General features: G+C 70.1%; 50 protein-coding genes (1 of these 50 cut by a window edge). 31 read left to right on the plus strand and 19 right to left on the minus strand.

What is annotated here, in order from left to right:
• Positions 1-205 precede the first annotated feature (205 nt).
• On the plus strand, positions 206-1,375 hold the full coding sequence (locus ABZ893_RS07085; protein ID WP_361398991.1) for a molybdopterin molybdotransferase MoeA: 1,170 nt from the start codon (positions 206-208) through the stop codon (positions 1,373-1,375).
• Between the two features lie 47 nt (positions 1,376-1,422).
• Here the strand turns inward: ABZ893_RS07085 and ABZ893_RS07090 are convergent, their stop codons facing one another.
• Together ABZ893_RS07090 and ABZ893_RS07095 are read right to left on the minus strand one after the other, a co-directional pair.
• On the minus strand, positions 1,423-2,058 hold the full coding sequence (locus tag ABZ893_RS07090) for a response regulator (protein WP_361398073.1): 636 nt from the start codon (positions 2,056-2,058) through the stop codon (positions 1,423-1,425).
• Entirely contained in the window at positions 2,055-6,296 is a 4,242-nt protein-coding gene (locus ABZ893_RS07095) for a HAMP domain-containing protein (protein ID WP_361398076.1), read from the minus strand. The genes ABZ893_RS07090 and ABZ893_RS07095 overlap by 4 nt, the downstream gene beginning before the upstream one ends.
• Positions 6,297-6,434: 138 nt before the next feature.
• Between ABZ893_RS07095 and ABZ893_RS07100 the strand changes: the two genes are divergently transcribed.
• Positions 6,435-8,405, plus strand: coding sequence for an ATP-binding SpoIIE family protein phosphatase (locus ABZ893_RS07100; protein ID WP_361398079.1), 1,971 nt, complete (start codon positions 6,435-6,437; stop codon positions 8,403-8,405).
• 15 nt (positions 8,406-8,420) lie between these two features.
• On the opposite strand, the gene ABZ893_RS07105 is transcribed toward ABZ893_RS07100, so the two are convergent.
• Entirely contained in the window at positions 8,421-9,377 is a 957-nt protein-coding gene (locus ABZ893_RS07105) for a LysR family transcriptional regulator (protein WP_361398082.1), read from the minus strand.
• 117 nt (positions 9,378-9,494) lie between these two features.
• Here ABZ893_RS07105 and ABZ893_RS07110 point away from each other — a divergent pair, with 117 nt between their 5' ends.
• From ABZ893_RS07110 to ABZ893_RS07125, 4 genes are all read left to right on the plus strand, one after another.
• Complete coding sequence (locus ABZ893_RS07110) at positions 9,495-10,586, plus strand: pyridoxal-phosphate dependent enzyme (protein ID WP_361398085.1); 1,092 nt, start codon at positions 9,495-9,497, stop codon at positions 10,584-10,586.
• Positions 10,587-10,655: 69 nt separating this feature from the next.
• Positions 10,656-11,276 (plus strand): LysE family translocator, encoded by a 621-nt coding sequence (locus ABZ893_RS07115; protein WP_361398088.1) that lies wholly within the window; start codon positions 10,656-10,658, stop codon positions 11,274-11,276.
• A 115-nt stretch (positions 11,277-11,391) separates the two neighbouring features.
• Positions 11,392-12,456 (plus strand): MerR family transcriptional regulator, encoded by a 1,065-nt coding sequence (locus ABZ893_RS07120; protein ID WP_361398091.1) that lies wholly within the window; start codon positions 11,392-11,394, stop codon positions 12,454-12,456.
• A gap of 421 nt (positions 12,457-12,877) precedes the next feature.
• On the plus strand, positions 12,878-14,407 hold the full coding sequence (locus ABZ893_RS07125) for an FMN-binding glutamate synthase family protein (RefSeq protein ID WP_361398094.1): 1,530 nt from the start codon (positions 12,878-12,880) through the stop codon (positions 14,405-14,407).
• Positions 14,408-14,531: 124 nt separating this feature from the next.
• On the opposite strand, the gene ABZ893_RS07130 is transcribed toward ABZ893_RS07125, so the two are convergent.
• The 6 genes from ABZ893_RS07130 to ABZ893_RS07155 all read right to left on the minus strand — a co-directional run bounded on the left by ABZ893_RS07130 (position 14,532) and on the right by ABZ893_RS07155 (position 20,352).
• A complete protein-coding gene (locus ABZ893_RS07130; protein ID WP_361398096.1) occupies positions 14,532-14,987 on the minus strand; it encodes a VOC family protein in 456 nt (151 codons plus the stop codon).
• 58 nt (positions 14,988-15,045) lie between these two features.
• Complete coding sequence (locus ABZ893_RS07135) at positions 15,046-16,128, minus strand: hypothetical protein (RefSeq protein WP_361398099.1); 1,083 nt, start codon at positions 16,126-16,128, stop codon at positions 15,046-15,048.
• A 236-nt stretch (positions 16,129-16,364) separates the two neighbouring features.
• Complete coding sequence (locus ABZ893_RS07140; RefSeq protein WP_361398102.1) at positions 16,365-17,192, minus strand: alpha/beta hydrolase; 828 nt, start codon at positions 17,190-17,192, stop codon at positions 16,365-16,367.
• A gap of 279 nt (positions 17,193-17,471) precedes the next feature.
• The gene (locus ABZ893_RS07145; protein WP_361398104.1) at positions 17,472-18,665 is read right to left on the minus strand and encodes a substrate-binding domain-containing protein; all 1,194 of its coding nucleotides are present in this window, start codon (positions 18,663-18,665) and stop codon (positions 17,472-17,474) included.
• 58 nt (positions 18,666-18,723) lie between these two features.
• Positions 18,724-19,476, minus strand: a complete 753-nt coding sequence (locus ABZ893_RS07150; protein ID WP_361398107.1) for an SDR family oxidoreductase — start codon at positions 19,474-19,476, stop codon at positions 18,724-18,726.
• A 75-nt stretch (positions 19,477-19,551) separates the two neighbouring features.
• Positions 19,552-20,352: an SDR family oxidoreductase gene (locus ABZ893_RS07155; RefSeq protein WP_361398109.1), complete on the minus strand. Its 801-nt coding sequence runs from the start codon at positions 20,350-20,352 to the stop codon at positions 19,552-19,554.
• A gap of 203 nt (positions 20,353-20,555) precedes the next feature.
• Between ABZ893_RS07155 and ABZ893_RS07160 the strand changes: the two genes are divergently transcribed.
• Genes ABZ893_RS07160 through ABZ893_RS07175 form a run of 4 tightly spaced genes read left to right on the plus strand, consistent with a single transcriptional unit; the run spans position 20,556 to position 25,242 of the window.
• A complete protein-coding gene (locus tag ABZ893_RS07160) occupies positions 20,556-21,761 on the plus strand; it encodes an ABC transporter substrate-binding protein (RefSeq protein WP_361398112.1) in 1,206 nt (401 codons plus the stop codon).
• 30 nt (positions 21,762-21,791) lie between these two features.
• Positions 21,792-22,649 (plus strand): branched-chain amino acid ABC transporter permease, encoded by an 858-nt coding sequence (locus tag ABZ893_RS07165; protein WP_361398115.1) that lies wholly within the window; start codon positions 21,792-21,794, stop codon positions 22,647-22,649.
• Between the two features lie 2 nt (positions 22,650-22,651).
• The gene (locus tag ABZ893_RS07170) at positions 22,652-24,502 is read left to right on the plus strand and encodes a branched-chain amino acid ABC transporter ATP-binding protein/permease (RefSeq protein ID WP_361398118.1); all 1,851 of its coding nucleotides are present in this window, start codon (positions 22,652-22,654) and stop codon (positions 24,500-24,502) included.
• On the plus strand, positions 24,499-25,242 hold the full coding sequence (locus tag ABZ893_RS07175; protein ID WP_361398120.1) for an ABC transporter ATP-binding protein: 744 nt from the start codon (positions 24,499-24,501) through the stop codon (positions 25,240-25,242). Before ABZ893_RS07170 ends, ABZ893_RS07175 begins: the two co-directional genes overlap by 4 nt.
• A 75-nt stretch (positions 25,243-25,317) precedes the next feature.
• Here ABZ893_RS07175 and ABZ893_RS07180 read toward each other — a convergent pair whose 3' ends face one another.
• Positions 25,318-26,934, minus strand: a complete 1,617-nt coding sequence (locus ABZ893_RS07180; RefSeq protein ID WP_361398124.1) for an AMP-binding protein — start codon at positions 26,932-26,934, stop codon at positions 25,318-25,320.
• Positions 26,935-27,152: 218 nt separating this feature from the next.
• On the opposite strand from ABZ893_RS07180, the gene ABZ893_RS07185 reads away from it, so the two are divergent.
• From ABZ893_RS07185 to ABZ893_RS07205, 5 genes are all read left to right on the plus strand, one after another.
• Positions 27,153-27,794: a TetR/AcrR family transcriptional regulator gene (locus ABZ893_RS07185; RefSeq protein ID WP_361398127.1), complete on the plus strand. Its 642-nt coding sequence runs from the start codon at positions 27,153-27,155 to the stop codon at positions 27,792-27,794.
• Positions 27,795-27,880: 86 nt separating this feature from the next.
• A complete protein-coding gene (locus tag ABZ893_RS07190) occupies positions 27,881-28,735 on the plus strand; it encodes an aldo/keto reductase (protein ID WP_361398994.1) in 855 nt (284 codons plus the stop codon).
• Positions 28,736-28,834: 99 nt separating this feature from the next.
• Positions 28,835-29,575, plus strand: coding sequence for an SDR family NAD(P)-dependent oxidoreductase (locus tag ABZ893_RS07195; protein ID WP_361398130.1), 741 nt, complete (start codon positions 28,835-28,837; stop codon positions 29,573-29,575).
• 10 nt (positions 29,576-29,585) lie between these two features.
• Positions 29,586-30,200 carry a DapH/DapD/GlmU-related protein gene (locus ABZ893_RS07200; RefSeq protein ID WP_361398133.1) on the plus strand — a complete coding sequence of 205 codons (615 nt, stop codon included), beginning with the start codon at positions 29,586-29,588 and terminating at the stop codon, positions 30,198-30,200.
• Positions 30,197-30,763, plus strand: a complete 567-nt coding sequence (locus tag ABZ893_RS07205) for a PaaI family thioesterase (protein ID WP_361398136.1) — start codon at positions 30,197-30,199, stop codon at positions 30,761-30,763. Before ABZ893_RS07200 ends, ABZ893_RS07205 begins: the two co-directional genes overlap by 4 nt.
• Positions 30,764-30,828: 65 nt before the next feature.
• Here ABZ893_RS07205 and ABZ893_RS07210 read toward each other — a convergent pair whose 3' ends face one another.
• The 5 genes from ABZ893_RS07210 to ABZ893_RS07230 all read right to left on the minus strand — a co-directional run bounded on the left by ABZ893_RS07210 (position 30,829) and on the right by ABZ893_RS07230 (position 38,044).
• On the minus strand, positions 30,829-32,070 hold the full coding sequence (locus ABZ893_RS07210) for an amidohydrolase family protein (RefSeq protein WP_361398139.1): 1,242 nt from the start codon (positions 32,068-32,070) through the stop codon (positions 30,829-30,831).
• Entirely contained in the window at positions 32,067-33,782 is a 1,716-nt protein-coding gene (locus ABZ893_RS07215) for an amidohydrolase family protein (protein WP_361398142.1), read from the minus strand. The genes ABZ893_RS07210 and ABZ893_RS07215 overlap by 4 nt, the downstream gene beginning before the upstream one ends.
• Positions 33,783-33,803: 21 nt before the next feature.
• Positions 33,804-35,468: a thiamine pyrophosphate-binding protein gene (locus tag ABZ893_RS07220; RefSeq protein WP_361398145.1), complete on the minus strand. Its 1,665-nt coding sequence runs from the start codon at positions 35,466-35,468 to the stop codon at positions 33,804-33,806.
• Between the two features lie 42 nt (positions 35,469-35,510).
• Positions 35,511-36,983, minus strand: coding sequence for an MFS transporter (locus ABZ893_RS07225; RefSeq protein ID WP_361398148.1), 1,473 nt, complete (start codon positions 36,981-36,983; stop codon positions 35,511-35,513).
• A 323-nt stretch (positions 36,984-37,306) separates the two neighbouring features.
• Positions 37,307-38,044 (minus strand): glucose 1-dehydrogenase, encoded by a 738-nt coding sequence (locus ABZ893_RS07230; RefSeq protein WP_361398152.1) that lies wholly within the window; start codon positions 38,042-38,044, stop codon positions 37,307-37,309.
• 194 nt (positions 38,045-38,238) lie between these two features.
• Here ABZ893_RS07230 and ABZ893_RS07235 point away from each other — a divergent pair, with 194 nt between their 5' ends.
• Positions 38,239-39,165 (plus strand): alpha/beta hydrolase, encoded by a 927-nt coding sequence (locus tag ABZ893_RS07235; RefSeq protein ID WP_361398155.1) that lies wholly within the window; start codon positions 38,239-38,241, stop codon positions 39,163-39,165.
• A gap of 131 nt (positions 39,166-39,296) precedes the next feature.
• Here ABZ893_RS07235 and ABZ893_RS07240 read toward each other — a convergent pair whose 3' ends face one another.
• Positions 39,297-40,916, minus strand: a complete 1,620-nt coding sequence (locus ABZ893_RS07240) for an NAD(P)/FAD-dependent oxidoreductase (protein ID WP_361398158.1) — start codon at positions 40,914-40,916, stop codon at positions 39,297-39,299.
• 279 nt (positions 40,917-41,195) lie between these two features.
• On the opposite strand from ABZ893_RS07240, the gene ABZ893_RS07245 reads away from it, so the two are divergent.
• A complete protein-coding gene (locus ABZ893_RS07245; RefSeq protein WP_361398162.1) occupies positions 41,196-42,359 on the plus strand; it encodes a Rieske 2Fe-2S domain-containing protein in 1,164 nt (387 codons plus the stop codon).
• Between the two features lie 152 nt (positions 42,360-42,511).
• On the opposite strand, the gene ABZ893_RS07250 is transcribed toward ABZ893_RS07245, so the two are convergent.
• Positions 42,512-43,447: an IclR family transcriptional regulator gene (locus tag ABZ893_RS07250; protein WP_361398165.1), complete on the minus strand. Its 936-nt coding sequence runs from the start codon at positions 43,445-43,447 to the stop codon at positions 42,512-42,514.
• Positions 43,448-43,688: 241 nt separating this feature from the next.
• On the opposite strand from ABZ893_RS07250, the gene ABZ893_RS07255 reads away from it, so the two are divergent.
• The 3 genes from ABZ893_RS07255 to ABZ893_RS07265 all read left to right on the plus strand — a co-directional run bounded on the left by ABZ893_RS07255 (position 43,689) and on the right by ABZ893_RS07265 (position 45,992).
• Positions 43,689-44,144 (plus strand): nuclear transport factor 2 family protein, encoded by a 456-nt coding sequence (locus ABZ893_RS07255; RefSeq protein WP_361398169.1) that lies wholly within the window; start codon positions 43,689-43,691, stop codon positions 44,142-44,144.
• Positions 44,145-44,226: 82 nt separating this feature from the next.
• On the plus strand, positions 44,227-45,111 hold the full coding sequence (locus tag ABZ893_RS07260) for an LLM class F420-dependent oxidoreductase (protein ID WP_361398172.1): 885 nt from the start codon (positions 44,227-44,229) through the stop codon (positions 45,109-45,111).
• Complete coding sequence (locus ABZ893_RS07265) at positions 45,108-45,992, plus strand: SDR family oxidoreductase (RefSeq protein ID WP_361398175.1); 885 nt, start codon at positions 45,108-45,110, stop codon at positions 45,990-45,992. The genes ABZ893_RS07260 and ABZ893_RS07265 overlap by 4 nt, the downstream gene beginning before the upstream one ends.
• A 44-nt stretch (positions 45,993-46,036) precedes the next feature.
• Here ABZ893_RS07265 and ABZ893_RS07270 read toward each other — a convergent pair whose 3' ends face one another.
• Positions 46,037-46,894 carry an SDR family NAD(P)-dependent oxidoreductase gene (locus tag ABZ893_RS07270; protein ID WP_361398178.1) on the minus strand — a complete coding sequence of 286 codons (858 nt, stop codon included), beginning with the start codon at positions 46,892-46,894 and terminating at the stop codon, positions 46,037-46,039.
• 444 nt (positions 46,895-47,338) lie between these two features.
• On the opposite strand from ABZ893_RS07270, the gene ABZ893_RS07275 reads away from it, so the two are divergent.
• The 6 genes from ABZ893_RS07275 to ABZ893_RS07300 all read left to right on the plus strand — a co-directional run bounded on the left by ABZ893_RS07275 (position 47,339) and on the right by ABZ893_RS07300 (position 52,582).
• Positions 47,339-48,898: an FAD-dependent oxidoreductase gene (locus ABZ893_RS07275; RefSeq protein WP_361398182.1), complete on the plus strand. Its 1,560-nt coding sequence runs from the start codon at positions 47,339-47,341 to the stop codon at positions 48,896-48,898.
• Positions 48,899-49,060: 162 nt separating this feature from the next.
• Entirely contained in the window at positions 49,061-49,747 is a 687-nt protein-coding gene (locus ABZ893_RS07280; RefSeq protein WP_361398185.1) for a restriction endonuclease, read from the plus strand.
• 340 nt (positions 49,748-50,087) lie between these two features.
• Entirely contained in the window at positions 50,088-50,627 is a 540-nt protein-coding gene (locus tag ABZ893_RS07285) for a hydroxyisourate hydrolase (RefSeq protein ID WP_361398189.1), read from the plus strand.
• A gap of 21 nt (positions 50,628-50,648) precedes the next feature.
• Positions 50,649-51,002 carry a hydroxyisourate hydrolase gene (gene uraH, locus ABZ893_RS07290; RefSeq protein ID WP_361398192.1) on the plus strand — a complete coding sequence of 118 codons (354 nt, stop codon included), beginning with the start codon at positions 50,649-50,651 and terminating at the stop codon, positions 51,000-51,002.
• A gap of 245 nt (positions 51,003-51,247) precedes the next feature.
• Complete coding sequence (locus tag ABZ893_RS07295) at positions 51,248-51,889, plus strand: dihydrofolate reductase family protein (protein WP_361398194.1); 642 nt, start codon at positions 51,248-51,250, stop codon at positions 51,887-51,889.
• Positions 51,890-51,922: 33 nt separating this feature from the next.
• Positions 51,923-52,582: a formylglycine-generating enzyme family protein gene (locus ABZ893_RS07300; RefSeq protein ID WP_361398997.1), complete on the plus strand. Its 660-nt coding sequence runs from the start codon at positions 51,923-51,925 to the stop codon at positions 52,580-52,582.
• A gap of 51 nt (positions 52,583-52,633) precedes the next feature.
• Here ABZ893_RS07300 and ABZ893_RS07305 read toward each other — a convergent pair whose 3' ends face one another.
• On the minus strand, positions 52,634-53,755 hold the full coding sequence (locus ABZ893_RS07305) for an LLM class flavin-dependent oxidoreductase (RefSeq protein ID WP_361398196.1): 1,122 nt from the start codon (positions 53,753-53,755) through the stop codon (positions 52,634-52,636).
• Between the two features lie 311 nt (positions 53,756-54,066).
• Here ABZ893_RS07305 and ABZ893_RS07310 point away from each other — a divergent pair, with 311 nt between their 5' ends.
• The 5 genes from ABZ893_RS07310 to ABZ893_RS07330 form a co-directional block, all read left to right on the plus strand.
• Positions 54,067-54,519, plus strand: a complete 453-nt coding sequence (locus tag ABZ893_RS07310; protein WP_361398198.1) for a VOC family protein — start codon at positions 54,067-54,069, stop codon at positions 54,517-54,519.
• 43 nt (positions 54,520-54,562) lie between these two features.
• A complete protein-coding gene (locus ABZ893_RS07315; RefSeq protein WP_361398200.1) occupies positions 54,563-55,330 on the plus strand; it encodes a glucose 1-dehydrogenase in 768 nt (255 codons plus the stop codon).
• Positions 55,330-55,788: a nuclear transport factor 2 family protein gene (locus ABZ893_RS07320; RefSeq protein ID WP_361398203.1), complete on the plus strand. Its 459-nt coding sequence runs from the start codon at positions 55,330-55,332 to the stop codon at positions 55,786-55,788. Before ABZ893_RS07315 ends, ABZ893_RS07320 begins: the two co-directional genes overlap by 1 nt.
• Positions 55,789-55,819: 31 nt before the next feature.
• Positions 55,820-56,278 (plus strand): nuclear transport factor 2 family protein, encoded by a 459-nt coding sequence (locus ABZ893_RS07325; protein WP_361398206.1) that lies wholly within the window; start codon positions 55,820-55,822, stop codon positions 56,276-56,278.
• A 110-nt stretch (positions 56,279-56,388) separates the two neighbouring features.
• A protein-coding gene (locus ABZ893_RS07330; RefSeq protein ID WP_361398208.1) for an LLM class flavin-dependent oxidoreductase crosses the window boundary here: on the plus strand, positions 56,389-56,925 show its 5' portion. The gene runs 435 nt beyond the window's last position; only the first 537 of its 972 coding nucleotides appear in the window; its start codon is at positions 56,389-56,391; its stop codon lies beyond the right edge, outside the window.

Consider the following 56,925-nt stretch of genomic DNA (forward strand, 5'->3'; position numbering starts at 1 on the left):
GGGAATTCCGCTTTGACTTCTTCGCATTCCGCGACTTCTCTGGAAGTTCCGATGACGGTCGCCGCGTGAGGAATTCCGTGCCGGCCGAACCGAACGCCCGAGTCGCCGGGCCCGACAAAAGCGGGGGAACCGTATGACCGTGGTACGCCCGGAAACCGTGAGCCCCGCGACGAGCACCCACGTGGCGCGGGAGGCGAGCACCCACGTGGCGTGGGAGCGGGCCCGCTCGCTCGCCCAGGAGTGCGTACGGGAACCGCTGCCCGCCGTCACCCGCACCCTCGCCGACGCACTCGGTCACGCGCTCGCCGAACCGCTCACGGCACTCACCGATCTGCCCCCGTTCGACACCTCCGCGATGGACGGCTGGGCCGTCGCCGGACCCGGCCCCTGGCGGCTGGGCGGCGCCACCGTCCTAGCCGGTGATCACTGCGGACCCCTGGGCGCCGGCACCGCCGTACCCATCGCCACCGGCGCCCGCGTGCCCGAGGGCGCGACGGCCGTACTGCGCCGCGAACACGGCGTCGTGGACGACCTGCTGCACGCCGACCCCGCCGGGCCGGAACCGCGCCGCGACATCCGCCCGCGCGGTCAGGAGTGCCGCGCGCGGGAGCCGCTGCTCCCGGCCGGCGTCACCGTGACCCCGGCCGTCCTCGGCCTCGCGGCGGCCGCCGGGTACGACCGGCTGACGGTGTACCGCCGCCCGACCGTCGAACTCCTCGTCCTCGGCGACGAGTTGCTGGAGTCCGGCGTGCCGCGCGACGGCCGTGTCCGCGACGCCCTCGGCCCGCTCCTGCCGCCGTGGCTGCGCGACTGCGGCGCCGACGTCATCGGCAGCCGCCGTGTCGCGGACGACTTCGGACTGCTGCGCGAAGCCGTACGCGACTCGGTCGCCGACGTCGTGGTCACCACGGGCAGCACCGCCGCCGGACCCGTGGACTTCCTGCACGACACCCTGCACGAGACGGGCGCCCGGCTGCTCGTCGACTCCGTCCGCGTACGACCCGGCCACCCCATGCTGCTCGCCGAACTCCCGCCCGCCGCTGACGGCCGCGCCCGCCGCCTCGTCGGCCTCCCCGGCAACCCGCTCGCCGCCGTCGCCGGTACGGTCACGCTGGCCGCGCCCCTGCTGAGGCGCCTTGGCGGACACGCGGACGTGACGCCGTCCCCCGTTCCCGTGGCCGCCGAGCTGCCGGGGCACCCGAGGGACACCAAGCTCCTGCCCGTGCTCCGCACGGACCACGGGGTGACCCCGCTCCCGTTCGGCGGCCCGGCGATGCTGCGCGGCCTCGTCCTCGCCGACGGCCTCGCGGTGGTGCCGCCGGGTGGCGCGCTCCCCGGGGCGAGCGTGGAGGTGCTGGCGGTGCCCGGCCGCTGACGGTCACTCGGTGAGGCCGGCGGCGTGTGGCTGCGCCCGGCGGATCCCTACCGCCCCGCACCCTCCACCAGCCGCCCCACCGCCTTCTCCAGCACGGCGATCCGGTCGGCGAGGTCAGGTTCCGTCACGCCCGTCTTCTCGCCCTCGCGGAGCATGTGCCTCACCTGGGCGAGCTGGCGCTCGACGTCGGCAAGGCGGTGCTGTTCCTCGGGAGGCTGCGTGGGCACGTCGACCGACAGGAGGCGCGTCAACTGGTCTGCCTGCTCGGCGAGTTGGCGGTTCTTGCGATGCAGGTCCAGGAACACGTTCACCTTGGTCCGCAGCAGCCACGGGTCGAACGGCTTGACCAGGAAGTCCGCCGCGCCGACCGTGTAGCCGCGATACGCGTAGTTCGGGTCCACCGCCGCACCGGTCAGCAGGATGATCGGGATGTCCTTGGTCTGGTCGAGGCCCTTGATGTTGGCGGCGGTCTCGAAGCCGTTCATGCCCGGCATCAGGACGTCGATGAGCGCGACCGCGAACTCCTGCCGCAGCATCGCCTTCAGCGCCTCCTCGCCCGAGTGCGCGCGGACCACGCGGGCGAGCGAGCCGAGCACGGCCTCGAGCGCCACCAGGTTCTCCTCCATGTCGTCGACGATGAGGATGCTGGAGCTGTCGGAGGCCCCCGCCTGCGGCGCGGTCATGACGCCGGCCCCGGGGTGTCGTCGCCGCTGCCGTCGGAGGGCGGCGGAACGGCGGTGTGCGGGTCGAGGAGCCGGCAGATCACCGACAACAGCCGGTCCACGTCCACCGGTTTGGGGATGTAGTCGTTGGCGCCGCTTTCAAGGACCTTCTCGCGGTCGCCGGGCATGGCCTTGGCGGTGAGCGCGATGACCGGCAGGTTCGCGAAGCGCGGGGTGCGCCGCATCGCCGCGATCATCTCGTAACCGTCCATCTCGGGCATCATGATGTCCATCAGGACCAGGGACACGTCCGGTGTCCTGTCGAGGACTTCGAGGCCCTCGCGGCCGTTCTCCGCGTACTTGACGGTGATGCCGACGCGGCCGAGGACATGGGTCAGCGCGAAGACGTTCCTGATGTCGTCGTCGACGATCAGGATGTGCCGGTCGGCCAGCACCCCGGCGGCGCTGCCGGTCAGCCAGTCCTTGAGCCGGGTCGTCTCGGGCCACCCGGCGGGTTCCTCGTCCCCGCCGACGTCGTCGAGGTTGTAGATGTCGTCGGCTTTACGGGTCCGCGCGCGGGTGTCGGGCTCCGGGGTGGTGAACACGTCGATCCCGTCCGCACCGGTGCGGCCCTCGGTCGGGGCGGCCGGCGTGCCCGGTCCGCTGACGGCCTGCGAGGCGCCGGTGGGGAGCGATTCCGGCAGCGGGGTCGGGCTCGCGTAGTGCACGGGGACGAAGAGCGTGAACGTGGAACCGACGTTCGGCTCGCTCTCGGCGACGATCCGGCCGCCGAGCAGGTTCGCCATGTCGCGGCTGATGGAAAGCCCGAGCCCCGTACCGCCGTACTTCCGGTTGGTGGCCCCGTCGGACTGCTGGAACGCCTCGAAGATCCCGCTCAGCATCTCCGGCTTGATACCGATGCCGGTGTCCTTGACGGCCAGGGCGATGACGGCGTCCGCGTCGCGCAGAGTCTCCTCCTCGAAGTCCGCGGGCCTCGCGAGATCCACCCGCAGTTCCACTCCGCCGGACGACGTGAACTTCACCGCGTTCGACAGGAGGTTGCGCAGGATCTGCTGGAGCCGCTGTTCGTCGGAGAAGAGCTCGGAGGGCACGCCCTCGCCGACCTTGATCCCGAACGACAGATTGCGGTCCCCGCACAGCGGCTGGAACGTGGCCCGCACGTAGTCGAGCAGCTTGGCCAGCGGCAGCTTCTTGGGGTGCACGTCCATGCGGCCGGCCTCGATCTTCGACAGGTCGAGGATGTCGTTGATGAGCTGCAGCAGGTCGGAGCCCGCCTGGTGGATGGTGACGGAGAACTCCACCTCCTCGGAGGAGAGCCGACCGCTGGGGTTGTCGGCGAGCAGCCGCGACAGCACGAGGAGCGAGTTCAGCGGCGTGCGCAGCTCGTGCGACATGTTCGCCAGGAACTCGGACTTGTACTGGGACGAAGTGGCGAGGAGCGCAGCCTTCTCCTCCAGCTTGGCGTTGGTGATCTGCAACTCGTCGGAGCGCTGGCGCAGTTCGGCGGTGAGCCGCTGCGACTCCGAAAGCAGGGATTCCGTACGGGAGTTGGCGATGATCGTGTTGATCGATACGCCGATGGTGTTCACGAACTGGTCGACGAACGCGAGGTGCACCTCGCTGAAGCGGCTGAACGAGGCGAGTTCGATGACGCCGAGCACGCGGTCCTCGAAGAGGATCGGCAGGATGACGATGCTGGCGGGCGCCGCGGCGCCGAGGCCGGAGCTGATGGTGATGTAGTCGGCGGGAACGGCGTCGACGAGGATGCGCCGCTTCTCCGTGGCGGCCTGCGTGATCAGCCCCCAGCCGGGCGCGCCGGCGCTGAGCCGGGAACGAGGAGTACGGCCCTCTTCCTGCCCGGTGCCGTAACCCGCGAGCAGCGCCAGGTCCTCGCCCGGTTCGGCGCCCCCTTCGGCCAGGAAGAACGCGCCGTACTGGGCGTTCACCAGCGGGGTCAGCTCGCGCAGGATCAGGTCGGCCACCTCGACCAGGTCACGGTGGCCCTGCATGAGGGCGGCGATACGGGCCAGGTTCGACTCCAGCCAGTCCTTGGCGCGGGTGGTCTCACGAAGGTTCGCCACCATGAGGTTGATGTTGTCCTTGAGGGTGGCCACCTCGCCCTGGGCCTCCACCGAGATGGACCCGGACATGTCGCCCTGCGTCACGGCGCTGGCGACCCTGGCGATCGCGCGTACCTGCGTGGTCAGGTTCAGGGCCAGGTCGTTGACGCTGGTGGTGAGGCGCTTCCATGTCCCGTAGACGCCCTCCACCCTTGCCTGGCCACCCAGTTGGCCCTCGCTGCCCACCTCGCGGGCCACGCGGGTCACTTCGGACGCGAACGCGGAGAGCGTGTCGACCATCGTGTTGATCGTCGACTTGAGTTCCAGGATCTCGCCGCGCGCGTCCACGTCGATCTTCTTCGACAGGTCACCTCGTGCGACGGCGGTGGCGACCTGGGCGATGTTGCGGACCTGCGAAGTCAGGTTGTCCGCCATGGAGTTGACGTTGTCGGTGAGGTTCTCCCACACGCCGGACGCACCATGCACCTGGGCCCGGCCGCCGAGCCTGCCCTCGGTGCCGACCTCGCGGGCCACGCGGGTGACCTCGTCCGCGAAGCCCCGCAGCTGCTCCACCATCGTGTTGACGGTGTCCTTCAGCTCCAGGATCTCGCCGCGGGCGTCGACGGTGATCTTCTTCGACAGGTCGCCGTTGGCGACGGCGGTGGTCACCTGGGCGATGTTGCGGACCTGCGAGGTCAGGTTGAGCGCCATGAAGTTCACGTTGTCGGTGAGGTCCTTCCAGACCCCGGACACGCCCCGCACCTGCGCCTGACCGCCCAGGTTGCCCTCGGTGCCGACCTCTCGGGCCACGCGGGTGACCTCGTCGGCGAACGCGGAGAGCTGGTCGACCATCGTGTTGATCGTCGACTTGAGTTCGAGGATCTCGCCCTTGGCCTCCACGGTGATCGTCTTGCCGAGGTCGCCCTCCGCGACGGCGGTGGCGACCTGCGCGATGTTGCGGACCTGCGAGGTCAGGTTGTCCGCCATGAAGTTGACGCTCTCCGTCAGGTCTTTCCAGACCCCGGACACGCCTCTGACCTGGGCGCGTCCGCCGAGCTGTCCTTCGGTGCCGACCTCGCGGGCCACGCGGGTGACCTCGTCGGCGAACGCGGAGAGCTGGTCGACCATCGTGTTGATCGTCGACTTCAGCTGAAGGATCTCGCCGCGCGCGTCCACGGTGATCTTCTGGCTCAGGTCGCCGTTGGCGACGGCGGTGGTCACCTGGGCGATGTTGCGCACCTGCGAGGTCAGGTTGGACGCCATGAAGTTCACGTTGTCGGTGAGGTCTTTCCAGACCCCGGACACGCCTCTGACCTGGGCGCGTCCGCCGAGCTGTCCTTCGGTGCCGACCTCGCGGGCCACGCGGGTGACCTCGTCGGCGAACGCCCGCAGCTGGTCCACCATCGTGTTCACGGTGAGCTTCAGCTCCAGCAGCTCACCGGTGGCCTCCACGGTCACCTGCTGGGTCAGGTCACCCCGCGCGACGGCCGTCGTGACCACCGCGATGTCCCGCACCTGCGCTGTCAGCCGGGACGCCATGGTGTTGACCGCCTCGGTCACGTGCAGCCAGTCGCCGGAGAGCCCCTGCGCCTTGGCCCGGCCCCCCAGACGCCCTTCGGTGCCGACCTCGCGGGCCACTCGGGTGACCTCGCCGGTGAACAGGGACAGCTGGTCCACCATGCGGTTCACGCCGATGCCGAGGCGCCGCAGGTCGCCCCGGAGCTGGCGGCTGCCGTCGTGGAGGTCGACGTGCTGGGTGAGATCACCGTCCGCGACGGCGTCGAGGACACGGGTGGCATTGGAGACGGGCTCCACCAGCGCTTCGAGCACCGTGTTGGCCGCTTCTACGTTCGTGGTCCAGGTCCCTGCGCCCGGACTCGCCGAGATCCGCTCGTCCAGTCGGCCCCGCCGGATGATCTCGTGCCGGACGCGTCGCATCTCGGAGGCGAGGTGCGCGTTCCGCGAGACGATCTGCTGGAGTACGGCGCCCATCTCCGCGACCACCGGATCCTGCGGAGCGGAGCCGTCCGATACCGGGAACCAGTCCGTACGCGCAGAGAAGTCGCCGTCGCAGAGAGCTTTCATCGCGGCCAGCAGTGGGCGCAGCTCACTCGTCCGGATCCACTGTCCGTCGCTTGCCGTGGCCGGCCGGGTCGGGCCGGGCCGGGTCGAGCCCATGACCATGAACCACCCTCCGCCCGGAGTTCATCGTCCACACTCGGCGACGAATTTGGAGAGGTTTTGGAAAGGTTTGTCCTATTATAAGGGGCCCGAAAATACTTCTTCCACGTGTAGCCAGCGCACCCAGGGGGCGCCGTGATCCCGTTGCCCGCACGCGCCGCTGAGTTCGTGTGCAGCAAGGAGTTGCCGGCGAACCAGCTCGCTGCCGCCGGTGCGCGCAGATTCCTGCGCGCGGCGCTCTCGGGCGACATGCCGGCCACCGCGAAACCCGCCACCGCGAAGCCCGCCACGGCGAAACCCGCCGGCGAGGAGCCGCAGGCCACCCCCGGCCCGGTCCGGCAGGACCTCGTCGACAACGCCGTCCTGCTCGCCAGCGAGCTGGTCACCAACGCCGTCGTGTACGCGGGCACCGACATCACCGTGGTCTGCCGCCTGGAGCAGCACCCGGACACCGGAGTGGCCGTCGTCGTGGAGGTCGCCGACCGTCACCCGTCCAGGCGGGTACGCGGCGGCACGGACGCCCGCCGGGGCGAGCCCGGCTACGGCCTCCAGCTGGTGAGCGCGCTCTCGCAGGCCTGGGGAGTCACGTACCGGCGGTCCGAGAAGCGGGTCTGGTTCCGCCTCGAAGCCTCCGCGATGGAAGCCTCCGCGACGACGGGATCCACCGGACCGGGGTCCATGGAACTCGGATCCAACGGGGCCGAGGCTGACGCGGAGGTCGATGCGGAGGCCGACGCCACGGCGCACCGCGCCGACCAGACCACCGGCCCCGGCATGGAGCGCGTCCGGTCCCACCACGTACGGCCGTCGGCCCTCCGGCACAGCCCCGGCTCCGCCGCCGACTGGGTCGACCGGAGCGGCCCCGCCTTCCTCGCCGAGACCAGCGAGCTCCTGGCCGGACAGCTGGACCAGGGCATGGTCACCGCGCTCGCCGCCCAGCTCCTCGTACCCCGCCTCGCCGACTGGTGCGGCATCTGGCTGCGCACCCACAAGAGTGGTCTCCAGCTCTCCCGGGTCTGGCACGTAGACGAGCGCCGCATCGTGCCGCTGAGGGAGGAACTGGAGCGGGTTCCGCCGTCCGCCGGTATCCGCGCCGGCGGCACACCCTGGCCGTGGCCGGAGAGCGGCGGGCCTGCGGGCTCGGGCGGGTCTGCGTTCGCCTTCCCGCTGTCCGTCCGTGACACCGACGTGGGCGTCCTGCTGCTCGGCCGGGCCGGCCAGCTCCAGATGACCGACGCCGTCGTCCGGATGCTCGACGACGTCGCCCGCCGGGTCGCGCAGGCCGTGATCACCGCCCGCCAGTACACGAAACAGACGACGATCAGCGTCGCCCTCCAGCGCCGCCAACTGCCCCCGACCCTCGCCAGCATCGCGGGCGTCGACACCGCGATCGTCTACGAGCCGCACGGCGAGGGCCAGACCGTCGGCGGCGACTTCTACGACGTGTTCCCGATGGGCGCGGGCCGCTGGTGCTTCCTGCTCGGCGACGTCCAGGGCAAGGACCCCGAGGCGATGTCCGTCACCGGCCTCGCCCGCCACCTCGTACGCCTCCTCGCACGCGAAGGCCACGGCGTCGAGTCGGTGCTCGACCGGCTGAACATCGCCATGGCCGAAGAGAGCGCCGAAGCACTTGAGGCCCACGGAGAACAGGCCGCCGCCCGCTTCCTCAGCCTGTTGTACGGGGAGCTGACCGTCGACCCCCGTATCGCGGGCGCCCGATGCCGGGTCGCCAGCGCCGGCCACCCCCTGCCGCTGCACCTCTTCACCGACGGCCGCGTGGAACCCGCCTGCGAACCCCAGATGCTGCTCGGCATCGACGAGGGCACCGAGTTCGGGGCCACCGGCTTCCACCTCGCGCCCGGCGAGACCTTGCTGTGCGTGACCGACGGCGTCACCGAACGCCGCAACGGCAACTGGCAGTTGGACGACGACGACGGCCTCGCGGACGTGCTCCGCCTCGGCCTCGGCCTCGGCGCGAAGGCGCTCGCCGAACATGTACGGCGAGCGGCCCACGACTTCGGGACCGGCCCGGTCGAGGACGACCTGTCGATCCTGGTGCTCCAAGCGCGGACGGCCGACGATGCGACGCGCCCAACTCGCCCGTGAGGGTGGCGCCGAGGCCTAGGAGGTCGGTGAGGTTGAGGAGGTCGAGGAGGTCGGCGAGGACGAGGCGCGCGACGTGGCCGCCCCGCGCAGAGCCTCCCGGCACGCCAGGACGGCGGGATGTGTGCCGCTGCCGCGGCGGACGACCGTGAGCACCCGACGTGCCCGCTGCCCGCGCGGGAGCTGCCGCAGGCTGACCGTCGTGGGCTGGCCGCTCCAGACGAGGTCGGGCAGGAAGGCGGCCGCGTGCCCGTGCTCGACGAGCCGCAGATGGAACAGCAGGTCGGTCGTCTCGAACCGCACGTCGGGTTCGAAACCCGCGGTGCGGCACAGGGCCGTCGCCCAGTGCCGGGCGGTCGTGCCCTCGGGCTCCATGACCCACGGATGGTCAGCGAGAGCGCGCAGCGTCGGCATCGGGCCCAGGCCTTCGGGCGTACCGGCCGGCATCGGCAGGGCGAGGCGCAGAGGATCGTCGAGCAGCTCCTCCTGTTCGAGCTCGGCGTGGCGGGGGTTGGGGTTGCCGGGGTACTCCTCGGCGAGGATCAGGTCGAAGTCCCTGGCCTGGAGCGCGGGCAGGGCCTTCTCCGGCTCCATGTGCGTGACGTGGACGCGCAGGTGCGGGTGGCGGTCGCGCAGCAGGCCGAGCGCGGCGGGGACCAGGGCGAGGGCGGCCGTCTGGAACGAGGCGATCCGCAGGGTGCCGGTCAGATCCGTCAGCGAGCCCGCGATGTCCGCCTCCGCGCGCTGGAGCCGTTCGAGCACCGCCTCGGTGTGGGCGACGAGGATCTCGGCCTGCTCGGTGAGCCGCACCCGCCGCCCGACCGGTTCGAGCAGCGGGACACCCACCTCGGCCTCCAGGAGCGAGAGCTGCTGGGACACGGACGAGGGGGCGTACGACAGGGCCGCGGCGACGGCCGCGAGCGTGCCGCGGTGCTTGAGCTCGCGCAGCAGGCGCAGTCGGTGCAGGTCGAACATCGCGGGTCCGCTCCCGCGCCCTCGCGGGCGGCAGTGATGAATGATCGGTTTGTCCGACGACTATAGGTCGAAAACATTCGCTGGACCGTTCATGGCGACCCGACGGATCCTGTAGGCGTGCCAGAGAATCCGACCTCCCGCCCCGCGCAGCCCTGGTTCGCGGGCCCCCGCGCCCGAACGTGGCGCTGCGCTTCCGCCCCCGCCGAGGTACGCGCCTTCCACGCCACGCTCCCCGACTACGTGCCCACACCGCTGACCGAACTCCCGGCTCTGGCCAACGAGTTGGGGGTCGGCAAGGTCTACGTCAAGGACGAGTCGTCCCGCCTGGGACTGCCCGCGTTCAAGGCGCTGGGCGCGTCCTGGGCCGTACACCGGATCCTGGCCGAGCGGGGGCAGGGTCCGGTCACGCTGGTCACGGCCACCGACGGCAACCACGGCCGGGCGGTCGCCCGCACGGCACGCCTGCTCGGCCAGCGCGCCCACGTCTTCGTACCCCAGGGCGTGCATCCGCAGGCGGTGGCGGCGATCGCCGCCGAACAGGCGCAGGTCACGGAGGTCGCGGGGACGTACGACGAGGCCGTACGGCTCGCGGCTGACGCGGCGGACAGCCCGGACACGGTCCTGGTGCAGGACACCGCCTGGCCGGGGTACGAACGGATCCCGGGGTGGATCGTGGAGGGCTACTCCACCCTCTGCGCCGAGATCGACGAGCAGTTGACGGCCGGGGGAGTCGACGGCCCCGACCTCGTCGCGGTGCCGGTGGGGGTGGGCTCGCTGGCGCAGGCGGTGATCGCCCACTACCGCAGCCGGCCCTCCGGACCGGAACGGGCCCCGGCATTGCTCTCGGTCGAGCCCGAGGCCGCGGCCTGCGTCCTTCGGAGCCTCGCCCACGGCGAACCCATGACCGTGACCACCGGCGACACCACCATGGCCGGCCTGAACTGCGGCACCCCGTCGAGCCTCGCCTGGCCCTACCTGCACGGCGGCCTGAACGCGGCGACGGCCGTCTCCGACGCCGAGAGCGCCCGCGCCGCCGCCGACCTCGCGGCCCTCGGTGTCTCGTCGGGCCCGTGCGGGGCGGCATCGCTGGCGGGTGTCCGCGCGGCACTCACGGGCGCCGCCCAAGCCCGTACGGCACTCGGCCTCGACCAGACATCAGTGGTCGTACTGCTGAACACCGAGGGCACGACAGCCAACCCGAACCACTGAAAGCCGCCTGAAAGAACCAGTGTTGACCTCCATAACTTTTGTAACCTCCATGACTTTCCTGGTCGCGGAATGCTGACCCACCTGTTGGCCGCGCTCGGTGTCCTTGGGCTGCTCACCGTCGTACCGGGCCCGGACATGGCCGTGGTCACGCGGCGCGCGCTCGCGGCCGGGCCCGGGGACGCGCTGCGGACCGTGGGCGGCATCGCGTCCGGACTCCTGGTCTGGGGCGTACTGACAGCGGCGGGCCTTGCCGCCGTCCTCGCGGCGTCGCCGACGGCACACCTGGCCGTGAGAGTCCTCGGCGCCGGCTACCTGGTGTATCTGGGAGCCCAGTCGCTGTGGCAGACACGAAGGGGTGCCGCGGCTCCGGCTGACGCGCGGCCCCGGGTGACCGCCGGCGGCCCATGGCGCACCGGCTTCGTCAGCAACCTCCTCAACCCGAAGATCGCCGTCTTCTACACCGGCCTGCTCCCCACCCTCGCCCCGCCCCGACTGCCCGCAGCCTGGGCGATGACGCTCCTGGTCCTCCTCCACACCGCCCTCACGCTCCTCTGGCTGGGCGGCTACGTCCTCCTCCTGTCCCGAGCGAGGCGCATCCTCGAAAGGCCGCGCACCCATCGCGTACTCGGCCGGGCCACCGGCGTCGTACTGATCGGCTTCGGACTTCTGGTCGCAACGGCGACGGGCTGACCCGCGTCCCAGGCAGTGGTTGACCTGCGTTCCAGGCAGTGGTTGACCTTCACCTTGGGGGAGCCCGCAGCATCGGTGGGGCCGGGCGACGTGCCCGGTACGAGGAGGGACGAGCATGGGGTTGCTGACCATCGGGACGTTCGCGAAGGCGTCCCGGCTGTCGCCGAAGGCACTGCGTCTCTACGACGAACTCGGCCTGCTGACCCCTGCTCGCGTCGACCCGGTGACCGGTTACCGGCTCTACGCACCGGAACAGCTGGACCAGGCCAGACTGGTCGCCTGGCTCCGCCGCCTGGGAATGCCCCTGGCCCGCATCCAGCACGTCTGCACGCTGGCCGCGGAACCGGCGGCGCGGGAGATCCGCACGTTCTGGGCCGAGGTCGAAGCCGACACCGCCGCACGACGGGACCTGGCCACCTTCCTCATCGACCACCTGTCATGGAAGGACCCTGAAATGTCCCCGACCACCCAGCCCCTGCACATCCGTTACGCCGCACTGTCCGACGCGGGCCTGGTCCGCGAGAGCAACCAGGACACCGCGTACGCCGGCACTCGCCTGCTCGCGGTCGCCGACGGTTACGGAGGTCAGGGCGCCCCGGCGAGCGCCGCCGCGGTCGACGCACTCAAGCACCTCGAAACCGACAGCATCCCGGCGGGCAATCTCCTCAACGCCCTGGAAGACGCGATCGGACAGGCCCAACAGGCGGTGCGCGGCGCGGGCGCCGACGACGCCGGGACCACACTCACCGCGATGCTCTGGACCGGATCGCAACTCGCCCTCGTCCACATCGGCGACTCCCGCGTCTACCTGCTGCGCGACGGCGAGTTGTTCCAGATCACCCACGACCACACGATGGTCCAGTCGATGATCGACGAAGGCCGCCTCACCCCGGAGGAAGCCGCCTCTCACCCCCAACGCGCGCTTCTGATACGGGCGTTGGGCGCGGGAGCGGACTCCACCCCGGACATGCGGCTGCACGACGCCCGGCCGGGAGACCGCTACCTCCTCTGCTCCGACGGCCTCCCCACGACCGTCCCGACCGAAGCGATCCACCGAACCCTCTCCGAACCCACCACCCCCGAACAGACAGCCCACACCCTCATCACCCTGGCCAACACAGCCGGCGGCCCGGACAACGTGAGCTGCGTGGTGGCGGACGTCGTGGAGGGCGAACGGTAGGAGACGGGCGAACGCCCGTCGCCAGCACCGTCTCATGACCACGGCGGCCTCATGATCACGGGCTGCCCGCCAATCGACGGTTGGCGCGACGTAGTCCGGATTGACCGCTTTTTGGCCGATCTGGGAGAGGGGGTGGCTGCCATGCTCTTCCGCTGCACCGTCTGCGGCAGCCACCTCGCCCACGTCGACGCCCCTTCGTAGCCGCGCACGCGGCGAGCCTCCGGCATCACGCCCAAGTGCAGGTCACGGCCTCCCCGCGCCCCCTGGCCCGCTCGCCCGTGCGCGCGGCCTCTACTATCGTGTGGCGTTTTGTCGTCGGACGCCGTTGCCCGCCGGGCCCGGCGTTCGGCGCTCAACGCCCACGACCTCCGCCGCGCAGCGATGGAGTCGGGTAATGAGCAGTCGAGGAGAGGAACGTTTCATGCGCGCTCGGAGCATAGGCGCGGCCGCCGCAACAGCAGTGGCCTTGGTGGCTGTCCGCGACCTCGTGCAGAAGAAGCACGCACTGCTCAGGAACTTCCCGGTGATCGGGCACGCCCGGTACCTCCTGGAGACCATCGGCCCGGAGCTGCGGCAGTACGTCGTCACGTCGAACGAGGAAGAGCGCCCGTTCAGCCGTGACCAGCGCACCTGGATCTACGCCTCGGCCAAGGAAGAGAACAACTACTTCGGCTTCGGCACCGACGTCGACGTCGAGCACGTCCAGGGCCACGCGTACGTGAAGCAGCGCACTTTCGCCGGCACGCTGCCCGACCTGCACGACCCGCAGGCCCCGCTGCCCTCCGCCAAGGTGCTCGGCGGCCCGCGCGGCCGCGCCAAGGCGTTCCGGCCCGCCAGCATCGTGAACATCTCGGCGATGAGCTTCGGCTCGCTCTCCGGCGCGGCCATCACCGCACTGAACAAGGGCGCCGCGCTCGCCGGCACGATGCACAACACCGGCGAGGGCGGCCTCTCCGAGTACCACCGCAACGGCGGTGACCTCATCCTCCAGATCGGCACGTCGTACTTCGGCTGCCGCAACGAGGACGGCACCTTCAACCTCGACAAGCTCAAGGCCGTAGTGGCCGGCGCCCCGGTCAAGGCGCTGGAGATCAAGCTCTCCCAGGGCGCCAAGCCGGGCCTCGGCGGGATGCTGCCGGGCGCGAAGGTGACCCCGGAGATCGCCAAGATCCGCGGCATCCCGGTCGGCAAGGACTGCGCCTCGCCGTCCCGGCACACCGCGTTCCACGATGTCGACTCGATGCTCGACTTCGTCGAACTGCTCGCCGCCGAGACCGGCCTGCCCGTCGGGATCAAGAGCGCCGTCGGCGAGATGAGCTTCTGGGAAGAGCTGGCCATGCTCATGGCCAAGGGCGACCGCGGCGTCGACTTCGTGACCATCGACGGCGGCGAGGGCGGCACCGGCGCGGCCCCGCTGATCTTCACCGACTCGGTGTCGCTCCCGTTCCGCATGGGCTTCTCCCGCGTCTACGCCACGTTCGCCGAGCGGGGCCTGACCGACCAGCTCACCTTCATCGGCTCCGGCAAGCTCGGCCTGCCCGAGAACGCCGCCGTGGCCTTCGCCCTCGGCGTCGACATGATCAACGTCGCCCGCGAGGCGATGCTGTCCATCGGCTGCATCCAGGCCCAGAAGTGCCACACCGACAAGTGCCCCACCGGCATCGCGACCCAGGACCCGTGGCTGGTACGCGGCGTCGACGCGCCCTCGAAGGCCACACGCGCCGCCGTCTACCTGCGCACCCTGCGCAAGGAGCTGCTCAAGGTCTCGGGAGCGGTCGGTGTCGCCCACCCGTCCCTGATCACCGCCAACGACATCGAGATCATGAACGGCGACTACGACGCCCGCACCCTGGCGAGCGTCTACGGCTACAAGGACGGCTGGGGCGAACTCGGCCCGGAGCTGGCCGAGGAGATCACCACGCTGCTCACCACGAAGCCGACCGACGCGTGACCGCCGGCCGCCGGTAACCGGTGATGTAACGGAAGGCTCCGCGGCTGTCGGCCGCGGAGCCTTCCGACTTTTGACCCCGGCTTCGCGAAGCCTCAACCCCTACGAGGAATGCGGACGGCTCCTCCTAGTACACGCAGAACTCGTTGCCCTCCGGGTCCTGCATGAGCACGGCGTACTGCCCCATGTCCGGCTCATCTGTGGTCCGAAGCACGCCGGCACCGGCTTCGACGAGTCGCTCCACCGTGGTCGTGACCCGCTCTCTGCGGAGGGGGAGCGGTACGTCGCGTCCGCCGCTGACCCTCAGGTCGAGGTGGAGGCGGTTCTTGATGGTTTTGAGTTCCGGGACCTTCTGGAACCACATCCTCGGCCCTTGCCCCGTCGGATGGACGATGGACTCCGGGGTGTCGCCCGCACCGGGCGGCAGCTCTTCCGGCGGGACCCCCATGTCCGACCAGTAATCCCGCCACGTGGCATGGCCGCCCGGCGGAGGCTCGGGCACGTATCCCAGCGCCTCGGTCCAGAACGCGACCTGCTTCGGCGGGTCGGCGCAGTCGATCGTCAGTTGCAGCGTCATCTCCATGACTTGAGCCTGGCAGACGTCACTGACAATTCAGCCGGCACCGACCCGCCGCGCGGGACTACGCCCCGGCGCGAGACGCCGCGTCCGATGCCCGTGCCTTGGGGAGCGTGATGCCCTGGGCCTGGGCCACCTTGCCGGGGCGGAGCGTCCACGGCACGGGACTCGTGTCCGTGAGCCACCCGTCGGCCAGCAGACCCTCCACGATCAAGCCGCGCAACGAGCGCTTCGCCTTCCAGCGCAGCCCCGAGCACAACTGCGTGTACGAGGGGCCGTGCCCGTGCTCTGTCCGGAAGGCCACGGTGAACTCGGCCGCCTGCGGGCCCCGGTCGGCGTGCGACTCCTTCCACGCCTCGTACTTGGCCGCGATGTCCTCACCGGCGGGCTTGAGACGTACGCGCTCCATGAACGCCTCTGCGACGCGCTGCGGCGCGATGGCGCAGATGGCACAGAACTCGACGGCCTCGACGTGCCGTTGGAGCGCGGGGGTGGCCGCCTTCTTCCACTCCGCCCAGGTGGCGGGGTCGAACTGGAACTCCGGCGCCGGAGCGGACGCACCCTTGTCCTTGGCGGGCTGCGCGGCCGGCTCCTCCTCGACCGGGCGGTTGCCCGACAAGTGGCCCACCGCGACGTCGAGTCGATAGCCGTCCGCGGTCAGCTCCGCAAGGAACCCCTTCCGGAGCAGGTCGGGCAGGGCAGCCCGGCAGGACGCGGGAAGGCTGGGCGGGATCGGTCCGACGACCTCGGACGCCCCGTGTGCGGCGAGGAACAGACCGGCGAGCCGCGCGGCGGGCGGAAGCTTCCTGACCGGCTTCGCGGACAACGTCCGTGCGGTCCAGCCGGAAACCCGCGAGCGCATGTTCTTCCCGAAGCGCAGCGGGTGTTCGGCCGCGCCCCAGGCCAGTTCGGGGACGATGATGGGGACCGGCGTCGCCGGATCGCCGTCGAAGAGGGTGTCGTCCAGCTGCCAGCCCAGAGTACGAAGAGCGTCGACGGCCCCGCGTACGTCGTCGAGGCGCAGGGCGGACAGGTCCTTGCCGGTCACGTTGCCGACGCCGCCGCGTGCGGCCCGGATGGCCACCACCGCGGCGACGATCTGGGCGTCCGGGCCGGGAAGGTCCAGCGAGAGCACGTAACTCAACAACGTGCGGGCCGCTGCACCTTGCCCGTGGGACAGGAGGAACGGGGGCGGCAGCGGCTGAGACGCACCGGCCGTGGGCGCGGCGCCGGCATTGCTTGGGTGGGAGGCAGGCTTCGACACGGTCGGTACAACGCTCACCGAAGACCGGAGTCACCCCCTCAGGTACATCATCATGCCAACTTCTTGATGGAGGAGAGGATGAGGTGGCCCCCGGCACATGCCCTTCACAGGATCCGTCTTCAGACACGCGCCAGGAAACGAGCGATCTCCGCCGCCACAGCCTCAGGAACCAGCGACGGCGCGAAATGCATCTGGTCGGGGAACGACGTGAACGTGACGTCGGGCAGCGCGGCCGCGAGGCGGTCCAGCGTTGCCGGCATCGGCTCCCAGGTGTCGGCGCCGCCCATCAGCAGCGTCGGGATGGTGGCGGCGGACCAACGGTCGATGTCCGCCGTGTCCGCGGCCATCGATTCGAGGTCGTGGCGCCAGCCGGGCACTTCGTCGGGTTCGTCGTCGGCGGGCTCGCCCGCGTCCAGGAGATCCAGCAGCGCGCCCGGTACGCGGGCCACCTTCTCCGCCAGCAGCCGATCGATCTTCCGCCGCTCACCGTCGGCAGCCAGCACCTCGAACTCACCCATCACGGGAGTCAGTTCTTCACCCGCCGCATACAACGGCGGCTCCCACAGAACCAGCGAACGAACTGGCAGCCCAGCCGCCGCGGCGTGCAGGGCGACGGTGGCGCCGTAGGACATGCCGGCCAGATGCACAGGACGGCCGATCTTGGCGATCAGCGCCTCAAGGTCCGCCACCTCGTCGGCGTAACGCTTCGGCGAGCGGCGGCTCGGCCCGCTCGGAGCGTAAGCGCGCCGGGCGGGCGTCCAGACCTCGAACCGCCCGCCAAGCTGCTCGGCCACCGGCTGCCAGGAGTGCAACCCACCGCCCGAGGGTTGAACCATGACGACGGGCTCCCCAGAGCCGACCTGCCGATAGCCGATGACGGTCCCGTCGAAGGACTCGAATGAATCAAAGGACCCGAAGGACTCAGGGAGTTGGTTCTCGCTCGACACACCAGGACCGTTTCATGGTCGATCCGAGCCGGTCCATCGAATTTCCGCAGCTGAGGGGCTGGCTTCCGCGAGCTGTCCGAGCAAGGTAGTGGCGGACGGGTCCGAGCCCAGCACACACGTCGTCAGCGTGCCGGTCACGCTCGCGCGGCGGGTGCGGTCACGAGTCTGGGCCTGCTCCGAGTCGCGGCGCAGCAGCAGCGACGCCAGGCGGAGACGTAAAGCTGTCCGTACGCGATGAGTCGTCATACACCGGACGCTCCCGGGCCCCGGCGGAAGGAATCAAGAAGGATTGGCAACCCCCGGCCCGAAGGCCCCCGGCTCGTAGGCCCCTGTCCCGTAGGCCCCCGGCCTGAACGACCTTGCCCCGAAGGCCGCCGCCCCGCACGACTCCCGCACAGTCAGCCTGGGCCGCAGCCACACCTGCCTCAGTTCGCCCTCCGGCTCGTCCAGCCGGCGCAGCAGCGTCTCCAACGCGAGCCCGCCCAGCCGGAACTTCTCCGGCGCGACCGACGTGAGCGGAACCGGCGCTGTCGAAGCGTGCCGATCCTCGCAGGACACCAGGGCGAGATCTCCGGGGACGCGAACCCCGGCCCGGTCGGCCGCCGCCAGCAACGCCAACCCCTCCACGTCACCGAAACACACCATCGCGGTCGCACCACCGCCGCGGACCTCACGGAGGACTTCCTCGGCGAACGGCGCCTGCGCCGCAAGGGCGCCCTCCAAAGTGCCCCAGCGCGACAGCAGCGGCCAGTCGAACCGGTCGACGACCCGCAGCCCCAGCGCGGCAGCGCCCTGCGTGAAGCCCTCGCGGATGCCACGACTGGGCGCGGAGCCCGTTCGGCAGGCCAGCGCCACATCACGGTGACCGAGCGCGGCGAGATGAGCGAGGGCGAGGTAGGCGCCACCGGCATGGTCCGTGGAGACATGCTCACTCGGGTCGCCGATCCCGAACGGCGCGCGCTCCAGCAGGACGTAAGGCACGGAGAGCCCGTGGAGCAGACGGGCGTGGTCCGGTGGGGCCGTCTCGGACGGGCCGGGGTGTGTCACGAGGACTCCGTCCACATCCGCAAGACCGGAGACGAGGCGCTCAAGCCGGCCCCAGCCCACATCGCCGTACCCGATCGTGTGCACCTCGATCGACGTCCGGGTCCGGGCGGCGACTGTCTCGATGCCTGCGATCACGGGCGGGAAGTACCAGTCACGTTCAGGCAGTACGACCGCGATCCGCCGTCGCACGCCAGGTGGGCGGGGTGCCTGCCGCGCGAAGGTTCCCGCTCCCTGGCGCCGCTCGACGCTGCCCTCAGGGGCCAGTACCTCCAAGGCGCGCCGTACCGTGTTGACGGACAGGTCGTGCGTGGCAGCCAGCTCTGCCTCGGTGGGCAGTTTGGTGCCGGGCGGCCACGCCCCGTCCCTGAGCCCGCGCCTCAACTCCTCGGCGAGACGCATGTACTTGATCCCCGTGCCGACCGTCATGCAGGCATTCTGAACGGTGCCAACTCATCGGAACAGGGAGCCGGTCGAGCCGACACCCCTACTGCGTAACCGTCCACCCCCCATCCACCGGCAGCAGCACACCATTGATGTACGACGCCAGCGGTGACAGCAGGAACAGGATCGCGTGGGCGATGTCGTCCGGGGTGGCCATTCGTTTCAGGGGGTTGCGGGCGAGGGCCCGTCGGCCGGTTTCGCTGGCTGCGAAGCCGGCGAGGCGGGGGGTGTCGGTCATGCCGGGGGCCACCGCGTTGCTGCGGACGCCCGCGGTGGGGTGGGCCGCCAGGTGGCGGGTGTAACCCGTGATTCCAGCCTTCGACGCCGAGTACCAGGCCGACTCCGTGCCGATGACGTTGCCCGCGACCGAGGCTACGTTGACCAGCGCCGCCTCTGGAGGCACCCCGCCGGACAGCCACGTCTGCGTCATCAGCCGCACGCTGCCCAGAGACATCTGGACAGCCACGTCGAAGTCGAGGTCCACGGCGGACGAAGGGCCTGCGTTGTTGACCAGGTAGCGGACCTCGCCCAGCGCACGGCGGGTCTCGAAGAAGCCGGTGGTCACGTCGTCCGGCTCGGACACGTTCGCGGTCACCGCCGTCGCGAGCCCGCCGGCGCGGGATATCTCGTCGACCGTGGCCGTCACCGCATCGGCGTTGAGGTCCCACGCCGACACCCGCAGGCCCAGCTGCGCCGCCCTGAGCGCCGTGGCCCGGCCGATGCCGCTGCCGGCCCCGCTGACCACGACCACGTCACCCGGCGTGAACCCGAGATCGAGGCAAGGCTTGGTGCTCACTTCCACTCCTCACATGTACTCCGCTGTACCGCCCTGTACTGCCCTGCGGGATCGCTCACCGCGACTCAGTTCGCGTCAGATCCCGTAGCCACCGTCGACATCGAGCTTCTGTCCGGTGATGAAGCCGGCGCGGTCAGAGGCCAGGAAGCACACCGCTTCGGCGATGTCCTCGGCGGTGCCGAACGTCCGCAGGGGGATGTTGGCCATGGCGACGTCCAGCGCGCGTTCGTCCAGGTCGCCCGACTCCATCAGGCGGGCGGCCATGCCGTCGCTCAGCATCCCCGGCCCCACGCAGTTCACCCGCACGCCGAACCGGCCCTCCTCGGCGGCGAACGCGCGCGCAAGCGCCTCCACCGCGGCCTTGGGGCCGGAAGAGAGTCCGTCACGCACCGGATAGCGGCTGGTCGCCGCCGTGGTGACCGCCACCGCCGACCCCCGGCTGTCACGCAGGGCCGGCAGCGCGGCGTGCAGCAGGTTGAAGAACGCGGCGGCGTCCGCGTCGAGTTGCTCGCGCAGTTGCCCCGGTGTGACGCGGGAGAGGTGCACCATCGGCACGTGCGGGCCCGCACAGTGGACCAGCGTGTGGACGGCGCCGAAACGCGAGACCACCGACTGTACGTAGCTGCTGGTGGCCTCGGAGTCCGCAAGGTCAAGCGCGTCCGTGGCGACCGTGACGCCGTGCTTGGCCAGCTCGGCGGCGACGGTGTCCGCCTGTTCCTTGTTGCTGCGGTACGTCAGGGCCACCGCCGAACCGGCTGCCGCCAGGCTCCGGCAAACAGCTGCCCCGATCCCTCCGGAGCCGCCGGACACGATGGCCACGCCCGCCCTGTCCTCGAAGTCGCGCATCCCGCACATGCCTTCCGTGTTCGTAGACAAGCAAGCGTTTGGTCGCAGGTTAAGGAGGCCTGAGTAGGGTGGTCAAGAGCTTGTGGCAGCTGTCTGGAACGCCCGTGATTCGCGTCCGGTACGTGCCCGAACCGTTGCGAATCCGACGCTTGACCCACGTGAGATTTGCCATGCTACGGTTCGCCGCACAATCAAGCGCTTGGTTCGTTGCTGGCTCTCCATAAGGGTTGAAAATGAACAGACGAATCGTTGCTGTGGTGGCGTCCGCCACGGGTATGGCTCTGACCCTCGCGGGGTGCGGATCCGGCTCGGCCAAGGACGCCAAGAGCTCCGACCAGCCCTATCGCGTGCTGGTCACCGGTGGTCTGAGCGCGCAGGGTGTCCTGGCGGACAACTCCTCGACCTCGGTGCTCGCGGCCAAGGCGGGAGCCAAGGCCGTCAACGCCTCCGGAGGGATACTCGGCCGTAAGGTCGAGGTCACGGCGGTGGACGACGCGGGCGACCCGACGACCGCCGTCACCAAGCTCCGCGAGGCCATCAACTCGGGCAAGAAGCCCGACCTCTACCTGGACTCGGGCCCGTCGACGGTCACCGCCGCGATCCTCCCGATCCTCAAGCAGAACAACATCCTGTCGATGAACATCGGCCCGACCGCGGACTCTTCGCACCCGTCCGCGTTCCCGCTGAACTTCGACCTCGCCCCGAGCCCCACCGACTACGTCAAGGGCTTCATCCCTCACCTGAAGGAGAAGGGCTACAAGTCGGTCGGCATCGTCCACGGCAGCAGCTCCTACGGCGAGTCCTTCAACACCGAGGTCACCAAGGCGTTCACCGCGGCCGGCATCAAGGTCGTCAAGAGCGAGGAGTACGACGTCGCCGCGCTCGACATGACCCCGCAGCTCCAGGCGGTCCGCGCGGCCGGCCCGGACGCCCTGATCATGGACGGCTACGGCGCCCCCGTCGGCTACCTGCTCAAGAGCATGAAGAAGCTGAAGTGGGACGTCCCGATCGTCGCCAACACCTCGGTGTCCGCGACGAGCCTGATCTCCACGCCGCCGCCCGCCGGCGTCCTCGGCACCGACCAGGTCAAGAACCTCGTCATGCAGGTGCACAAGAGCACCAAGCACGACGCGAACGAAGCCGCCGTCAACAAGGCCGTCGAGGCCATGAAGTCGCTGGGCAAGATCCGGTCCACCCTGATCGTCGCCTGCAACTACGACGCGCTGCCGCTGATCGCCGCCGCCGCGAAGAAGACCGGTTCCCTCGACAACCCCCAGGCGCTCGCCAAGGCCCTCGAGGACAAGTCGGTGACGGACAAGGCGAAGACGGCGATGCTGAACGGCTACCACTTCAGCGCCACGTCGCACAGCCCGAACGCCGACGCCGGCGAGTTCCTCTTCGTCGAGCCGTCCGCGATCAAGGACGGCCAGTTCCAGTAAGCGGTCAGTCACACGCGGATGGGAGCAGCCGTGACTCTGATCTGGGGCGGACTGGCCCTCGGTGCGGTCTACGCACTGGTCGCCGTCTGCTACAACATCGTCTTCATCTCCTCGAAGACATTCAACTTCGCCCAAGCACAACTCATCATGGTCGGTGCCTTCGTCACCTACACCGGCCTGGTGACCTGGAAGCTGTCCGTCCCGGTCGTGATGCTGCTGGCCGTCGCCTCGGTCCTCGCCCTGGCGGCGGTCGAGGAACGGCTGGCGGTGCGGCCCGTCAAGGACCCGCACAACATCCTCGTCACGACACTCGGCGTCTCCATCTTCCTCAACGGAGCCACCCAACTCGTCTGGGGCACCCAGCCGTTGAACGTCCCGTTCTTCGGCGGCAACGACGTCCTCCAGGTGTTGGGCGGCCAGACGTACCCGGTGGAACTGGCACTCATCGTGGTGGCCGTCCTCCTGGTGTGGGCGCTCACCCGGCTCAGCCGGCGTTTCCTGGTGGGCCTGGCCCTGCTCGGTATGTCGGAGGACCGTGAGGCGGCGATGCTGCGCGGCGTGAACGTGCGCCGGCTCGCTTTCGGTGCCTTCGCGTTCTCCGGTGCCGTCGCCGGTGTCCTCGGGATGTTCGTCGGTCCCAAGACGTTCGCGGTGGCCACCCTCGGCGCGTCCCTCGCACTCAAGGGATTCGTCGTCCTGGCCATCGGCGGGTTCGGCTCGATGCCGGGCACGCTCGTCGGCGGTCTGGTCGTGGGCCTTGCCGAGGCGATGGCCGCCCGCTATCTGGGCGGTGAGTACGCCAACATCACCGTCTTCGTCATCTTGATCGTCATCTTGCTGGTGCGACCGGCGGGACTCTTCGTCCGGGTCCAGGAAAGGACGGTGTGACCATGGTGCTGTGGCGAACCGTTCGCGCGGTGCCGAGCTGGATCCTGGCCCTGGCGCTCGGCCTGGTCGTGCTCGTCCTGCCCTGGGCGGGCCTGGACTTCTCGACCTCCCGCCAGATCCAGCTCACCCTCATCCTCGCCCTCGTGGTGAGCGGGCTCAACCTGAGCCTCGGATACGCCGGTGAACTCGCCCTGGGACAAGCGGCCATGTATGCCTCAGGGGCCTACATCGCCGGTCTGCTCTCCAAGGCGGGTCACACCGACATCCTTCTCCAGCTGGTGCTCGCGGGTGTCGGTGCCCTCGCGGTGGGCATCATCACCGGTATCCCCGGTCTGCGCCTGGGCAGTTGGTCCCTCGCGATGACCTCGTTCTTCCTCGTCCTGCTCGTCCCCGACGTGCTGGCGATCATGCCCGGCGCGACCGGCGGCAGGAACGGCCTGAGCGGCATCCAGAGCCCGACCCTGTTCGGCAGCCTGCTCGACGGCACGGGTTTCTACGTGGTCATCGCGGTCGTCGCGATCCTCTGGTTCGCGGTGCTGCGCAACATCGTGACCTCCCGGCACGGCATCGCCCTGCGCGTGCTCAAGCAGAGCCCCGTCCTCGCCTCGTCGACCGGCATCTCGGTCTTCCGGATGAAGCTCCTCGCGTACGCACTCGGCGCCATCCCGGCGGGCCTCGCGGGCGCGCTGTTCGCCAACCTCGACCTGTACGTGTCCCCGGAGGCGTTCTCGTTCGCCTTCGCGACCACCGTCCTGTCGGCGTCCATCCTCGGCGGATCCGCCAGCGTGTACGGCGCGTTGGTCGGCGCGGCCGTCATGCAGTTCGGCCCCAACCAGTCCTCCGGCTTCCAGCAGTACGCACTCGTCTTCACCGGGGTGTTCCTCGTGATCGGCGGTGTCCTGCTGACCGGCGGCCTTGCCCGGGTCTTCCGCGTGGTCGTCGCGAAGCTCGACCGGAAGGCCCGGCCGACGGAGAGTGCCATCGCCACCGGAGCGGGTCCCGCCCCGGAGATACCCCCGTTCCAAGGCGCGACCCTCAGCATCCGGAACGTGTCCAAGGCGTTCGGCGGCAACCAGGCCCTGAAGGGCGTCTCGCTCGACGCCCGGCCGGGCACCGTCACGGCTCTCATCGGGCCGAACGGATCCGGCAAGACCACCCTCCTCAACATGGTGTGCGGCTTCTACCGCACGGACGACGGCGAGATCACCCTCGACGGCAACGCGCTCCACGGACTCACGTCCGACGGAGTCGCGCGCGCCGGTGTCGCCCGTACCTTCCAGACGCCCAACATCCCTGCCGGCGTCACGGTGTTGGAGGCGGTGGCGTCGGGCCGGTACATGGGACACCGGGCCTCGGTCCTCTCGGCCGTGCTGCGCACACCTCGGTTCCGGCGCGTGCGCCGCGAGGACGCGCTGGAGGCGGAGCGGATGCTCGCGCTGGTGGGCCTCGACCACCTGCGGGACGCCGAAGCGGTGTCGCTGCCGCTGGGTATGCGCCGGCTCCTCGAAGTGGCTCGGGCCCTGATCGACGCCCCGGGTGTGCTGCTGCTCGACGAAGCCGCCTCCGGCCTCGACGAGCACGAGGTCGAGCGGCTCGCGTCGCTGATCCGCCAGATCCGGGACGCGGGCGGGACCGTGGTGCTGGTCGAGCACAACTTCCGGCTCGTCCTCTCGCTCGCCGACGACATCGCCGTACTCGCCCACGGGCAGCTCATCACCACCGGGCCGCCGGAAGCGATCGAGCGTGATCCCAGGGTGCTCAGCGAGTACCTCGGAGTGGACCCCGCTCCTGCCGCCGCGCACACGGGCGCCGACCAGGGGGCCGACCCGGTCGCCTCGGGGGAGAACGCATGACGAAGCAGCAGACCGACGAACCGATCCTCCGGGTGCGCAACCTCGGCACCGGGTACGGCGACCTGCGGGTCGTCTGGGACGTCTCCTTCGAGGTCTGGCCGGGACAGCTGACCGTCCTGCTCGGACGCAACGGCGCCGGCAAGACCACCACACTCCGTGCGGTGTCCGGCCTCAACAAGGCGTCCGCGGGCAGCGTCGAACTCGGCGGCCGGGACATCACGAAGGCCGCCGCGCACACCCGCGTCAAGCAGGGCATGGCCTACGTCCAGGAAGGCAAACGGGTCTTCCACGCGCTGACGGTCGAGCAGAACCTGCTGCTCGGCGGCTACACGCGCCGCCTCAAGCGCGCCGCCCTGCGCGAGGAGGCCGAGAGGATGTACGAGCTGTTCCCGGTCCTCGGTGACAAGCGGCAGCTCATCGCCGGCACGATGTCCGGCGGTCAGCAGCAGATGCTCGCTATCGCCCAGGCGATGATGGCAGGGCCGAAGCTCCTGATGCTGGACGAGCCCTCCGGCGGCCTCGCCCCCGTGATCGTGAACGAAGTCATGGAGCGCGTCGGCCAGTTGAAGGAGACCGGCATCGGGATCCTCCTCGTCGAACAGGCCGTGGAGGCGTCGATCGCCGTCGCCGACCACGTGGCCGTCCTCGACATGGGACGCGTCGTCCTTGCCTCGGAGGCGAGCGACCTGGACAACCTCCAGGACGCCTACTTCGGCAGGACCCCGGCTCCGGGCTCCTGAGCCGACCCCGGTCGCGCAAATCCGGCCCCTGCCGATCCGTATCGGCAGGGGCCGGATTGCTGTACCGGGACTTACTCAGGCAGCCGCGCCGCCGCGCAGGTCCGTCTTCAGGATCTTGCCGCTGGCGTTCTTAGGGAGTTCGTCGACCAGGACGATCCTGCTCGGCACCTTGAAGTTCGCGAGCCTGGTCTTGCAGAAGGCGATGATCTCCTCGGGCGTGGGACGGACGTCGCGCCGGGGCACGACGTACGCACACGGGACGTTGCCCAGCCGCGCGTCGGGGATGCCGACGACCGCGGACTCCGAGACGCCGGGGTGGGCGGCCAGGGTGTTCTCGACCTCGGCCGGGTACACGTTGAAGCCGCCGACGATGATCATGTCCTTGATGCGGTCGGTGATCTTCAGGCAGCCGTGCTCGTCGAGCCGGCCCACGTCCCCGGTGTGGAACCAGCCCTCGGTGTCGATCGCGGCACGCGTGGCCGCCTCGTCCTCGAAGTAGCCGAGCATGACGTTGTCACCGCGCAGCAGGATCTCGCCGTCCTCGCCGACGGGCACCTCCTTCTGCTCCGCGTCGACGACACGGACCTCGATGCCGGGGACCCCCGGGCCGGTGGTCTGCGCGATGTGCGCGGGATCCTCGTTCGGACGGGACTGGGTGGCCACGACGCACTCGGTCAGACCGTAGGCCTGCGCGACCGTCTCGAAGCCCAGCTCGTCGCGCATCCGCTGGAACAGGGACTCGGGCACGGAGGCCGCCCCGGCGATCGAGAAGCGCAGGGAGCTCAGGTCGAACTCCGCGAGGCGCGGGTGGTCCAGGAGGGAGGTGAAGATCGTGGGCGCCCCCGGAAGCACAGAGATCTTGGCGCTCGCGATCAGTTCGAGGGTCCGGTCCACGTCGAACGTCGGCAGCGGGTAGATCGTGGAGCCCGCTTCGAGCGCGGCGATCATGCCGGCCTTGTAACCGAAGCCGTGGAAGAACGGGTTCACGATCGCGTAGTTGTCGGCCGGGCTCAGCTTCGCGCCCTGCGCCCAGACCCGGGCCACGCCGATCGTCTGGCGATGCGCGCTCAGCACACCCTTGGGCACGCCCGTGGTGCCCGAGGTGAACATGATGTCGCAGACGTCGTCCGGGGTCACCGCGTCGGCGATCTCGGCACCCCGCTCGGGCGACACCTCGTCGGCGCGGGCCAGGAAGTCAGGCCAGGCCAGCGTGTTCTCCGAGGACTCCGTGGCCGTGATGTCGACAAGGGTCCGCAGGTGCGGCAGCCCGGGAACCGGCCCGTCCTCGTCCGGACGCGCCGAGTCGGCCACCGCCTCACGCACCATCGCCGCGAAGTCGTTGCCGAGGAAGCCGCCCGCGACCACCAGGAGCGAGGCCCGCGACCGTTCCAGGATCACGGCGGCCTCGCGCCCGCGATAGCGCGTGTTGATCGGGACCACGCACGCCCCGGCCGACTGTGCCCCCAGCATGGCCAGCATGAACTCGAACCGGTTGGGCGCCCAGACCGCGACCCGGTCGCCGGGGCAGATGCCCGTGGCGACGTAGGCACGGGCCGTCCGCGCGACCGCGTCCGCCAGTTCCCGGTAGCTGACGCGGAGGTCACCGTCGACGACAGCGAGGTTCTCTCGGTGCTCCGCCGCCGCGCCCGCGAGGAGACGGGGAATGGTCAGTGGGGCTGCAGTGCTGCTCACGGGTTCCTCCGAATCAACCAAGTGCTTGCTAGGTATGTTATGGGTGACGGGTGGCGGTGTCATGGTCTGGAGCGAGCGACTTCCGACGCCTTCATTGTCTGGACCAGGGCAGGAGTCGTACACCCTTCGGGGGATGCTGCCCCTGGTGGGGGCGGTCATGGCAGACTGAAACAAGTGCTTGCTGGGGAGAAGGTCTCCCGGCTGGAGGGACGGACGACATGGCGGCTGGGCGGTCCGGGCAGACGGCGACCAGGAGGCGCGGCAGCAGGTCGGCCGGGAACAGCGGGTCGCAACGCCGTGGCGAACTCCTCGGCATCGCCGCCGAGCTGTTCGCCAGGCGAGGGTACGCCGAGACGACCGTCCGGGACATCGCCGACGAGGCGGGCATCCTGTCGGGCAGTCTCTACCACCACTTCAGTTCCAAGGAGGAGATGCTCGACGAGATCCTCCGTGACTTCCTCGACCCGCTGCTCGAGCGCTTCATCGCGATCGAGGCGGAGGGGACGCACCCGGAAGAAGTCCTCGACGAGCTGATCAGGCACTCCTTCGCCGCGATCCACGCCTCGCCGGTCGCCGTGGCGCTCTACCAGAACGAGCTGACGATGCTCCATCGCCAGCCGGCTTTCGAGCACGTCGGGGAGATCGGCGACAAGATCGAGAAGATCTGGCTGTCGGTGCTCAAGGCGGGACAGAAGTCCGGCGTGTTCCGCGCCGACGTCGACATCAACCTGTCCTACCGGTTCATCCGCGACGCCATCTGGTCCACGGTGCGCTGGTACCGCCCGCGCGGCAAGTACAAGCACGAAGCTGTCGCGGTGCAGTTCCTCACCGTGATCCACGGAGGCCTCCACACCTCGTAGCCTCCGCGTCGCGGTCGGCCTCGCACGGTCGACCTCGGACAAAGGGAGGGCAAGTGAGCAGCACCGCACGAAAGACGTCCAGGCCCATGGGTGACCTGGACGTCTTCCCGATCGGCCTGGGCGCGATGACGCTGACCCAGGTCATGGGGTACGACGAGCAGCGGGGCATCCGCACGGTCCACGCGGCCCTGGACGCCGGGGTGACGCTGATCGACACGGCGGATGTCTACGGTCCGGCCGGCGGCTACGGCGTGAACGAGCTCGCCGTGATGAAGGCGCTCGCCCTGTACCCCGGCTCCACCGACCATGTGATCGTCTCGACCAAGGGCGGCCACATCCGCCTCCCGGACAACACCTGGTGGATCGACGGCCGCCCCGAACACCTGCGCCGCGCCTGCGAGGACTCGCTGCGGCGACTGGGCTTCGACGCGCTGCCGCTCTACTTCCACCACCGGCCCGACCCGCAGATCCCGTACGCCGACAGCATGGGCGCGATGCGGGATCTCTACGACGCCGGGCTCATCCAGCGTGCCGGGATCTCGAACGCGAACCCTGAGCGGATCCGGCTGGCCCGCGACATCCTCGGTGACGCGCTGGTCGCCGTACAGAACGAGTTCTCGCCCCGGTTCCGGTCCAGTGAGCCCGAGATCGAGCTGTGTGCCGAGCTGGGGATCGCGTTCTCCTCGTGGAGCCCGCTCGGCGGGATGCGGGAGGCGAAGGGGCTCGGGTCGGCCCACGGTGAGTTCCATGCGGTTGCCGAGGCGCGGGGTGTCAGTCCGCAGCGGGTGGCGCTCGCGTGGCAGTTGCAGAAGTCGCCGGTGGTCATCCCGATCCCCGGGGCGAGCCGCCCGGAGTCGGTTCTGGACTCCGTGGAGTCGGTCGGGTTCGAGCTGAGTGCGGAGGAGTTCGACCGGCTGGAGGCGTCTCCTTTTGCCGGTTAGGGGGCGCTGAGCGCTACCGGAGACGGCGGGCTCGTTGCTATCTTGCGAACCAAGCGCTTGTTTGGGCTTGAGTCTGGATACCGACGAGAGGATGGCATCGTGGCGGAGAACCTGATCGATCTGCGGGACAAGGTCGTCCTCGTCACCGGGGCGGCGCACGGCCAAGGCGCCGAACACGCCCGGCTCTTCGCGCGGCTCGGCGCTCAGGTGGTCCTCACCGATCTCGACGAGGCCGCGGTGCGCGCCGTCGCCGACGACATCGACGGCGAGACGCTGGCCTGCTCGCTCGACGTCGCGAGCGAGAGTGCCTGGACCGAGGTCATGGGCCAGGCGGAAGAGCGGTTCGGGCGGGTCGACGTGCTCGTCAACAACGCCGGTGCCTACCGCAAGCGGCCGCTCCTGGAGCTCACCGAGAAGGAGCTCACGACCACCCTGCAGATCAACCTCATCGGCCCCGTCCTCGGCATGAAGGCGGTGATCCCCCTCATGCGCGAGCGCGGGGGTTCGATCATCAACATCGCGTCGACCGCGGCGCTGGGCGGTTACCCCGGCGGGCTCGCGTACAGCTCGTCCAAGTGGGGGCTGCGCGGCGCGACCAAGTCCGCCGCCAAGGAGCTGGGCGCGCTCGGCATCCGGGTCAACTGCATCTGCCCCGGCGCGATCGACACCGCGATGATCAGTGAGGAGACCCGGGCCGGCGGTGGGGCGGTCGCCAACCTGCCGATCGCGCGGGTCGGGAAGCCGGCCGAGGTGTCCGCCCTGGTGGCCTTCCTCGCCAGTGACGCGGGCAGCTACTGCACAGGGCAGGACTTCGTCATCGACGGCGGCCAGACCGCCTGAGGAGCGTCGCATGGGTGTGTATGAGATCGACGGCGTCATACCCGTCGTGGACCCCGCCGCGTTCGTGCATCCGCAGGCGTCGCTGATCGGGGACGTGGTGATCGGGCCCGGCTGCTACATCGGCCCACTCGCCAGCCTGCGCGGCGACTTCGGCCGGATCACGGTCGCGGAAGGGTCCAACGTCCAGGACGGCTGCGTACTGCACGCCTTCCCCGGCGCCGACACGGTCCTCGACCCCGGCAGCCACATCGGCCACGGCGCGATCCTGCACGGCTGCCACATCGAGGACGAGGTGCTTGTCGGGATGAACGCCGTGGTGATGGACGGGGTGAGGGTCGGCGCCCGTTCGCTGATCGGCGCCAACAGCTTCGTACCCGCCGGCATGGAGATCCCCGCCGAGTCGCTGGTCGCCGGGAGCCCCGCGAAGGTGGTCCGCCCGCTCGACGCCGACATGCTCGCGTGGAAGGCCAACGGGATCGGCGTCTACCGGGAGCTCGCGAAGCGGTCGCTCGCCACGCTGCGCGAGGTGACGCCGCTGACGGAGGTCGAACCGGACCGCAAGCGGGTCAGCACAGGCCGGGACGTGTCGGTCCCGCTGCACGAGATACGCAGGGCGGCCAAGTGACCCTGGACGAGCGTCAACGACTGGTCGAGGCCACCCGCGCCCTGACCCATGCCGTCGCGGTGACGGACCTCTCCGACGAGGACCTGACCGCGGCGACGGAGGCCATCGACTCCCTGACCCGGACGCTGAACAAGCAGACCCGGGACCGCTGCGTGACGCAGTCCGTCACCGGCATCTTCGAGAGCACTCCGGTGGTGCTCGCCCGCTACAACCCCGGCATGGTCCCGCTCGAAGTGCGCTTCCCGGACGACGGCGGCGCCGAGGCCACCGTCACGCTGGGCGCCGTGCACCAGGGTCCCACCGACTCGGTGCACGGCGGGGTGAGCGCCCTGCTGATGGACAACATGCTGGGGATCCTCGTGCAGTCCAAGGGGCTGCTGTGCGTCACGGGGACGCTGAGCCTGCGTTACCCGGCGCTGACTCCGCTGGACCGGCCGCTCGAACTGCGTGCCGAGTTGGTGGACCACTCGGGGCGCAGGGTCACCGTGGCGGGCTGGATCGAGTGTGACGGAGTGCGGACGGTCGAGGCCACGGGCGTCTTCATCGAGGTCGCCAGTCGCTGACGTCACCGGGGACATGGAGAAGCGCGGGCGGGGTGTCGACCCCACCCGCGCTTCCCCATTTGCCGCTAGGGCAGCGGGACGTCCTCAAGTCCCAGCATCTCCAAGGCGTTTCCGCGCACGATCCGGTGGATCTCCTCGTCCGTCAGGTCCTGGGTGACCTTCTCCAGATACGCCAGGGAGTTCGGCCAGGTGGAGTCCTGGTGCGGGTAGTCGATCTCGAACGTGATGTTGTCGAGGCCCACCTCGTCCCGTACCCGTACGCCGAAGTCGTCCTCGAAGAAGCAGCCGAAGACGCGCCCCGGGAAATAGGTGCTGGGCGGCTCGGTGATGGCCGGGTCGAGCTCCGCCCAGGCGTAGCTCTTGCGGAACACGTTGTCGACGCGCTCAAGCAGGAACGGCATCCAGCCGATCTGGCTCTCCGAGTACGCGATCCTCAGGCGCGGGAAGCGGGCCAGGACGCCCGACAGGAGCCAGTCCGCCATCGACAGCTGCGCGTTGTGCGTGGTGAGCGCGAACCGTACGCCGGGCGGGGCGTCCGGTGACGACGTCGGTATCTTCGAACCCGAGCCGATGTGCATACACACGACCGTGCCCGTCTCGTCGCAGGCCTGGAAGAACGGGTCCCAGTAGCGCGACTTGTCGTGGATCGACGGAAGCCCCAGGTTGACCGGGAGTTCGCTGAAGGTCACGGCGCGGCAGCCGCGCGCGGCGTTGCGCCGGACCTCGGCGGCGGCCGCCTGCGGGTCCCAGAGCGGGATGATGCACAGCGGGATGAGCCGCCCGCCCGAGTCCCCGCACCACTCCTCGATCATCCAGTCGTTGTACGCCTTCACACAGGCGAGCCCGAGGTCCTTGTCCTTGCCCTCGTAGAACCGCTGCCCGCAGAAGCGCGGGAACGTCGGGAAGCACATGGACCGTTCGGTGTGGTTGAGGTCCATGTCGGCGAGGCGCGCCTTGGGGTCGTAGCAGCCGGGGCGCATCGCCTCGAAGCCGATGGGCTCGAAGGTGTACTCGTCCTCGGAGTAGCCGGCGCAGGCCATCACCATGGGGATGGGGTAGCCCTCGTCCTCGTAGATCCACCAGTCGACCTCGCGGCCTCCGGCGGACGGTGTCGAGGGGCGGGTGATCACGAAGGCGCCGTCCTTCTGCACCATCTCGAAGCCGCCGCGCTCGACGCGCGGGCCGCGGGCCCGGTAGCGCTCGGGGAGCCAGCGCTGCCAGACGTGGGGCGGTTCGACGACGTGGTCGTCCACCGACACGATCCGCGGGATGCGCTGCTTGCCCGATGTCAGGGGTGCGTCCGTCATGCCCGTGCCTCCACCGTGTCCGTGTCCTGACCCGACCGCAGGATGTGCCCGGGCAGCGCGCCCGTCGCCTTGTTGTCCTCGACGATCGGGGTGCCGTTGACGATGACGTGATGCATCCCGGTCGGGTCCGAGGTGAGCCGCCAGCCGCCCGCGGGGAGGTCGGCGCGGGCCGTGACGTTGCCCGGTCCGACCTCGTCGCGGTCGAAGACGATGAGGTCGGCGTGGCCGCCGACCGCGATGCGGCCCCGGTCGCGCAGCCCGTACAGGCGGGCCGGTTCGTCGGTCAGGTGGTGGATCGCCTGCTCCAGGCTGATCAGACCCCGGTCGCGGACGGCTTCCTTGAGGAACGTCGTCTGGCAGGCGAACGTGTCGATCATGTCGAGGTGCGCGCCCGCGTCCGAGCCGCCGAGCACCACGCGGTCGTCGCCGCAGAGCCGGACCCGCTCGGCCCAGGACGCGTCGTCCCCGCCGAGCACGGGCGGCATCAGGCCGAGCCGCAGTTCGTCCTCGCAGGCCAGGTCGAGGAGCGCGTCGAAGGGATCCTTGTTCTGTTCGGCGGCGATGTCGCCGACGCGGCGGCCCACGTACGGCTGGAGCTTCTCGGCGGCGGCGTCGGCGATCACCGTGTCCGCCCAGTTCGCCCACGCGCGCGGCGAATCGGCGGCGCCGGCCCGCAGCTTGTCCCGTACGGCCGTGTCGCGCAGCGCCTTGAGGCGGGCCTCGGGGCGCAGCGCCATGACGTCGGACCAGCCGGGCAGCGTGTCGTACAGCATTCCCGCGAGGAAGCTCAGGCGGAGGGTGGAGACCTGGGGGAGCATCAGGGCGATGACGCGGCCGCCGCGCTCGCGGGCGTAGTCGGAGGCGCCGAGCTTGTTGGCGCGGTAGCGGGCCTCGGCCTCGCCGGGGCGCACGCTGAGGAGGTTCCAGTTCAGGGGGCGGTTCGCGGCGGCCGACATGCGGGCCATCGCGTCGTATGCCTCCATGTCGAACTCCATGTCGATGGAGGGGATCAACTCCAGTGTGGTGCCCGGGTGTTGGCCCACCTCTCGGCTCAGCTCCACCAGCTCGTCCACCGACGCCCAGCGCGACGGGACCGGCGTGCCCTCGTGGTCGCTGTGCGACTGGGACCGTGTGGAGGAGAAGCCGAGGGCGCCGGAGGCGAGGCTCTCCCGCAGCAGGGCCGTCATCGCGGCGACCTCGTCCGCGGTGGCCTCACGGCGGATGGCGTCCTGGCCCATCACGAGCTGCCGCAGCGTGCTGTGGCCGACGAGGAAACCGACGTTCAGCGCGACCTGGTTCTCCAGACGGGCCAGATACGCGGCGAACGTGTCCCAGTCGACGTGCAGCGCCTCGGTGAGCGACTCGATGGGCATACCCTCGACGCGCGCCAGCATCGGCACGAGGTACGCGGCCGCCTCCGGGGTCACGGGGGCGAGCGTGAAGCCGCAGTTGCCGCCGATCGCCGTGGTCACGCCGTGCAGCGAGGACGGGGTGAGCATGGGGTCCCAGGTGACCTGGGCGTCGTAGTGGGTGTGGATGTCGACGAAGCCGGGGGCGACGACCGCGCCCGAGGCGTCGATCTCGCGGGTGGCGCGTTCGGTGACCTTGCCGACGGCCGTGACGCGTCCGTTCTTCACGGCGACGTCGGCGGTGACCGGGGCGGCTCCCGTGCCGTCGACGACCGTGCCGCCGCGGATGATCAGGTCCTGCATGTGTCCTCCAGTCGCCGGTGGTTACCGGTTGATCGGGGTGAGGGAGTGCATGTCGATCTCGATGAGGGTCGGGCCGCGGTGCCGGACCGCCCGGGCGAACTCCTCGTCGAAGGCCGCGGCGCTCGCGACCTTCACGCCGCGCGCGCCGAACGAGGCGGCGAGTGCGGTGAAGTCGGGCGCGGAGAGGTCCACGTCGTGGAGCATTCCGTCGCCGCGCCGGCCCTCGATGTTGCGCAGCATCTGGTAGCCGGAGTCGTTGAACAGGCAGATGACGATGGGTAGTTGGTGCTGGACAGCGGTGGCCAGCTCGCCGACGCTGAGCATGAAACCGCCGTCGCCCTGGAGGACGACCACCGGCTCGTCGCTGCCGAGCGCCGCGCCGATCGCCAGCGGAAGGCCCGGCCCGATGCCGGCCGCCGTCGAGCGGATCGACGTGCGCGTGTGGTGGATCGGCAGCAGGGTCTCGCCCCACGCGTAAGCGGGCACGGTCGCGTCGCGTACGACCACGCCGCGCCTCGGCCGGTGCCGCTTGATGGACTCGCAGATCGCCGCATGGTCGGGGCCCACCCGCTCGGCCACCAGGGCGTGCGTGCGCTCGACGGTCTGCCGGCCCTGCTCCACGTGCCGCTTGCGCTCGAGGGCCACGTCCGTGTCGGGGGACGGAAGCGCCGCGTGCAGGGCCCGCAGCCCCTCGGCCGCGTCCCCGACAAGCGCCAACTCCGCAGGGTAGGAGCGGCCAATGACCGTCGGGTCGACGTCCAGATGCACGAGCCGCTCCGGCAGCCGCAGGCTCCACTCGGCGGTCGGGTACTGCTGGAACCGCGTTCCGACCGCCAGCATCACGTCGCACGAGGCGAGATACGCCGGCATGTCGCTGTCGATCGCGTTGGCGTTGAGGCTCAGCGGATCGTGCTCGCCGATAGCGCCCCTGCCCTCCCGGCTCGTGATCACGGGCGCCTGCCAGCGCCGCGCGAGGGCACGCAGCGCCTCGGGAGCGCCCTCGGAACGGACGACCCCGCCACCCGCCCAGATCACGGGACGGCACGCGGCGGCCAGCACATCCGCCGCCTGCGCCACCGCGTCAGCGGACGGCGCGCGACGGGGGAGCAGCCGGGACGCCGACGCCGTCAGCGCTTCGAGGTCGACGACGGTCTCGTACTCGTCCTGCACGTCCGTCGGGATCTCGATCGCGACCGGACGCGGACGGCCGCTGAGCGCGGACCGGCCGAGCCGGACGACCGTCTCCGCCAGCGAGTCCGCGTCCGTCGCCGTGACGACCTCCCGGCACTGCGTCCGCAGCATCGCCGCCTGCTGCTCGGCCTCGTGGACGTAGGCGCGGCCCCGGCCGAGGTGGTGCGTCGGTACCTGACTGGTGATCAGCAGCACCGGGGAGGACGCGTGATGCGCCTCGTACAGGCCTCCCATCGTGTTCGCGGTGCCCGGCCCCGTACTCGCGACGGCGACGCCGAGCCGGCCGGTCGTGCGGGCGTACGCGTCGGCCGCGTGGAGCACGCCCTGCTCGTGCCGGCCTCCCACGACCCGTATCCGTCCGCGCTGGTGAATGGCCTTGAGGATGGACAGGGTGTGGGCGCTCGGGATGGTGAAGACCGTCTCGACGCCCAGCGCCTCCAGGGCCAGCGCGACGGCTCCTCCGCCGTCGACGGTGTGCGGTGTCAGCGGTGTCATCGGGTCGGACTCCTCAGCAAGATGTAGGTGTATGTACGGGGTTCAGTGCGCGCCGGACACGAGGCCGCCGCTCGCCGGGGTGCGTCCGTCGCGCCGGGCGAGGCTGATCACGAGCGAGAGCACGGCGCAGGCGGCGGCGATCAGGAAGACGGTCCGGTAGCCCTCCCAGGTGAAGAGGAACTGGCCGGCCTTGCCCGCGCCGAGCGGGTACTTGAGCAGGACCGCCGTCAGACCGGCCGTGGCGAGCGAGCCGCCGAGGCTCTGGACCATGAAGTTCATCGAGCCGCTGATGCCCTGCCGCTCCGCGGGGACGGTCTCGACGATGATGTTCTGCGTACCGGCCTGGAAGAAGCCCGCCGCGGCGCCGTCGGTGAACGACATCAGGCGGAACACCCAGGCGCTGTCCGTCGTCGGCGCGACGAAGGCCACCATCAGGCAGGCGGCGACCAGCAGCAGCGCGCCCAGGATCAGTACGACGCGGGGCCCGGAGCGGCGGGCGAGCCAGCCGCCGAGCATTCCGCAGGCCATCGTGCCCAGGCCCATCGGGAGGCCGTGCCAGAGCGCCAACTGGACGGCGCTCAGGCCGAATCCGTACCCCGTGGCGCCGTGGGGCGCCATCAGCAACTGCGGGAACAGGAAGCCGTATCCGGCCCACGCGACCGTCAGGGAGCCGGTCGTGGCGAGGGTGAGGAAGAAGGCGGGGCGGGTGAGGATCGACGGGTCGATCAGCGGCGCCGCGATCCGCTTCTGGCTCTGGTAGAACGCGACGAGCAGGCCCACCGAGATCAGCAGGGCGGCGACGAGCGTGACGCCCTTCATGCCCAGCGAGACCAGCAGCACCGCGCAGCCGAGGACCAGCAGCAGGGCGCCCTTGTAGTCGACGCGCTGCGGGCTGCGGACGGGGGACTCCGGCAGGAACGCGATCACCGCGAGCAGCAGTACGCCCATGTACCCGAAGAGGAACCAGAACGTCGCGCGGAAGCCGTGCGCGTCGATCAGCCAGCCGCCCAGGAACGTGGACAGGATCGCGCTGATGCCGGTGCTGGTGGCCAGGGCGCCGAGGCCGATCGGGACCAGGCGGGCCGGGAGCAGGTCACGGATCAGGCCGTAGCCGAGGACGAAGAACGGGAGCGCGGAAGCCTGGAGCGCGCGGCCCGTCATGAAGACGGGGAACGACGGCGCCACCGCGCACACCAGGGTGCCGGCGAGGAAGCAGAGCGCGCAGCGCACGAACATCTTCTTCTTGCCGTGGATGTCGGCGAGTTTGCCGACCACCGGGACGACGGCGGTGCCGCCCAGGTACAGGATCGTCAGCGCCCAGGCCACCTGCTGGGTCTTGAACTCGGCGGCGATCTGGCCGACGGCCGGGTAGATGAACGTGAACTCGAAGCCGACGACCTCGGTGGCGAGGATCAGCAGCGCGATGATCGAGAAGTAGTAGAGCTTCGACCGCTCGCCTTTGTCGGCGGCGGGCGTTGGTGCGTCTGGCAGGGCCTGAGTGATGTCTTCCCGCATGGTGCGGCTCCCTCGGGGGACGGTGGAGGTCTCAAGGCGTGGGGGGAGGGCGGAGCGGCGGCAGGGATCGGCGCGGAGAGGGGTGGGGCGGGGGACTCCGGACCGCTGCGCCGTGGCAGGGCTCGGGTCTAACAGCCGTTCGGCGCGAGGGGCAATGGACGTGGTGCGCAGGCGCTCGCGTTTTCCCGGACACCGGGAAAAGCGAACAGGGTCATATACGGGCATCGCGGACGTCTGAAAACCGCTGATACTGCTCATGAAAAAAGGGGCGGACCGTGACGGTCCGCCCCTTCGCCGAGCCTTCGCTCGCGCCGTTCAGCCGCTCACTGGCTGGCGTACCCGCCGTCCACCAGGAACTCCGCGCCCGTCGAGTAACTCGCCTCGTCCGACAGGAGATAGAGCACCATGTTCGCGACCTCGGCCGGCTGGGCCTGCCGCTTGATCGGCTGATGCTTCACCGACTCGTGCGAACGCTCCGAGTTCGCCGTCATGTCGGTCGCGATCATGCCGGGGTGCACCGAGTTGACGCGGATGTTGTACGGCGCGAACTCCTGCGCGGCGGCCTTCGACATGCCGCGCACCGCCCACTTCGAGGCGACGTAACTGATGATGTAAGGGAAGCCGATGACCCCGCCCAGCGACGAGATGTTGACCATCGAGCCGCCGCCGGCCGCCCGCATCGACGGCAGCACGGCCTTCATGCCGAGGAAGACGCCGACCTCGTTGACGTCCATGACCCGGCGGTAGTCGGCCTCGCTCAGCTCCTCGATGGGGCAGCGCTGGACCAGGCCTGCGTTGTTCACCAGACCCGTGATCTGACCGAACGCCTCCTCCGTACGCGCGACGGCCGCGTTCCAGGACGCCTCGCTCGTGACGTCCAGCTCGATGAACAGGGCGTTCTCCGCGCCCAGTTCGTCCGCCAGCGCCTTGCCTTCCTTCACGAGGACGTCGCCGATCACGACCTTCGCGCCCTCCGCTACGAGGCGCCGCGCGAACGCTTCGCCCATGCCGCGCGAGCCGCCCGTCACGACGACCACCTTGCCGTCCGCCCGTCCGCTCATCCCGTGGACCTCCCCTGCCTGTCGGTGTGTGCGAGTGGCCGCGATGTTCGCAGCGGACCAGGCCCGGTGGCTCCGGCAACTTCCCGGTCAATGGGAAACGGCGCTGCCGCCCGGGGCCCGGTGGGGGCAGGCTCCACAGAGCCTGTGTCGGTGCGACACGGGGGCCTGTTCCGAGCCGCCACGAGGAGTACCGCGTGACCCTGCCCAGCCCCGAGGTCCAGGCGATCATCGACATCGCCGCCGCCAACTTCCCGCCCCTGGGAACGGAGATGACGGACATCGCCGACGTGCGTGCCTTCTTCGCCGCCCGTCCGGCACTCCCGCGCGAGCCCCTTCCTCTCGCCCACGTCGCGGACGAGGACGCCGACGGCGTTCCCGTACGCGTCTACGACCCGTCCCTGCGTGAGGACGCCCCCGTCGTGCTGTTCTGCCACGGCGGCGGCTTCGTCATCTGCGACCTCGAGAGCCACGACGACTTCTGCCGCGCCATGGCCAAGGCCACGGGCGCCGTCGTCGTCTCCGTCGACTACCGCCGCGCCCCTGAGCACACCTTCCCCGCCGCCCCCGAGGACGCCTACACGGCGCTCCTGTGGGCCGCGAAGACCTACCAGGGCCGTCCGATCGCCGTCGCCGGGGACAGCGCCGGTGGCAACCTCGCCGCGGTCCTCCCGCTGCTCTCCCGCGACCGCGGCGGCCCCGAGATCGTCTTCCAGGCGCTGTACTACCCCATGCTCGACCCCACCAGGTCCGGCCCCTCGCACCGCGACAACGCCGAGGGCTACTTCCTCACCGCGGACCACGTGCGCTGGTTCTGGGAGCAGTACCTGACCTCCGACGCGGACGCGGTGAACCCGTACGCGGCGCCCCTGGGCAACGCCGACCTGACCGGCCTCCCGCCGGCGCAGATCATCGGCCCCGGCCTCGACCCGCTGTGCAGCGACGGTGACGCCTACGCGGTGGCGCTCGCCGAGGCCGGCGTGCCCGTCGTCACCCGCCGCTACGACGGCATGTTCCACGGCTTCCTGTCCATGGGCGGCGCCCTGCCCGAGATCGCGGAGGCCCAGGACGAGGCGTTCGCGGTGCTGAAGGCCCGGCTGACGGCTGCGTCTCAGGCCGGCTGACAGTCGCCGAGGCCGTACGGCGAAGGGGCTGTGCTCTCCCCCCGAGGGAGTGCACAGCCCCTTTCGTGTGCGGCCTGGCGTCAGACAGTGTGCCGTCCGGCATCAGACAGTGTGCCGCCCGGCGTCAGGCGTCAGGCGGGGATCAGGCCGAACCCCTTGTACCCGGAGTCCGCCACCTCCTTGATGATCTGCCCGTACGCCCCGAACCCGCCGACGTACGGCATGAACACCCGAGGCTTACCAGGGATGTTGGCGCCCAGGTACCAGGAGTTGGCCGACATCATCAGCGTGGCCTCGGCCTTGCGGCGGCACTCGTCGACCCACTCCGCCACGGACTCCTCGGTCGCCTCGATGCCCGCGTACCCGTGCTCGTCGAGGTGGCGCAGGCAGTCCGCCAGCCAGTCGACGTGCTGCTCGGCGCACAGGATCACGTTGGCCATGACCGACGGGCTGCCGACGCCGGAGAGGTTGAAGAAGTTCGGGAAACCGTCGGTGCCGAGGCCCAGGTACGTACGCGGACCGGCGCTCCAGGCGTCCTTGAGGAGCTGCCCGTCCCGGCCGCGGACCTCGATCTTGTCCACGGCACCGGTCATCGCGTCGAAACCGGTCGCGAAGACGATCACGTCCAGGTCCACGTGCTCGCCGTCCGCCAGCAGGATGCCGCCCGCGTCGATCCGCTCGATGGCGTTCCCGCGCAGGCTGACAAGCCGCACGTTGTCACGGTTGAACGTCTCGAAGTAGTCCGAGTCGGTCACGATGCGCTTGGTGCCGATGGGGTGGTCCGTCGGGACGAGCAGGTCCGCGACCGCCGGGTCGTCGATCCGGGCGCGGACCTTCTCCTCCCAGAACTCGCGGGCCACGTCGTTGGCGTCCAGGCTTGTCAACTGGTCGGCGAACGTCTTGGAGTACAGGACGCCGCCCAGCTCCCAGCGTCGCTCGAAAGCGGCCTGCCGCTCGTCCTCGGACGCCTCGAACGTCGTCTTCGGGTGCACCATGTGCGGGGAACCGCCACCGCTGAGCCGCGCGAGACGGCGGCGCTCGGCGTAGTCGGCCTTCTGCTCACGGCGGGTCTCGTCGTCCAGCGGCTTGTTGCCGGCCGGGATGGAGAAGTTGGGGGAGCGCTGGAAAACGGTCAGCTGCGCGGCCTGCTCGGCGATCAGCGGGATGGACTGGATGCCGGAGGAACCGGTGCCGATCACGCCGACCCGCAGGCCCGTGAAGTCGACGCCCTCGTGCGGCCATTCACCGGTGTGGTACGTGGCGCCGGCGAAGTCACCGATGCCCGCCACCTCCGGCAGATGCGTGCTGGAGAGACAGCCGACCGCGAAGACGCAGAACCGGGCCGACAGCACCTCGCCGCCGTCGGTGCGCACCGTCCAGCGCAGGGTGTCCTCGTCCAGCTCGGCCGAGGTCACCGAGGTGGAGAAGGTGTAGTCGCGGCGCAGGTCGAAGCGGTCGGCGACATGGTGCAGATACCGCATGATCTCCGGCTGGGTGGCGTACTTCTCGCTCCAGTCCCACTCCTGCTCGAGGTCGCCGTCGAAGGAGTACGAGTAGTCCACCGACTCCACGTCGCAGCGGGCGCCCGGGTAGCGGTTCCAGTACCAGACGCCTCCGACGTCGGCGCCGCGCTCGAAGCCGCGCACGCTGTAGCCCTGGCCGCGCAGCTTCTGCACGGCGTACAGCCCGGTGACGCCCGCGCCGACGACCACGACGTCGACGGACTGAGGAAGGGTGCTGGTGTCACTCATGTTCCGACGTCCTCCTTGCCGCCCCTGCGCCTCGGCCGGGGCGTGGTCACAAACCTCTTCGGACCGGAGAGTGACAGGAGAAGGCGGTGTGTGCAGGAGGCGGTTCCCGGTCAGCGGGAACACGCGCTCCTGTCCGCCCCTCCCGGGCCCTACGGTCGGCACACCACCGGCAGGAACGGCGAGCACGCGGCGGAGCCCCGACGCCTGGTCCCCGGAGCCGGAGTGGACCGTCGAATCTCGCGGCACGCAAGCGGCCGACCGATCAAGGGAGTTTCGGACATGACGACTCAGTACGAAGAAGTGCGGGTCATCGAAGCGGGCAAGCCCCCCGCCCGGTTCGCGCGTGGCTGGCACTGCATCGGCCTCACCAAGGACTTCCGGGACGGGAAGCCGCACGAGGTCGAGGCGTTCGGGACCAAGCTCGTCGTCTTCGAGGGTGCGGACGACGGCGAACTGCACGTCCTCAACGCCTACTGCCCGCACATGGGCGGCAACCTCGCGCACGGCAGCGTCAAGGGCGACACCATCGCCTGTCCCTTCCACGACTGGCGCTGGGCCGGCAACGGCAGCTGCGCCGACATCCCGTACGCCCGCCGCGTCCCGCCGCGCGCCAAGACCCGCTCCTGGATCACCCGCGAGCGCAACCGGCAGCTCTACGTCTGGCACGACCCGGAGGGCAGCACGCCGGGGCCCGAGCTGGAGATCCCCGAGATCGAGGGCGTGCACGGCGCCGAGGCGGGCGAGTGGTCCGACTGGTCGTGGAACTCGATCCGCGTCGAGAACTCCAACTGCCGTGAGATCGTCGACAACGTCGTCGACATGGCGCACTTCTACTACGTGCACTACTCGTTCCCCACGCTCTTCACGAACGTCTTCGACGGCCACGTCGCCACCCAGTACATGGAGTCGGCGCCGCGCCCCGACATCGATCTGGAGACGCTGTCCGGGCAGGGCGCCATCCGTTCGGACGCCTCGTACTTCGGGCCCTCGTACATGATCGACAAGCTGTGGACCGACGTCGGCGGCGGCGTCGAGGTCGAGTGTGTCCTGATCAACTGCCACTACCCGATCGACGAGAACAGTTTCGTGCTCATGTACGGAGCGATCGTCAAGAAGCTGCCCGGCATGACGGACGAGCAGGCCGCCGACGCCGCGCGCGCCACCTCCGAGGGCCTGGCCGCCGGCTTCGAGCAGGACGTCGAGATCTGGAAGAACAAGACCCGGATCGAGAACCCGCTCCTGACGGAGGAGGACGGCCCGGTCTACCAGCTGCGCCGCTGGTACGAGCAGTTCTACGTCGACGTCGCCGACGTGAAGGACGAGATGGTCCGCCGCTTCGAGTTCGAGCTGGACACGACCCGGGCCAACGAGTCGTGGAAGGCGGAGGTCGAGGCCAACCTGCAGCGACGGATGGCGGAGCGGGCGGCTCAGGGCCAGTCGTGACGGTGCGCGTCGCGCGGTGACATGGTGAGTCGGGCGGTGACGTGGAGAGCCGTCCGGTGACATGGACGGACCCGTGCGGTACACGGTGAAGGGCGGGGCCCTTTCGCAAGGACCCCGCCCTTCGTCTCCCGCCCGCTACATCCAGGGGCCGATTACATCCAGCCGTCGATCCGCGCCCACCGCATCATGTTGTCCATCGGTACGGGAACCCGCGCCGGAGGAGCCTCCACCGGCGGTGCGAAGCGGGCCGCGCGCCCCGGCCCGTACAGCTCGGTCCAGATCGACCGGGCGCACGACTGGAGCGTCGGAACCAGCTGTCCCTGGGTGCGGTGGTTGCCCGTCGACGACACGGAGACCGCGGCGATCGCCCGTCCGGCGCCCCGCAGCGGGACGGCCACGGACACCAGGCCCCGGCAGGTCCCGTGCCGGTCCCACGCGACGCCCGACTCACGGACGGAGGCCAGTTCCGTACGGAACAGGAGCGGGCGGGTCACGGTGCGGGGCGTGCGGGCGGGCAGGCCGGTGTCCACCACGCGCTCCACGTCGGCCGGGTCGCCGAAGCCGAGGATGGCCTTGCCGGCGGCGGAGCAGTGCGCGGGCAGGCGGGCGCCGACGTGGGCCGGCAGGGCACGGTCGTCGAGCGAGCCGACGCGCTCCAGACAGACGACATCCGTGCCGTCGAGCACGAACAGCTGGACCAGCTTGCCGGTCGCCTCGTGCAGCGCGTCGAGCCGGGGCTGGGCGGCGCGGAGCAGCCGGTTGTGATGTGCGGCGAGCCCGCCGTGCTCCAGTAGGCGCATCCCCATGTGGTACTCGCGGCCGTCGCGCTCCAGCCACCGCAGCCGGACCAGCTGGTCGAGGATGCGGTGGGCGGAGGAGCGGCTGAGGCCGGAGCGGCGGATGATCTCGGTCAGGGAGAGCCGGGGGTGGGCGCGGTCGAAGGCACCGAGCACCTGCTCCGCCTTCTCCAGGAGGGACGGGGACGCCGGGCCGCGCTCGAGCGCCAGAGTCGTGGCGGCCGGTGCCGGCCCTTCGTCGTTCCAGGTGTCGGGCCCGGTCCGACCGTCCACCACTGCCGCTCGAGGCACAGGAAACCCCCTGCTCAACGAAATCCTTCGGGACGCCACGCGCATGTTCCGGCGTCGAACGAACCATGCCACGAGGCCGGTGCCGGGGGGAAGAAATCCGCACTAGGTGTTTCGAAACGAAATAGATCGTTACCGGGAGATCCTCCGACGCTCCGCCCCTGGCCGGGAGCTGGGGTCTCCATTACAGTGCCCACCAAGCACTTGCTTGGTTGACGCTCAGGGTCCCTGTGAAGGAGTCGGCATGTCCACAGCAGTTGATTCGATGAACGACCTTCTCGCTCTGCGGCGCCTGGTGGATACCTACGCGCTCGCGATGGACCGCAGGGACGCCGCGCTGATGGCGGAGGTCTTCGCCCCCGACGGGCGGCTCGTGGTGCACGGCCTGGACGGCTCGGTGAAGGAGGACCGGGGGACCCCGGAGGCGCGCAACGAGATCCTCGACCAGTTGTCGGTCTTCAAGCACACCTTCCACCTGGTGGGCAACCACCTCGCCGACGTCGACGGATCCACCGCGACCGGCACCGTCTACTGCCTCGCCCACCACTACTCCGCCGGCCCCGACGGCAGCAGCGACGTCGTCGTCCCCGTCCGCTACGAGGACGAGTACGTGCGCACGGCGGACGGCTGGCGCATCGCCGTCCGCGCTGTCCACGCCCTCTGGTACGAGCAGCGCACGTACCCCGCCGCCGGCGCGTGACCACAGGCGGCGCCACGTCCCCCCGGACCGGGCGCCGCACCGCAGGCTCGACGACACGACCCGGATCCGTGAGGAGAAGTTGATGAAGTACGCACTCGTGCTGCCCGTGGGGCTCGGCATCACCGCCGAGCCGGACGAGGTGGTCAGAGTGGTCCGTCATGCGGAGGAACTCGGCTTCGAGTCCGTCAGCGCCGTCGAGCACGCGGTGGTCATCCGCGACACGGAGAGCCGTTACCCGTACGCACCCGACGGCAAGCTGGAGCTGCCCGACGACTGCGCGTACCCCGACCCGCTGGAGCTGCTCGCGTTCCTGGCCGCTTCGACGGAGCGGATCGGGCTCGCCACCGGGGTCCTCGTCCTGCCGAACCACAACCCCGTGGTGCTCGCCAAGCGGCTCGCGACCCTGGACCGGCTCAGCCGCGGGCGGCTGCGGATCTGCCTGGGCCTGGGCTGGATGCGCGAGGAGATCGAGGCCTGCGGCGGTGACTTCCGCCGCCGCGGCCGGATCGCCGACGAGGCCATCGACCTGATGCGTGCGCTGTGGCAGGGGCAGGACGCCCAAGGCGTAGACTTCTCCGGCGAGTTCTTCTCGATCCGGGGTGCGCACAGCTACCCCAAGCCGCACCGGGCCTCCGGCGTACCGCTGCACATCGGCGGGCACTCGGCCGCCGCGGCGCGCCGGGCGGGACGGCGCGGGGACGGGTTCCAGCCGCTGGGTCTGGCGGGCGAGGAGCTGGACGCCGCGCTCGCGGTGGTGCGCGAGGAGGCGCGGGCGGCCGGACGTGACCCGCAGGAGGTCGAGCTGACGCTGGGGGCGACGCTGCCCCGCGCCGCCGACAAGACCGAGTGGGCCGAACAGCTGGGCGCCGAGCGGCTGTTGCTGTCGGGCTCCCGGCACGCCACGACCGTCGACGCGCTCCTGGAGGAGATGTCCCAGGCCGCTGAGAAGCTGGGGCTGAAGCCGTGACGTCCGTTCCTTACGAGGGGCTGCCCGTCCCGCCGGAGCCACCCGCACCGTCCGCGCTGCCCCGCGTCCCCGGCCAGCCCCTGTTCGCGGACCGCACGGCCGTGGTCACCGGCGGCGGTGCCGGCATCGGGGCGGGCGTCGTGCGCGCCCTCACGTGGCACGGCGCGCGGGTGGTGCTCGCCGACATCGACGCCGAGGCGGCCCACCGGACCGCCGAAACGGCCGCCGAGGAGAGCGGCATCAAGCCGGCCGTCGTGGTCGGCGACATCCGCGACCCGGACACCGTCGCCGAACTGACGGAGACGGCGGGCCCGGCGGACTTCCTGGTGAACAACGTCGGCGACTACCGCCCGTCCGGCCCGTTCCTCACCAGTGACGAAGCCGACTGGCAGCGGATGTACGACCTCAACCTGCTGCACATCCTCCGGGTCACCCGCGCGTTCCTGCCGGGAATGGTGGAGCGGGCGGGCGGCGGCATCGTCAACCTCACCTCGGTCGAGGGCCTGCGCGGCATCCCGGGCAACGCGGTCTACGGCGCCTTCAAGGCCGCCGTCGTCAACTTCACCGCCTCACTGGCGGCGGAGGTCGGCCAGTACGGCATCCGCGTCAACGCCGTCGCACCCGACCTGACCGACACCCCGCAGACCCCGATGTGGGCAGGGACTCGCGCCAAGTACGCGGATCACGTGGGGAGTTGGGTGCCTGCGGGCCGCTTCGGCCATCCCTCCGACCACGGGGACGCCGTGGTGTTCCTGCTGTCGGAGCAGTCCAGGTTCATCACCGGCGAGACCCTGCGCGTGGACGGCGGCACGCTCGCCGCGCCGGGCTGGTTCCGGCGCGACGAGCAGCGGTTCACGAACATGCCGCGCCCGCTGCACTGACACGGGCGCCCCCGACACCGGAGTGTCGGGGGCTCCCGCGGAGACTACGAACCGCTCGCGTCGAAGTCACCCGTCATGAGCCGCGGCGCACTGCGCGTACGGAGCTGCTCGGCGCGCACCGCCATGGCGCCGCCGACCATGTCCGGGTGCGTCAGCAGGTAGAAGTCTCCGGCGGCGCCCTGCGCGAACACGACCTCGGCAGCCTCGAGAGCCGACATGGACACGGCCTTGACCTGGAGCATCGCCTCGCGCTCGGCCTCGGAGGCCGAGTGGTCGCCGGACTCGACGCCGCCCGCCGACTCGAAGATCTTGCTCGCCACGGGGCCGGGCAGGATCGCGGCGACGGAGATGTCGATGCCCGCCGTCTCCAGGTCGAGCTTGAGGCACTCGGTGAGGGCGAGCACCGCGTGCTTGCTGACGATGTAGGGCGCCTGGCGGGGGCCGACGCTCACGCCGCCCATCGAGGACAGGTTCCAGATGCGCGCGGGCACACCCGCGCGCTGCATACGCGGGACGAACGCCTTCACGCCGTTGAAGACGCCGGTGACGTTGATGTCCAGCAGTCGGTGCCAGTTGTCCGCGGGGGTGTCCCACACGTAGCCGAACTGCTCGACACCGGCGTTGTTGATCGCCAGGGTGACCGGGCCGAGCTCGGCGTACACCTCGTCGGCGAACGCCTCCACGGCGCTCAGGTCGCGCACATCAACCTTGCGCGCCATCGCCTTGCCACCAGCCTCGACGAGACTGGCGGCGACCGCGTCGGCCGCCGCGATGTCGACGTCGGCGATCGCGACCGCCATGCCGAGCGAGGCCGCGTACCTGGCCAGGCCCTCTCCGACACCGGATCCACCGCCGGTCACGGCGAGCACGCCGCCGGCGAACTGCTTCAGGTCGTCACTCATTCTTCGACTCCTCCTCGCGCGGTCTCGCGCACTGTCCCGGCGATCCGAACGCCGTAATTGCACTTTAAACGATCTCCCGGCCGCCGCCCGGGGGAGGGTCGTACGACCCGAGGCCGCACGAGCCGGGTTCACGGGAGGGGCCGCACGAGCCGGGTCCACCGAAGCCGTACGAGCCGGGTCCACCCAGGCCGCACAAGCCCGGTTTCACCGACGAGGCCACCCCCACCCCTCACCCGGCAACACATTCTCCCGGTGTGTGGGAAACGCCGGTGGCCGTGGCCCGCGCGCGGCCCAAGACTGCTCTCCCGGCCCGCTGTCACGACCGGAAGCGGCGATCCGCCCGAAGGCCGGCCCGTCACGTTTTCACCCGGCCCGGCACCTTCCACCCGGCGGCTCCTCCGCGCGCACGACCCACACCGTCAACCCACACATCCGAGGGACGAGATGGCAAACGCAGACATGGCATGGGACCAGGAGTGCGACGTTCTGGTGGTCGGCTCCGGCGGCGGCGCGCTCACCGGCGCGTACGGCGCGGCGGCCCGCGGCCTGGACACCCTGGTCATCGAGAAGACCGGGTACTTCGGCGGCACCACCGCCTACGCCGGCGCCGGCCTGTGGCTGCCGGGCAACCAGTCCCAGGCCCGCGACGGCCTGGAGGACTCCGCCGACCTCGCCCGCACCTACTTCCGCGCGGTCGTCGGTGACACCACCCCGCACGAGCTGCAGGACGCCTACCTCGACGGCGCCGCCGCCACGGTCGCCTTCCTCGAGGACAATGACCACGTCCGCTTCGAGTACCGGCCCTTCCCCGACTACTTCGCCGCCCCCGGCCGCTTCGACGCCGGCCGCGCGGTCTTCCCCGTGGACCTCGCCACGGACGCCGGCCCGCAGGAACTGCTCGGCGCCGTACGTCCCCCGGCGTGGGCCGAACGCCTCGGCTTCCCTGTCCCGGAAGGCCCCCTCACCGACGGCCGGGCGCTGATCGGCCGACTGCTGCTCGCCCTGGAGTCCACCGGCCACGGCCGTACGCAGCTGAACACCGCCCTCACGCGCCTGATCACCGAGAACGGCGAGGTCGTCGGCGCGGAGGCCGAGCAGGACGGCCGCACGGTGCGCATCCGCGCCCGCCGCGGTGTCCTCCTCGCCGCCGGCGGCTTCGAGGCCAACGCCGAGCTGCGCCGCACCTGGCAGGACCTGCCCGGCGCCGACTGGACGATGGGCGCGCCCGGCGGCAACACCGGCGACGCGATCACCGCCGCCACCGAGGCCGGCGCCGCCACCACGCTGCTCGAAGAGTCCTGGTGGTGCCCGTCGCTGCGCTTCCCCGACGGTTCGGCCGCCTTCACGCTCGGCCTGCACGGCGGCATCTTCGTCGACGGCTCCGGCAACCGGTTCGCCAACGAGTCGCTGCCGTATGACCAGATGGGCCGCCAGATGCTGGCCGCCAAGGCCGGCACGACGCACGACAGCCCGGTCTGGTGGGTCTTCGACGGCCGCTTCGGCGACGAGCTGCCCGGCATCACCGTGGTCCCCGCCGACCGGACGGCCTTCACCGAGGCCGGACTGTGGCAGACCGCCGACACCCTGGACGGCCTCGCCGAGCGGATAGGCGTCGACGCCGAGGCGCTGAAGAGCACCGTCCGGACCTTCAACGGCTACGCGGCCGACGGCGTGGACGCGGACTTCCACCGCGGTGAGGACCCCTACGACCGCTTCTTCGCCCAGGGCCAGGGCGCGAACCCCTGCCTGGTGCCGATCGAGGAAGGGCCGTTCCACGCGGTGCAGATCGTCCTCGGTGACCTGGGCACCAAGGGCGGCGTGCGGACGGACGTGCTGGCGCGGGTCCTCGGCGCGGACGGCAACCCGATCCCCGGCCTCTACGCGGCCGGCAACACCACCGCCTCGGTGTCGGGCCCCAGCTACCCGGGCCCGGGCGTCCCGATCGGTTCCGCGATGGTGTTCGGCCACATCGCCGCTTCGCACATGGCGGAGCAGGCCCGCTGACCCAGGGGTGAATGAGGGTTGACCCCTGAGATTCCGGTCCGGCCGTCGGCCGGACCGGAATCTGTCTTTCCGCCCCCGCTGGCGTGCCGGGCCCTCTTGCCGGGGCCGGCCCGGCCTCGCACACTGCGCTTCAGAGGTACGGGGAGCGGGGGCGGGGGAGTGATGGCAGCGCGACGACGCCGGATGAGGAAGCGCACGCGCAGGCAGCTTCAGGGCTGGGGCGCCGGGGCGGCGGCGCTCGTCGCGTTATGGGTGGCCGGGAACTGGGCGAAGGTATGGCCCGTACTCCTGATCGTGCTCGCCGTGGCCGGGGCCGGTGCGGCGGGATGGGTGCTCTGGCGCGCGCATCGCACCGCGGTCGGTGAGGACCGGCAGTGGCGTGAGCAAGAGGCCGTGCGGGCGCGGGAGTTGTCGATGGCGGAGGTCGACGCGCTCTCCTGGCAGGCCTTCGAGCACTACGTCGCCGATCTGTGCCGGCGGGACGGCTGCACGAAGGTCGTCGTCAGCGGAAAGAGTGGTGACCTGGGTGCCGACGTCGTCGGCCATCTCGCCGACGGCCGCAAACTCGTCGTCCAGTGCAAGAAGTACGCGCCCCACCGCAGCGTCTCCTCGCAGGACATGCAGAAGTTCGTCGGCACCGCCCGTCCCGAACACGGCGCGGACGTCGCCCTGTTCGTCACCACCGCCCGCAGTTTCACGAAGGCCGCCCAAGGTCTCGCGGAGCGACAGGACATCGTTGCCCTCCACCGGAACCTGCTGGGCTCCTGGGCCGGAGGCGCCCACCTGGACACGCTGATCCCGCTGAGCGGGCGGGGCGACGGGACGAAGAGGCGGCGCTCGCCTGCGTAACCGCTCAACAGCGCTCGGTGTGGCTGGAGTTGACCACCGGCGGCTTCCTATCAACAAAACGTTGACCACGCCATGGCGTCGGTATACCGTATCGCATCACGGAAGTCGTATTCCGAAAACTGACTCGGGCCGGTTGGCTCAAATCCGGCATTCCCAGCCGCTTGGGGGCGATTGGGCTGCGTACGACTTCCTTTACGGCCGAATTCACGGGCTGAAATCTGTTGAGTGTCCACTTTGATCTACGCGTGTCCGAACCATCGAAGGGATTTCCAATGAGTAGTCCCCATTCCGGACTGGTCGGTGAATCCGATCTGTCCGTCGTCCGGGGGAGGGTGCGGCCATGACCCAGGAGAACATTCAGGCCCCGAAGGGCGACGGCACCAGCCGTCGTAAGGCCCTGGGTGCGGGTCTCGTCCTCGGCTCCGCCGCCATCGCCCCGATGGTCTACGCCGCACCGAGCAGCGCGGCGAGCGTCGAGGCCGCAGCGGCCGGTGCCGCCGCGGGCAAGGCGAAGGACCCGGCGGTCGTGCCGTCGCTGACCATGCACGCGATCGACACCTACCGCGGGGCGACCGAGGCCGGGCTCCGCGCCGACCTCTCGTACTTCGAGAACGGCCGCTACCGGCTGATCGGCAAGTACGAGACGCTCGCCGGCGGACGGCCGAAGGACCCGCTGCTGCTCCAGGACGAGCTGAAGGCGGGCCGTTACGAGATCACGCTGCACCTGGGGGAGTACTTCTCCAACCTCGGTTCGCGTCTTCCGCAGCCCTCATACCTCGACGACGTTCCGATCCGATTCACGGTGGCGGACGCCGCGCAGCATTATCACGTGGCGATTCTGTTCAGCCCCTGGAACTACTCCTACTACCGCGGTAGCTAGTCTGCCCCAGGAGGTGGCCAAATGGCCGGAATTTCTACGCATGTTCTGGATATCGCCAACGGGAAGCCGGGCGCCGGAATGCGTATCGACTTCTCGATTCTTGAGAACGACACGTACCGCTTCGTCAAGACCGTGTGGACCAACGCGGAGGGTCGGACCGACGAGCCGATCCTGAAGCCGGAGGAGGCCAAGGCCGGCAAGTTCGAATTGCTGTTCCATGTCGACGCTTACTACGACGGGCTCAAGAAGAAGCTGCCGCAGCCGCCGTTCGTCGAGCAAGTACCCGTGCGCTTCACGGTGTTCGACGTGACGCAGCACTTCCACGTGCCGATGATCTGCACGCCGTGGAACGTCACCACGTACCACGGCAGCTGACCCGAGCGCCGATGGCGATGCGCGGACCGGTCCGGTGATCCCGGACGGGTCCGCGCATCCGTGCGTTGCGGCGAAGTCGATTTGAGTGAAGTCGTTCTGAGTCGTCGCCACGCGGCGGAAGTGGTGGCTCCGGCGCGGGAAGTCCGAGAGCCTTGGGCGGGCCGACGGGTTTCCCGTCGGCCGCACGGTTGCGACGGGCCGGGGCGGCAGGCGTCTCCGGGGCCGGCTGAGGGCAGGAGCGCGCGATGAGGTTGATTCTGCAGGAGTTTCTGTCCCTTGACGGAGTGTCCCAGGGGCCCGGGTCGCCCGAGGAGGACACCAGCGACGGGTTCACCCGGGGCGGCTGGCTCGTGCCGCACCTGGACGACGCGTTCCTGCGGATCGCCACGGGCTGGCTCGACGAGGCGGACGGTTTCCTCTTCGGGCGCCGTACCTATGAGAACTTCGCGCGTGACTGGCCGGCGATGGACAACCCGGACGACCCCGTGGCCGCCAAGCTCAACGGCCTGCCGAAGTACGTCGCCTCGCACACCTTGACCAAGGCCGACTGGGAACCGACGACGATCCTCGACGGAGACGTGCCCGCCCAGGTCGCCGAGCTGAAGAGGCGACCCGGACGCGAGCTGCACATCCACGGCAGCGCACGCCTCGGAGCGTCGCTGCTGGCCGCCGGGCTGATCGACGAGGTACGGCTGATGGTCGCGCCGGTGGTCGTGGGCAGCGGCCGGCGGCTCTTCCCGGAGAACGGCACCCCGGCCGGACTGCGACTCCTGAGCTGCGAGACGACCCCGAGCGGGGTCGCGGCCCAGGTGTACGCAACGACGGGACGCCCGCAGTGCGGAACTTATGAGGCGGACGCGCACGTTGATCACGCAGACCCGAACTGAGGAGGAGCGGTGGACACGGGGGCGGAGAACGAGATGGTGGCGGTCCCGCCGGGGCAGGTGATGCTGTCGGACCGGCGGACGCAGAAGAGCTGGCCGGTCGAGGTCGCGCCGTTCCAGATGTCGGCGTTCCCGGTCACGCAGTCCTGGTACGCGCGAGTCACGGACCGAAGACCGAGCAGCGCCCGAGGCGAGCGGCTGCCGGTCGAGGGGGTGTCGTGGTGGGACGCGGTCCGGTTCTGCAACGCCCTGTCCCGACACGAGGGGCTGCCCCCCGCGTACGAGCTGAACGCCGACGCCGAGACGGCCGAATGGGACACGTCCGCAGACGGATACCGCCTGCCGACCGAGGCCGAATGGGAGCACGCCTGCCGTGCGGGCACGACCGGCCCGCGCTACGGCGAACTCGACGAAGTCGCCTGGTACGAAGGCAATTCCGACGGGCGAATCCACTCCGTCGGCGGCAAGAAGCCCAACGCGTGGGGCCTGCACGACATGTTGGGCAACACGTGGGACTGGTGCTGGGACGTCTACGACGCCGAGGTGTACGGCACCTACCGGGTGCTGCGTGGCGGCGGATGGGCCGACGAACACTGGAGCTGCCGGGCGTCGGTGCGCCGCCGCAGCCACCCCACCTTCCGGATCGACGACGTGGGCTTCCGCGTCGCCCGCTCCAGACCACGGGCCAGGCAGTAAGGCGCGCCCGTCCGGGTCCACCCGGCATCAGCGGGTGGACCCGGGAAACGGTCAGCTCGCCTGTCGGCGGAACCTCGTGGTGCGGTGCACCGGGTCCGTGTCCAGTTGCGGGACGACGTGTTCGCCGAGCAGGCGCAGCGTCTCCTTGTCCTCCTCCAGCGAGGCCATGCCCAGGGAGAACGCCAGCTGGTCGAGGCCGGCCGACTCCCAGCGCTTGCACTGCTGGGCGACCTCGTCCGGGGTGCCGCAGATCAGGCCGCCCGACTCGATCAGGGCCTCGATCCCGTCCAGGTCGTAGTCGGGGATCAGGTCGGGCCAGACCGGGACGCCCGCCGGATGCGGGAAGGAGTCGTGGTAGCGGAACGCGTTGCTGGTCATGTAGGAGAGGCGGGACCTCAGCGCCTTCTCGCGGGCCTTGCGGGCGTCCTCGTGGACGAACACACCGGTCACGCAGAGCACGTTGTCGTTGACGAACGCGCCGATCGGCTCCGCGTTCACGATCGCCTTCTTGTACGCCTTGATCACCGGGTCGAGATCGGCGAGCTTGCCGACGCTGAAGCCCAGCACACCCAGGCCCTTACGCGCCGCCATCTCGTAGCTCGCTGGGTTGCCCGCCGCGTACCACATGGCCGGGTGTCCCGCGCCGAGCGGCTTGGGGAAGATCTTGCGCGGCGGCAGGGACCAGTACTTGCCTTCGAAGCCCTCGTACTCCTCCTGGAGGAACATCTTGGGGAACTCCCCGATGGTCTCCTCCCAGATCGCCTTGGTGCCGTTCAGGTCGTTCATGCCCGGGATGAAGCCGAGGATCTCGTGCGAGCCCGCGCCGCGGCCCGTGCCGAACTCGAAGCGGCCCTGCGTGAGGTGGTCCATCATCGTGACCCGCTCGGCCACCTTCACCGGGTGGTTGACCTGGGCGAGCGGGTTGAAGATCGCGGAACCCAGGTGCAGGCGCGAGGTCTGCGCGCCGCAGAAGGCCAGGAACTCGCCGTTCGCGGAGAGGTGCGAGTACTCCTCCAGGAAGTGGTGCTCGGTGGCCCACGCGTACTTGAAGCCGCACTGGTCCGCCGCCTTGACCCGCTCCACGTCGGCCATGAGCACGTCGTGCTCGTGACGCGGGTTGCCCTCCGCCTTGAAGGCCGGTGCATAGCCTTGGACGATCACACCGAATTCCATGTGACGACCACCTTTCGAACGTGAGCAATGGAGAGAGGGACGGGACTGGCTCGCGTCCCGTCGCCGCTTCGCCGCGCTTGCCGCCGCGGACCGCAGCCGTGGCGATCAGCATCACGGGCGCGCCGCTGAAGATCCACGGGGACGACTACCTGTGCGGGTACCTGTCTCCGCGCCGGCATACCTGTCTTCCGGTGATTGCCGGCCGCCTTCTTCCTCGCTCGCGGCCACGGGGGTACGGTCGCGGCCCGCCCACCGATGAACCCGCCCAGCGATGAAGAGGCCTCCGCGCATCACTCACCGAAAGGGTCGAGATGAGCATCCGCTACTTCTCCCACGTCGGGATCTGCGTCTCCGACCTCGATCGGTCGACGCGGTTCTACCAAGAGGTGTTCGGCTTCCAGGAAGTGATGACGGCTCAGGTCGGCAACGAATTCGCCGCGACGCTGGAGATCGACGCACCCAAGCTCGAGTCCCGCATCCTCGGCCGGGACGACGTGCGCATCGAACTGCTCCACTACCTCGCCCCCGGGTACCTGGGCGACGGCAGCCGACGGCCGATGAACCAACTCGGCCTCACCCACCTCGCGTTCGCGGTCGACGACGTGACGGAGCTCTTCGAGGCGACAGAGCGAGCGGGCGGACAGGTGCACCACGAGACCCTCTCCGTGGCCGAGCAGCTCGGCTCGGACGAGGAAGTCCCGCTCAAGACCGTGTACTTGACCGACCCCGACGGCACACGGATCGAGCTCATCTCCGGCATGTGACAGCAACGCCCGCCCGATACTCGATTTTCAAGGGAGAACCCGCATGGGACGACTCGACGGCAAGGTGGCCCTCATCAGCGGCGCGGCGCGCGGCCAGGGCGAGGCGGAGGCCCGCGCCTTCGTCCGGGAAGGCGCCCGCGTCGTGCTGGCCGACCTGCTCGACAAGGAGGGCGAGCAGGTCGCCGAGGAGCTCGGTGACCGCGCGGCCTACGTCCACCTCGACGTGCGGCGGCCCGACGAATGGGCGACGGCCGTCGCGGCGGCGACCTCGCGGTTCGGCAAGCTCGACGTGCTGGTCAACAACGCGGGAATTCTGCGCGTCGGCGCCCTCGAGACCATGCCGTTGGAGGAATACCTGCAGGTCATCCAGGTCAACCAGGTCGGCTGCTTCCTCGGGATGCAGGCGGCCGTCCCCGCGTTGCGCGCCGCGGGCGGCGGCAGCATCGTCAATACCTCATCGACGTCCGGGCTGGCCGGGATCGCGGGCACGGTGGCGTACACCGCGTCGAAGTTCGCCGTACGGGGTATGACGAAGACCGCGGCCGTCGAGCTGGGCCACGACAACATCCGCGTCAACTCGATCCACCCCGGCGCCGTCGACACCCCGATGATCGCCGCGCCGCCCGGTTTCGAGGACGTGGACAGCGACTCCGTGTACGCCGGTCTGCCGCTGCCGCGCGTCGGGAAGCCCGAGGACGTCGCCGCTCTGGCGCTTTTCCTCGCCTCCGACGAGAGTGCGTACTGCACCGGCTCGGAGTTCGTCGTCGACGGTGGATTCCTCGCGGGACCCCCGCTGCCCAGGACGTCGTGATGTTGTCGCTGCAGGAGATATCGGACCGTCTGGAGATACAGGACCTGATGGTCCGTTACAGCCACGCCGTCGACACCCGGCAGTGGGATCTCCTCGACGAGGTGTTCGCCGAAGGCGCGGTCATCGACTACACCGCCATGGGCGGAGAGCGCGGGAATCTCGAACAGATCAAGAAGTTCCTGGCCTCGGCCATGGCAGGCTTCCCGGCCTTCCAGCATCTGATCTCCAACACCTCCCTCACCTTCGACGGCGACACGGCGACCGGCCGCACCATGTGCCACAACCCGATGGTGATGCCGGGCGAGCACGGCGGCGACAACGGCGGGGTGCTCTATTGCGGGCTGTGGTACGTCGACACGTTCGTCCGCGTCGACGGCGACTGGCGCATCAAGGAGCGGGTCGAGGAGAAGTCCTACATGTACGCGGCACCGGCTTCTGAGCCGTCCGCCGTTCACTGACGTGACGTCAGCCAGCTCAAGGAGCCAACCCATGACCCCCGTTCCCGTCCCCGGGCACCAAGCCATCATGAACCTCGTCGGCATCTACGCCGAGCGCCTCGACGCCGGTGACTTCGCCGGCGCCGCCGAGCTGTTCGCCCACGCCACCATCACGTCCGAGGGCTACGACCGCAACACCTCCGGCGCCGACGCGGTCCGCGAGATGTTCGAGACGTGGACCCGCCGGTACGAGGACAACGGGACCCCGCACACCAAACACGTCACCACCAACCTCGTGATCGACGTCGACGACCAGGCGGGCACCGGCACCTGCCGCTCCTACGTCACCGTCTTCCAGGCCACCGACCGGCTGCCGCTCCAGCCGGTCTTCGCGGGCCGTTACCACGACCGGTTCGAACGAGCCGACGGCACCTGGCGGTTCAGCCACCGGCACATGATCACCGACTACGTGGGCGACCTCAGCCACCATCTCCTCCAGCCGATCGGCTGACGCAAAGCCAAGCATCGGCTGGCACAAAGCAAAGCAAAGCATCCGCTGACGCAAAGCAAAGCAACGCCGTCCGACAGCCCCGCTCCCGAGATCCCCCGAGGAGGACGATCATGTCCACGTACGCCTTGAGGTTCGACTTCCGTAACCCACCGATCGGCGGCGTCAGCATGGCCGACCGGTACGCAGCCGCGCTGGACATGGCCGAGTGGGCGGACGAGAGGGGGTTCCAGCGCGTCATCCTCTCCGAGCACCACGGCATGGCGGACGGTTTCATATCGAGCCCGCTGACCATGGCGGCGGCGATCACCGCCCGCACCGAACACCTCGACGTCCAGGTGGCGGCGATGGTGTCCGCGACCCACAACCCCGTCCGGCTGGCGGAGGACATCGCCGCGGTCGACCTGATCAGCAAGGGGCGCATCAGCGTCGTACTGGCCAACGGATATGTCGAGCGGGAGCTCGCCATGTTCGGCGAGACCCTGTCCAACCGGGTCAAGCGGACGAAGGACATGGTGGCCTTCCTGCGTCTCGCGTGGACCGGGGAGGAATTCGAATGGGAGGGGCGGGCCTTCCGGGTCACGCCCGCGCCGTACACCCCCGGCGGGCCGAAGATCGTGCTCGGCGGGGCGAGCGAGCCCGCGTCCCGG

The sequence above is a fragment of the Streptomyces sp. NPDC046821 genome, assembly GCF_040645335.1.
Classification (GTDB): Bacteria; Actinomycetota; Actinomycetes; order Streptomycetales; family Streptomycetaceae; genus Streptomyces.

What these genes read in the sequence shown, in the direction of transcription:
- ABZ893_RS07245 (WP_361398162.1), top strand. Translation starts at nt 41,196, where the DNA reads ATGACGACTCAGTACGAAGAAGTGCGGGTCATCGAAGCGGGCAAGCCC.
- ABZ893_RS07275 (WP_361398182.1), top strand. Translation starts at nt 47,339, where the DNA reads ATGGCAAACGCAGACATGGCATGGGACCAGGAGTGCGACGTTCTGGTG.
- ABZ893_RS07325 (WP_361398206.1), top strand. Translation starts at nt 55,820, where the DNA reads ATGACCCCCGTTCCCGTCCCCGGGCACCAAGCCATCATGAACCTCGTC.
- ABZ893_RS07285 (WP_361398189.1), top strand. Translation starts at nt 50,088, where the DNA reads ATGACCCAGGAGAACATTCAGGCCCCGAAGGGCGACGGCACCAGCCGT.
- uraH (WP_361398192.1), top strand. Translation starts at nt 50,649, where the DNA reads ATGGCCGGAATTTCTACGCATGTTCTGGATATCGCCAACGGGAAGCCG.
- ABZ893_RS07315 (WP_361398200.1), top strand. Translation starts at nt 54,563, where the DNA reads ATGGGACGACTCGACGGCAAGGTGGCCCTCATCAGCGGCGCGGCGCGC.
- ABZ893_RS07260 (WP_361398172.1), top strand. Translation starts at nt 44,227, where the DNA reads ATGAAGTACGCACTCGTGCTGCCCGTGGGGCTCGGCATCACCGCCGAG.
- ABZ893_RS07225 (WP_361398148.1), bottom strand. Translation starts at nt 36,983, where the DNA reads ATGCGGGAAGACATCACTCAGGCCCTGCCAGACGCACCAACGCCCGCC.
- ABZ893_RS07280 (WP_361398185.1), top strand. Translation starts at nt 49,061, where the DNA reads ATGGCAGCGCGACGACGCCGGATGAGGAAGCGCACGCGCAGGCAGCTT.
- ABZ893_RS07230 (WP_361398152.1), bottom strand. Translation starts at nt 38,044, where the DNA reads ATGAGCGGACGGGCGGACGGCAAGGTGGTCGTCGTGACGGGCGGCTCG.
- ABZ893_RS07220 (WP_361398145.1), bottom strand. Translation starts at nt 35,468, where the DNA reads ATGACACCGCTGACACCGCACACCGTCGACGGCGGAGGAGCCGTCGCG.
- ABZ893_RS07090 (WP_361398073.1), bottom strand. Translation starts at nt 2,058, where the DNA reads ATGACCGCGCCGCAGGCGGGGGCCTCCGACAGCTCCAGCATCCTCATC.
- ABZ893_RS07095 (WP_361398076.1), bottom strand. Translation starts at nt 6,296, where the DNA reads ATGGGCTCGACCCGGCCCGGCCCGACCCGGCCGGCCACGGCAAGCGAC.
- ABZ893_RS07270 (WP_361398178.1), bottom strand. Translation starts at nt 46,894, where the DNA reads ATGAGTGACGACCTGAAGCAGTTCGCCGGCGGCGTGCTCGCCGTGACC.
- ABZ893_RS07320 (WP_361398203.1), top strand. Translation starts at nt 55,330, where the DNA reads ATGTTGTCGCTGCAGGAGATATCGGACCGTCTGGAGATACAGGACCTG.
- ABZ893_RS07175 (WP_361398120.1), top strand. Translation starts at nt 24,499, where the DNA reads ATGACGAAGCAGCAGACCGACGAACCGATCCTCCGGGTGCGCAACCTC.
- ABZ893_RS07170 (WP_361398118.1), top strand. Translation starts at nt 22,652, where the DNA reads ATGGTGCTGTGGCGAACCGTTCGCGCGGTGCCGAGCTGGATCCTGGCC.
- ABZ893_RS07115 (WP_361398088.1), top strand. Translation starts at nt 10,656, where the DNA reads ATGCTGACCCACCTGTTGGCCGCGCTCGGTGTCCTTGGGCTGCTCACC.
- ABZ893_RS07130 (WP_361398096.1), bottom strand. Translation starts at nt 14,987, where the DNA reads ATGGAGATGACGCTGCAACTGACGATCGACTGCGCCGACCCGCCGAAG.
- ABZ893_RS07120 (WP_361398091.1), top strand. Translation starts at nt 11,392, where the DNA reads ATGGGGTTGCTGACCATCGGGACGTTCGCGAAGGCGTCCCGGCTGTCG.
- ABZ893_RS07125 (WP_361398094.1), top strand. Translation starts at nt 12,878, where the DNA reads ATGCGCGCTCGGAGCATAGGCGCGGCCGCCGCAACAGCAGTGGCCTTG.
- ABZ893_RS07200 (WP_361398133.1), top strand. Translation starts at nt 29,586, where the DNA reads ATGGGTGTGTATGAGATCGACGGCGTCATACCCGTCGTGGACCCCGCC.
- ABZ893_RS07215 (WP_361398142.1), bottom strand. Translation starts at nt 33,782, where the DNA reads ATGCAGGACCTGATCATCCGCGGCGGCACGGTCGTCGACGGCACGGGA.
- ABZ893_RS07310 (WP_361398198.1), top strand. Translation starts at nt 54,067, where the DNA reads ATGAGCATCCGCTACTTCTCCCACGTCGGGATCTGCGTCTCCGACCTC.
- ABZ893_RS07185 (WP_361398127.1), top strand. Translation starts at nt 27,153, where the DNA reads ATGGCGGCTGGGCGGTCCGGGCAGACGGCGACCAGGAGGCGCGGCAGC.
- ABZ893_RS07240 (WP_361398158.1), bottom strand. Translation starts at nt 40,916, where the DNA reads ATGAGTGACACCAGCACCCTTCCTCAGTCCGTCGACGTCGTGGTCGTC.
- ABZ893_RS07255 (WP_361398169.1), top strand. Translation starts at nt 43,689, where the DNA reads ATGTCCACAGCAGTTGATTCGATGAACGACCTTCTCGCTCTGCGGCGC.
- ABZ893_RS07300 (WP_361398997.1), top strand. Translation starts at nt 51,923, where the DNA reads ATGGTGGCGGTCCCGCCGGGGCAGGTGATGCTGTCGGACCGGCGGACG.
- ABZ893_RS07190 (WP_361398994.1), top strand. Translation starts at nt 27,881, where the DNA reads ATGGGTGACCTGGACGTCTTCCCGATCGGCCTGGGCGCGATGACGCTG.
- ABZ893_RS07295 (WP_361398194.1), top strand. Translation starts at nt 51,248, where the DNA reads ATGAGGTTGATTCTGCAGGAGTTTCTGTCCCTTGACGGAGTGTCCCAG.
- ABZ893_RS07160 (WP_361398112.1), top strand. Translation starts at nt 20,556, where the DNA reads ATGAACAGACGAATCGTTGCTGTGGTGGCGTCCGCCACGGGTATGGCT.
- ABZ893_RS07210 (WP_361398139.1), bottom strand. Translation starts at nt 32,070, where the DNA reads ATGACGGACGCACCCCTGACATCGGGCAAGCAGCGCATCCCGCGGATC.
- ABZ893_RS07305 (WP_361398196.1), bottom strand. Translation starts at nt 53,755, where the DNA reads ATGGAATTCGGTGTGATCGTCCAAGGCTATGCACCGGCCTTCAAGGCG.
- ABZ893_RS07145 (WP_361398104.1), bottom strand. Translation starts at nt 18,665, where the DNA reads ATGACGGTCGGCACGGGGATCAAGTACATGCGTCTCGCCGAGGAGTTG.
- ABZ893_RS07105 (WP_361398082.1), bottom strand. Translation starts at nt 9,377, where the DNA reads ATGTTCGACCTGCACCGACTGCGCCTGCTGCGCGAGCTCAAGCACCGC.